This window comes from Streptomyces sp. NPDC052064, from assembly GCF_055585925.1.
Window position 1 is genome coordinate 115,343 of record NZ_JBVJJE010000010.1, and the last position, 54,805, is coordinate 170,147.

At 71.9% G+C, this 54,805-nt stretch carries 55 protein-coding genes and 1 pseudogene (2 of these 56 cut by a window edge); 31 read left to right on the plus strand and 25 right to left on the minus strand.

Annotated features, from left to right (window positions below; genetic code table 11):
• The 4 genes from ACZ6TU_RS26545 to ACZ6TU_RS26560 form a co-directional block, all read left to right on the plus strand.
• On the plus strand, window positions 1-797 hold the end of the coding sequence (locus ACZ6TU_RS26545) for an ABC transporter ATP-binding protein (protein WP_469551553.1). It extends 1,072 nt beyond the left edge of the window; only the last 797 of its 1,869 coding nucleotides appear in the window; the start codon falls outside the window, past its left edge; the stop codon is at window positions 795-797.
• Entirely contained in the window at window positions 794-2,575 is a 1,782-nt protein-coding gene (locus ACZ6TU_RS26550) for an ABC transporter ATP-binding protein (protein ID WP_467676080.1), read from the plus strand. The genes ACZ6TU_RS26545 and ACZ6TU_RS26550 overlap by 4 nt, the downstream gene beginning before the upstream one ends.
• 210 nt (window positions 2,576-2,785) lie before the next feature.
• Window positions 2,786-3,256: a DUF5709 domain-containing protein gene (locus tag ACZ6TU_RS26555; protein WP_467676082.1), complete on the plus strand. Its 471-nt coding sequence runs from the start codon at window positions 2,786-2,788 to the stop codon at window positions 3,254-3,256.
• A 35-nt stretch (window positions 3,257-3,291) separates the two neighbouring features.
• Window positions 3,292-3,537, plus strand: a complete 246-nt coding sequence (locus ACZ6TU_RS26560) for a type B 50S ribosomal protein L31 (protein ID WP_059418946.1) — start codon at window positions 3,292-3,294, stop codon at window positions 3,535-3,537.
• 26 nt (window positions 3,538-3,563) lie between these two features.
• On the opposite strand, the gene ACZ6TU_RS26565 is transcribed toward ACZ6TU_RS26560, so the two are convergent.
• Window positions 3,564-4,358 (minus strand): metal-dependent hydrolase, encoded by a 795-nt coding sequence (locus tag ACZ6TU_RS26565; protein ID WP_467676084.1) that lies wholly within the window; start codon window positions 4,356-4,358, stop codon window positions 3,564-3,566.
• A 145-nt stretch (window positions 4,359-4,503) separates the two neighbouring features.
• Here ACZ6TU_RS26565 and ACZ6TU_RS26570 point away from each other — a divergent pair, with 145 nt between their 5' ends.
• From ACZ6TU_RS26570 to ACZ6TU_RS26580, 3 genes are all read left to right on the plus strand, one after another.
• Window positions 4,504-7,017, plus strand: a complete 2,514-nt coding sequence (locus tag ACZ6TU_RS26570; RefSeq protein WP_467676086.1) for a DEAD/DEAH box helicase — start codon at window positions 4,504-4,506, stop codon at window positions 7,015-7,017.
• Window positions 7,018-7,054: 37 nt separating this feature from the next.
• Window positions 7,055-7,927 (plus strand): acyl-CoA thioesterase, encoded by an 873-nt coding sequence (locus ACZ6TU_RS26575; protein ID WP_467676088.1) that lies wholly within the window; start codon window positions 7,055-7,057, stop codon window positions 7,925-7,927.
• A 128-nt stretch (window positions 7,928-8,055) separates the two neighbouring features.
• Window positions 8,056-8,952: a DMT family transporter gene (locus ACZ6TU_RS26580; RefSeq protein ID WP_467676676.1), complete on the plus strand. Its 897-nt coding sequence runs from the start codon at window positions 8,056-8,058 to the stop codon at window positions 8,950-8,952.
• Window positions 8,953-9,101: 149 nt separating this feature from the next.
• On the opposite strand, the gene ACZ6TU_RS26585 is transcribed toward ACZ6TU_RS26580, so the two are convergent.
• From ACZ6TU_RS26585 to ACZ6TU_RS26600, 4 genes are all read right to left on the minus strand, one after another.
• A complete protein-coding gene (locus tag ACZ6TU_RS26585; protein WP_467676090.1) occupies window positions 9,102-9,887 on the minus strand; it encodes an Fpg/Nei family DNA glycosylase in 786 nt (261 codons plus the stop codon).
• Between the two features lie 10 nt (window positions 9,888-9,897).
• Complete coding sequence (locus ACZ6TU_RS26590; protein WP_059418957.1) at window positions 9,898-10,269, minus strand: VOC family protein; 372 nt, start codon at window positions 10,267-10,269, stop codon at window positions 9,898-9,900.
• A gap of 109 nt (window positions 10,270-10,378) precedes the next feature.
• A complete protein-coding gene (locus ACZ6TU_RS26595) occupies window positions 10,379-11,314 on the minus strand; it encodes a DUF6397 family protein (RefSeq protein ID WP_469551561.1) in 936 nt (311 codons plus the stop codon).
• A 126-nt stretch (window positions 11,315-11,440) separates the two neighbouring features.
• Entirely contained in the window at window positions 11,441-11,854 is a 414-nt protein-coding gene (locus tag ACZ6TU_RS26600) for a roadblock/LC7 domain-containing protein (protein ID WP_467676094.1), read from the minus strand.
• A gap of 104 nt (window positions 11,855-11,958) precedes the next feature.
• Here ACZ6TU_RS26600 and ACZ6TU_RS26605 point away from each other — a divergent pair, with 104 nt between their 5' ends.
• Entirely contained in the window at window positions 11,959-12,387 is a 429-nt protein-coding gene (locus tag ACZ6TU_RS26605) for a PPOX class F420-dependent oxidoreductase (protein ID WP_467676095.1), read from the plus strand.
• 15 nt (window positions 12,388-12,402) lie between these two features.
• Here the strand turns inward: ACZ6TU_RS26605 and ACZ6TU_RS26610 are convergent, their stop codons facing one another.
• The 5 genes from ACZ6TU_RS26610 to ACZ6TU_RS26630 all read right to left on the minus strand — a co-directional run bounded on the left by ACZ6TU_RS26610 (window position 12,403) and on the right by ACZ6TU_RS26630 (window position 17,420).
• Window positions 12,403-13,008 (minus strand): GTP-binding protein, encoded by a 606-nt coding sequence (locus ACZ6TU_RS26610; RefSeq protein WP_467676097.1) that lies wholly within the window; start codon window positions 13,006-13,008, stop codon window positions 12,403-12,405.
• A gap of 63 nt (window positions 13,009-13,071) precedes the next feature.
• A complete protein-coding gene (locus ACZ6TU_RS26615; RefSeq protein ID WP_274814611.1) occupies window positions 13,072-13,482 on the minus strand; it encodes a DUF742 domain-containing protein in 411 nt (136 codons plus the stop codon).
• Between the two features lie 22 nt (window positions 13,483-13,504).
• On the minus strand, window positions 13,505-13,942 hold the full coding sequence (locus ACZ6TU_RS26620; protein ID WP_020277336.1) for a roadblock/LC7 domain-containing protein: 438 nt from the start codon (window positions 13,940-13,942) through the stop codon (window positions 13,505-13,507).
• Complete coding sequence (locus ACZ6TU_RS26625) at window positions 13,939-16,464, minus strand: sensor histidine kinase (RefSeq protein WP_469551566.1); 2,526 nt, start codon at window positions 16,462-16,464, stop codon at window positions 13,939-13,941. Before ACZ6TU_RS26625 ends, ACZ6TU_RS26620 begins: the two co-directional genes overlap by 4 nt.
• Window positions 16,465-16,646: 182 nt before the next feature.
• On the minus strand, window positions 16,647-17,420 hold the full coding sequence (locus ACZ6TU_RS26630; protein ID WP_467676101.1) for an MHYT domain-containing protein: 774 nt from the start codon (window positions 17,418-17,420) through the stop codon (window positions 16,647-16,649).
• 172 nt (window positions 17,421-17,592) lie between these two features.
• Here ACZ6TU_RS26630 and ACZ6TU_RS26635 point away from each other — a divergent pair, with 172 nt between their 5' ends.
• A complete protein-coding gene (locus ACZ6TU_RS26635; protein ID WP_469551570.1) occupies window positions 17,593-18,192 on the plus strand; it encodes a class I SAM-dependent methyltransferase in 600 nt (199 codons plus the stop codon).
• A gap of 35 nt (window positions 18,193-18,227) precedes the next feature.
• On the opposite strand, the gene ACZ6TU_RS26640 is transcribed toward ACZ6TU_RS26635, so the two are convergent.
• Window positions 18,228-19,130, minus strand: a complete 903-nt coding sequence (locus ACZ6TU_RS26640) for an oxygenase MpaB family protein (RefSeq protein ID WP_467676105.1) — start codon at window positions 19,128-19,130, stop codon at window positions 18,228-18,230.
• Between the two features lie 97 nt (window positions 19,131-19,227).
• Here ACZ6TU_RS26640 and ACZ6TU_RS26645 point away from each other — a divergent pair, with 97 nt between their 5' ends.
• Both ACZ6TU_RS26645 and ACZ6TU_RS26650 read left to right on the plus strand, forming a co-directional pair.
• Complete coding sequence (locus ACZ6TU_RS26645; RefSeq protein ID WP_467676107.1) at window positions 19,228-19,524, plus strand: hypothetical protein; 297 nt, start codon at window positions 19,228-19,230, stop codon at window positions 19,522-19,524.
• A gap of 135 nt (window positions 19,525-19,659) precedes the next feature.
• A complete protein-coding gene (locus tag ACZ6TU_RS26650; protein WP_467676109.1) occupies window positions 19,660-20,517 on the plus strand; it encodes a hypothetical protein in 858 nt (285 codons plus the stop codon).
• 68 nt (window positions 20,518-20,585) lie between these two features.
• Here the strand turns inward: ACZ6TU_RS26650 and ACZ6TU_RS26655 are convergent, their stop codons facing one another.
• The gene (locus tag ACZ6TU_RS26655) at window positions 20,586-20,768 is read right to left on the minus strand and encodes a hypothetical protein (protein ID WP_010040978.1); all 183 of its coding nucleotides are present in this window, start codon (window positions 20,766-20,768) and stop codon (window positions 20,586-20,588) included.
• A gap of 296 nt (window positions 20,769-21,064) precedes the next feature.
• On the opposite strand from ACZ6TU_RS26655, the gene ACZ6TU_RS26660 reads away from it, so the two are divergent.
• Together ACZ6TU_RS26660 and ACZ6TU_RS26665 are read left to right on the plus strand one after the other, a co-directional pair.
• Window positions 21,065-23,857, plus strand: coding sequence for a DEAD/DEAH box helicase (locus tag ACZ6TU_RS26660; RefSeq protein ID WP_469551822.1), 2,793 nt, complete (start codon window positions 21,065-21,067; stop codon window positions 23,855-23,857).
• Complete coding sequence (locus tag ACZ6TU_RS26665) at window positions 23,854-25,137, plus strand: SWIM zinc finger family protein (RefSeq protein ID WP_469551575.1); 1,284 nt, start codon at window positions 23,854-23,856, stop codon at window positions 25,135-25,137. Before ACZ6TU_RS26660 ends, ACZ6TU_RS26665 begins: the two co-directional genes overlap by 4 nt.
• Here ACZ6TU_RS26665 and ACZ6TU_RS26670 read toward each other — a convergent pair.
• Together ACZ6TU_RS26670 and xylA are read right to left on the minus strand one after the other, a co-directional pair.
• Entirely contained in the window at window positions 25,126-25,464 is a 339-nt protein-coding gene (locus tag ACZ6TU_RS26670) for a hypothetical protein (protein ID WP_469551578.1), read from the minus strand. The genes ACZ6TU_RS26665 and ACZ6TU_RS26670 overlap by 12 nt on opposite strands.
• A 156-nt stretch (window positions 25,465-25,620) precedes the next feature.
• Entirely contained in the window at window positions 25,621-26,787 is a 1,167-nt protein-coding gene (gene xylA, locus ACZ6TU_RS26675; RefSeq protein WP_467676115.1) for a xylose isomerase, read from the minus strand.
• A 116-nt stretch (window positions 26,788-26,903) separates the two neighbouring features.
• On the opposite strand from xylA, the gene xylB reads away from it, so the two are divergent.
• The 6 genes from xylB (at window position 26,904) to ACZ6TU_RS26705 (ending at window position 33,443) form a co-directional block, all read left to right on the plus strand.
• Window positions 26,904-28,349, plus strand: coding sequence for a xylulokinase (gene xylB, locus ACZ6TU_RS26680; protein WP_469551583.1), 1,446 nt, complete (start codon window positions 26,904-26,906; stop codon window positions 28,347-28,349).
• 15 nt (window positions 28,350-28,364) lie between these two features.
• Window positions 28,365-29,573 (plus strand): ROK family protein, encoded by a 1,209-nt coding sequence (locus tag ACZ6TU_RS26685; protein ID WP_467676119.1) that lies wholly within the window; start codon window positions 28,365-28,367, stop codon window positions 29,571-29,573.
• Window positions 29,574-29,798: 225 nt separating this feature from the next.
• Complete coding sequence (locus tag ACZ6TU_RS26690; RefSeq protein ID WP_469551585.1) at window positions 29,799-30,401, plus strand: N-acetylmuramoyl-L-alanine amidase; 603 nt, start codon at window positions 29,799-29,801, stop codon at window positions 30,399-30,401.
• A 104-nt stretch (window positions 30,402-30,505) separates the two neighbouring features.
• Window positions 30,506-30,901 carry a luciferase domain-containing protein gene (locus tag ACZ6TU_RS26695; protein WP_467676123.1) on the plus strand — a complete coding sequence of 132 codons (396 nt, stop codon included), beginning with the start codon at window positions 30,506-30,508 and terminating at the stop codon, window positions 30,899-30,901.
• 3 nt (window positions 30,902-30,904) lie between these two features.
• Window positions 30,905-32,077 carry a bifunctional class I SAM-dependent methyltransferase/NUDIX hydrolase gene (locus ACZ6TU_RS26700; RefSeq protein WP_469551589.1) on the plus strand — a complete coding sequence of 391 codons (1,173 nt, stop codon included), beginning with the start codon at window positions 30,905-30,907 and terminating at the stop codon, window positions 32,075-32,077.
• Window positions 32,078-32,204: 127 nt separating this feature from the next.
• Window positions 32,205-33,443, plus strand: coding sequence for a phosphodiester glycosidase family protein (locus tag ACZ6TU_RS26705; RefSeq protein WP_469551593.1), 1,239 nt, complete (start codon window positions 32,205-32,207; stop codon window positions 33,441-33,443).
• Window positions 33,444-33,445: 2 nt separating this feature from the next.
• Here the strand turns inward: ACZ6TU_RS26705 and ACZ6TU_RS26710 are convergent, their stop codons facing one another.
• From ACZ6TU_RS26710 to ACZ6TU_RS26735, 6 genes are all read right to left on the minus strand, one after another.
• Window positions 33,446-33,640, minus strand: coding sequence for a hypothetical protein (locus ACZ6TU_RS26710; RefSeq protein ID WP_467676128.1), 195 nt, complete (start codon window positions 33,638-33,640; stop codon window positions 33,446-33,448).
• 155 nt (window positions 33,641-33,795) lie between these two features.
• The gene (locus ACZ6TU_RS26715; RefSeq protein WP_469551596.1) at window positions 33,796-34,659 is read right to left on the minus strand and encodes a phosphatidylinositol-specific phospholipase C/glycerophosphodiester phosphodiesterase family protein; all 864 of its coding nucleotides are present in this window, start codon (window positions 34,657-34,659) and stop codon (window positions 33,796-33,798) included.
• 195 nt (window positions 34,660-34,854) lie between these two features.
• Window positions 34,855-35,937 (minus strand): acyl-CoA dehydrogenase family protein, encoded by a 1,083-nt coding sequence (locus ACZ6TU_RS26720; RefSeq protein ID WP_467676132.1) that lies wholly within the window; start codon window positions 35,935-35,937, stop codon window positions 34,855-34,857.
• The gene (locus ACZ6TU_RS26725) at window positions 35,934-37,115 is read right to left on the minus strand and encodes an acyl-CoA dehydrogenase family protein (protein WP_467676680.1); all 1,182 of its coding nucleotides are present in this window, start codon (window positions 37,113-37,115) and stop codon (window positions 35,934-35,936) included. Before ACZ6TU_RS26725 ends, ACZ6TU_RS26720 begins: the two co-directional genes overlap by 4 nt.
• A gap of 20 nt (window positions 37,116-37,135) precedes the next feature.
• On the minus strand, window positions 37,136-38,101 hold the full coding sequence (locus tag ACZ6TU_RS26730; RefSeq protein WP_467676134.1) for an NADPH:quinone oxidoreductase family protein: 966 nt from the start codon (window positions 38,099-38,101) through the stop codon (window positions 37,136-37,138).
• A gap of 130 nt (window positions 38,102-38,231) precedes the next feature.
• Window positions 38,232-38,804, minus strand: a complete 573-nt coding sequence (locus ACZ6TU_RS26735; protein WP_467676136.1) for a helix-turn-helix domain-containing protein — start codon at window positions 38,802-38,804, stop codon at window positions 38,232-38,234.
• Between the two features lie 77 nt (window positions 38,805-38,881).
• On the opposite strand from ACZ6TU_RS26735, the gene ACZ6TU_RS26740 reads away from it, so the two are divergent.
• From ACZ6TU_RS26740 to ACZ6TU_RS26760, 5 genes are all read left to right on the plus strand, one after another.
• Window positions 38,882-39,817, plus strand: coding sequence for an NAD(P)/FAD-dependent oxidoreductase (locus ACZ6TU_RS26740; protein WP_469551602.1), 936 nt, complete (start codon window positions 38,882-38,884; stop codon window positions 39,815-39,817).
• 29 nt (window positions 39,818-39,846) lie between these two features.
• Window positions 39,847-41,385, plus strand: coding sequence for an ATP-dependent DNA ligase (locus tag ACZ6TU_RS26745; protein WP_467676140.1), 1,539 nt, complete (start codon window positions 39,847-39,849; stop codon window positions 41,383-41,385).
• Window positions 41,382-41,840, plus strand: coding sequence for an NUDIX hydrolase (locus tag ACZ6TU_RS26750; protein WP_469551605.1), 459 nt, complete (start codon window positions 41,382-41,384; stop codon window positions 41,838-41,840). Before ACZ6TU_RS26745 ends, ACZ6TU_RS26750 begins: the two co-directional genes overlap by 4 nt.
• A 67-nt stretch (window positions 41,841-41,907) precedes the next feature.
• Window positions 41,908-43,293 carry an NADP-dependent succinic semialdehyde dehydrogenase gene (locus ACZ6TU_RS26755; RefSeq protein WP_469551610.1) on the plus strand — a complete coding sequence of 462 codons (1,386 nt, stop codon included), beginning with the start codon at window positions 41,908-41,910 and terminating at the stop codon, window positions 43,291-43,293.
• Window positions 43,294-43,318: 25 nt separating this feature from the next.
• Window positions 43,319-43,555: a DUF6213 family protein gene (locus tag ACZ6TU_RS26760; RefSeq protein ID WP_467676146.1), complete on the plus strand. Its 237-nt coding sequence runs from the start codon at window positions 43,319-43,321 to the stop codon at window positions 43,553-43,555.
• A gap of 148 nt (window positions 43,556-43,703) precedes the next feature.
• On the opposite strand, the gene ACZ6TU_RS26765 is transcribed toward ACZ6TU_RS26760, so the two are convergent.
• Both ACZ6TU_RS26765 and ACZ6TU_RS26770 read right to left on the minus strand, forming a co-directional pair.
• Complete coding sequence (locus tag ACZ6TU_RS26765; protein WP_467676148.1) at window positions 43,704-44,687, minus strand: hypothetical protein; 984 nt, start codon at window positions 44,685-44,687, stop codon at window positions 43,704-43,706.
• Between the two features lie 104 nt (window positions 44,688-44,791).
• Entirely contained in the window at window positions 44,792-45,490 is a 699-nt protein-coding gene (locus tag ACZ6TU_RS26770) for a thiaminase II/PqqC family protein (RefSeq protein ID WP_467676150.1), read from the minus strand.
• A 99-nt stretch (window positions 45,491-45,589) separates the two neighbouring features.
• Here ACZ6TU_RS26770 and ACZ6TU_RS26775 point away from each other — a divergent pair.
• A pseudogene (locus ACZ6TU_RS26775) lies at window positions 45,590-45,691 on the plus strand (type III polyketide synthase); the annotation flags it as partial.
• A gap of 145 nt (window positions 45,692-45,836) precedes the next feature.
• Here the strand turns inward: ACZ6TU_RS26775 and ACZ6TU_RS26780 are convergent.
• Window positions 45,837-46,439: a DUF4352 domain-containing protein gene (locus tag ACZ6TU_RS26780; protein ID WP_469551614.1), complete on the minus strand. Its 603-nt coding sequence runs from the start codon at window positions 46,437-46,439 to the stop codon at window positions 45,837-45,839.
• A 186-nt stretch (window positions 46,440-46,625) separates the two neighbouring features.
• Window positions 46,626-47,852: an acyl-CoA dehydrogenase family protein gene (locus ACZ6TU_RS26785; protein ID WP_467676153.1), complete on the minus strand. Its 1,227-nt coding sequence runs from the start codon at window positions 47,850-47,852 to the stop codon at window positions 46,626-46,628.
• Between the two features lie 172 nt (window positions 47,853-48,024).
• Here ACZ6TU_RS26785 and ACZ6TU_RS26790 point away from each other — a divergent pair, with 172 nt between their 5' ends.
• Window positions 48,025-48,669, plus strand: a complete 645-nt coding sequence (locus ACZ6TU_RS26790; protein WP_467676155.1) for a TetR/AcrR family transcriptional regulator — start codon at window positions 48,025-48,027, stop codon at window positions 48,667-48,669.
• A gap of 29 nt (window positions 48,670-48,698) precedes the next feature.
• Here ACZ6TU_RS26790 and def read toward each other — a convergent pair whose 3' ends face one another.
• The gene (gene def, locus ACZ6TU_RS26795) at window positions 48,699-49,238 is read right to left on the minus strand and encodes a peptide deformylase (RefSeq protein WP_467676157.1); all 540 of its coding nucleotides are present in this window, start codon (window positions 49,236-49,238) and stop codon (window positions 48,699-48,701) included.
• A 159-nt stretch (window positions 49,239-49,397) separates the two neighbouring features.
• On the opposite strand from def, the gene ACZ6TU_RS26800 reads away from it, so the two are divergent.
• The 5 genes from ACZ6TU_RS26800 to ACZ6TU_RS26820 all read left to right on the plus strand — a co-directional run.
• Entirely contained in the window at window positions 49,398-50,636 is a 1,239-nt protein-coding gene (locus ACZ6TU_RS26800) for a MurT ligase domain-containing protein (RefSeq protein WP_467676159.1), read from the plus strand.
• Window positions 50,637-50,659: 23 nt separating this feature from the next.
• Window positions 50,660-51,388, plus strand: coding sequence for a type 1 glutamine amidotransferase (locus ACZ6TU_RS26805; RefSeq protein ID WP_467676161.1), 729 nt, complete (start codon window positions 50,660-50,662; stop codon window positions 51,386-51,388).
• Between the two features lie 279 nt (window positions 51,389-51,667).
• Complete coding sequence (locus ACZ6TU_RS26810) at window positions 51,668-52,693, plus strand: 6-phosphofructokinase (RefSeq protein WP_467676163.1); 1,026 nt, start codon at window positions 51,668-51,670, stop codon at window positions 52,691-52,693.
• A gap of 154 nt (window positions 52,694-52,847) precedes the next feature.
• A complete protein-coding gene (locus ACZ6TU_RS26815) occupies window positions 52,848-53,798 on the plus strand; it encodes a cytochrome c oxidase assembly protein (RefSeq protein WP_467676165.1) in 951 nt (316 codons plus the stop codon).
• 120 nt (window positions 53,799-53,918) lie between these two features.
• Window positions 53,919-54,805, plus strand: the 5' portion of a protein-coding gene (locus ACZ6TU_RS26820) for a DUF6777 domain-containing protein (RefSeq protein ID WP_469551621.1). 439 nt of this gene lie beyond the right edge of the window; 887 of the gene's 1,326 nt are visible here — the first part of the coding sequence; it begins with the start codon at window positions 53,919-53,921; its stop codon lies beyond the right edge, outside the window.

Sequence of the window (54,805 nt, forward strand, 5' to 3'; positions counted from 1 at the left end):
AGGCCGGCCGGCTCACCGCCGTGGTGTGCGGCGACCCGGACGCGGCGGGCCGGCTGGCGGAACGGCTGGGCGGGCACCCGCCGCAGGAGGGCACCTCGGTGCTGCTGGGCGGCGTGCCGCTCGACGAACTCCCGCTGGACTGTGCCCGTACGGCCGTCCTCGTCCAGGACAAGGACCCGGTGCTGCTGTCCGGCTCGCTGCGCGAACTGCTCGACGTACCCGCGTCGGGCGCTGTCGAACCGCGGGGGGCCCTGGCCGCCGCGCAGTGCGACGACGTGCTGGCGGCACTGGTGCAGGGCTCGGTGGACGCCGCCGACCCCATGGACGCCCGGATCACCGAACGCGGCCGGTCCCTGTCCGGCGGGCAGCGCCAGCGGCTCGCGCTCGCCCGGTCGCTGATCACCGACCCGGAGGTGCTCGTCCTGGACGAGCCGACCTCGGCCGTCGACTCGCACACCGAGGCACGGATCGCGCAGGGTGTGCGGGAGTTGCGCGCGGGGCGCACGACCGTGGTGTTCACCTCCTCGCCGCTGCTGCTGGACCGCGCCGACCGGGTCGTGTTCCTGCACGACGGCGAGGTCGCGGCGACCGGCACCCACCGCGACCTGGTCCACACCGAGTCCCGCTACCGGGCGGTCGTCACCCGCGAGACCGACGAGGAGACCGCCCTGCCCGAGCAGTCCGGCGGGGTAGTGCTCGACGACGTACTACAAGAACGCGACGTACCGCAAGAACGCGACGTACCGCAAGAACGCGACGTACTGCAAGAACTGGAAGAGATCGAGGAGAAGGCATGATCGGCGTGGCGCCACCGGCGTACGACCCGGCGGCCCCGACGACGGCGAACACCCTGCCGGTCGGTGCCCCCACGACCGTCCGCGCCTATGTGGCCGAGCTGCTGCGCCGACACCGCCGCGCGTTCCTGCTGCTCGTCGGCGTCAACACGGTCGCCGTCGTCGCCTCGATGGCCGGTCCGTGGCTGCTGGGCGGAGTCGTGGAGCGGGTGTCCGACGGGGCTCGGGACCTGCGGCTGGAACTCACCGCGGGGCTGTTCGTGGCGGCGCTGGCCGTCCAGGCCCTGTTCGTCCGCCAGGTGCGGCTGCGTGGCGCGATGCTCGGCGAGCGGATGCTGGCCGACCTGCGCGAGGACTTCCTCGTACGGTCGGTCGGGCTGCCGCCCGGCGTGCTGGAGCGGGCCGGGACCGGCGATCTGCTGTCCCGGATCACCACGGACATCGACCGGCTGGCCAACGCCATGCGCGAGGCCGTACCTCAGCTGTCGATCGGCGTGGTGTGGGTGGTGCTGCTGATGGGCGGGCTGATCGTCACGGCGCCGCCACTGGCGCTCGCCGTGCTGCTCGCCCTGCCGCTGCTGATCGTCGGCTGCCGCTGGTACTTCCGGCGGGCGCCGGCCGCCTACCGCTCGGAGGCAGCCGGGTACGCCGCCGTGGCCGCCGCGCTCGCCGAGACCGTGGACGCCGGGCGCACCGTCGAGGCGCACCGCCTAGGCGACCGGCGCGTCGCGCTGTCGGAGCGCCGGATCCGGGAGTGGACGGCCTGGGAGCGCTACACGTTGTGGCTCCGGTCGGTGCTCTTCCCGGTCGTCAACGTCACCCACGTCACCGTGCTCGCCTCGGTCCTCCTGGTCGGCGGCGTGTTCGCCCTGCACGGCTGGATCGACGTCGGCCAGCTCACGACGGGCGCGCTGATCGCCCAGATGCTCGTCGACCCGGTGGGCATGATCCTGCGCTGGTACGACGAGCTCCAGGTCGCCCAGGTGTCGTTGGCCCGGCTCGTCGGGGTCCGGGACATCGAGCCGGACGCCGGCGACCCTTCCGTGGCCCCCGACGGACGCCATGTGCACGCAGACCGGGTGCACTTCGGCTATCTGGAGGGCGTGGACGTCCTGCGCAAGGTGTCCCTGGAGGTCTCCCCCGGCACCCGGCTGGCCCTGGTCGGCCCCTCGGGAGCGGGCAAGTCGACGCTGGGCCGGTTGCTCGCCGGGATCTACGCTCCCCGGGACGGCCGGATCACCCTGGGCAGCGCCGAGCTGTCCCGGATGCCGGCCGAACGCGTCCGTGCCCACGTCGCCCTCGTCAACCAGGAGCACCACGTCTTCGTGGGCTCCCTGCGCGACAACCTCCGGCTCGCCCGGACGGGCGCCGGCGACGCCGAGCTGTGGGCCGCGCTGGGCGCGGTCGACGCGGACGGCTGGGCCCGGACGCTCGACGACGGCCTGGACACCGAGGTCGGCTCGGGCGGCCTGACACTCACCCCCGCCCAGGCCCAGCAGATCGCCCTGGCCCGCCTGGTGCTGGCGGACCCGCACACCCTGGTCCTGGACGAGGCGACGTCCCTGCTCGACCCGCGCGCCGCCCGTCACCTGGAACGATCTCTGGCCAAGGTCCTCGACGGCCGCACCGTCGTCGCCATCGCCCACCGCCTCCACACCGCCCACGACGCGGACGTCATCGCCGTCGTCGAGAACGGCCGCATCAGCGAGCTGGGCAGCCACGAGGAACTGGTGGCGGCGGACGGGGCATATGCGGCGTTGTGGCGGTCGTGGCACGGGTGAGGGGGCGTGGGCTCGGGGCGGTGGAGTCGTCGGGTCCGTGGCGTTGCGCGGTCCCGAGGCGGGGTGGAAGGCTGGAATCAGGCACCGGCTCGGGGGACCGCCCGGGAACCGCGGCAGCGGCTCGGCGGCGGGCGGCGTCAGTGCTCCGTGTGGCGGCGGCCCGGCGCGGGCCCCGTGTGAGCGGGCCCGCCCCACCCCCTGGAGGTACCCGTGAAGAGCTCCGACGGCTGGGGCGACGACGTCTACCAGCCGGAACCATCCGAGCAGAGAGAGGACACGGGGCTGCTCGACGCCGAGGACACCCTGGAGTACGACGGCGTCGACGATCCCCTCGACCGGGGCTGGTCCCCTCCCGAGCGGCCCTGGGCCGTGGAGCACAGCGGCGTCACGGCGGCGGAGCGGCGGCAGGGCGAGACGCTGGACCAGCGGCTCGCCGAGGAGCTGCCGGAGCCCGTCGCCCCGGACGGTGACGGTCTCGGGGACTGCCAGGGCACCGACGGGGAACTCCTGGACAACGAGGTCGGCGCCGCCCGCTCCGGCCGGCTCGTGGCCCCCGACGAGGGCGCGCACGAGGACGAGGAGAGCGCGCTGGTCGCGATGGACGTGGGCATCGACGGCGCGGCGGCGTCGGCCGAGGAGGCAGCCGTGCACATCGTCGACGAGGACACCCTGCCCGGCTGATCCCAGCACCGGCCAGAGCCGCACCAGGAGCATCCATGCAGCAGGACAAGCACCCCGATTACCACGCCGTCGTCTTCCGCGACCGGGCCGCCGGTTACGCGTTCCTGACCCGGTCCACCGCGACCAGCGACCAGACCATCGAGTGGGACGACGGCGAGACCTACCCGGTCGTGGACGTGGAGATCTCCTCGGAGAGCCACCCCTTCTACACGGGCAAGGCCCGCACGGTGGACTCGGAGGGCCGGGTCGCCGCGTTCGAGCGGCGGTACGGCGGCCGCTGAGCCCTGTCCTCCGGCTCGGCCGACGGTCAGATGACGTTGAGCGCCGCCGCGCAGCCCACCCCGCCGAGCAGCATGAACACCGGCATCAGCACCTTGAGCTCGACCCAGCTGCCCGCCCGGAACCGCATGAACTTCGGCGGCCCGACCGGGTACCAGCGCTTGCGCCCGACAGGGATCGGCCACAGGATCGGGCAGCCGGAGACGGTCAGCGCGTCCCCGATGTCGTGCACGATCGCGCCCAGCACGACCGGCAGCCCCAGCCACAGGTACTCCTGTCCCGGCGACGTGAACAGCCAGTCCGCGCCGTTGCCCGGCTTGTCCAGGACGCCCGCGAGGATCCACGCGGTGGCCGCGGCCAGCAGCCACACCAGGACCTCGCTGCTGGAGCCGCGCGTCGCCCGCCACAGCAGACCCTCGATGGCCAGCACCATGTGCACGAAGAGGACCGCCAGCACCCCCCAGCGGTCGCTGGTGATCGCCACGACCGAGGTGCCCGCACCGATCAGGACCGCCCACAGCCAGGTGTGCGTGAGCGTTCGGTGCCCGCCGGAGCGACGCGGGTCGCCCTGCTTCTTGGTGGCCTTGTAGACGGCGTACGACAGCTTGTCGACGACCTCGCACAGCCAGCGCGACAGCGGTCCGAAGGACCGCGAGATGGTGGCCGCCTTGTGGTCGAGGTCCGGGGCGAGCGCGGCACCGGCGCAGATCAGGGCGCCGACGAGGAGGACCGGCCAGGGCATCGGGTGCCCGGCCGCGGCGGCCGCCGCACCGACGCCGAGCCAGGCGGCGGCCCCCGACAGTGAGTGTGCTGGTCCCATCATCGGCGTTGCCCGCCCCATTCCTCGTGTACCGCTGTCCAGTTGACCGGCGCGCTGACATCCCGTCGGCGACACAGCGTAGCGTTCGCGATCTTCGTGCCCGCAGCCGATTCCCCCATCGGGCAGGAGGCCAGGCAAGATGGGGGGCGTGACCCTCATCGATCAGCTGCCGCGGACCGCCGACCCCGACGCCCTGTACGAAGCCTTCGAGTCGTGGGCCGGTGAGCGGGGTCTCACGCTCTATCCCCACCAGGAGGAGGCGCTGATCGAGGTGGTCTCCGGCGCGAACGTGATCGTGTCGACGCCCACCGGGTCCGGCAAGAGCATGATCGCGGCGGGCGCGCACTTCGCCGCGCTGGCCCGGGACGAGGTCACCTTCTACACCGCCCCGATCAAGGCACTGGTGTCGGAGAAGTTCTTCGAACTGTGCAAGATCTTCGGCACGGAGAACGTCGGCATGCTGACCGGCGACGCGTCCGTCAACGCCGACGCCCCCGTGATCTGCTGCACCGCCGAGGTGCTCGCGTCGATCGCGCTGCGCGACGGCAAGCAGGCGGACGTCGGCCAGGTCGTGATGGACGAGTTCCACTTCTACGCGGAGGGCGACCGCGGCTGGGCCTGGCAGATCCCGATCCTGGAACTGCCGCAGGCGCAGTTCGTGCTGATGTCGGCGACGCTCGGCGACGTCTCCTTCTTCGAGAAGGACCTCACCCGCCGCACGGGCCGCCCCACGGCGGTGGTCCGCTCGGCGACCCGCCCGGTGCCCCTGTCGTACGAGTACCGCTACACCCCGCTCACCGAGACGCTCACCGACCTGCTGGGGGCCCGGCAGGCGCCCGTCTACATCGTGCACTTCACGCAGGCGCAGGCCGTGGAACGGGCGCAGGCGCTGATGAGCATCAACATGTGCTCGCGCGAGGAGAAGGAGAAGATCGCCGAGCTGATCGGCAACTTCCGCTTCACCACGAAGTTCGGCCGCAACCTCTCCCGTTACGTCCGGCACGGCATCGGCGTCCATCACGCCGGCATGCTGCCCAAGTACCGCCGGCTGGTGGAGAAGCTCGCGCAGGCCGGCCTGCTGAAGGTCATCTGCGGCACGGACACGCTCGGCGTGGGCGTCAACGTCCCCATCCGCACGGTTCTGTTCACGGCCCTCACCAAGTACGACGGCACCCGCGTCCGCACCCTGCGGGCCCGGGAGTTCCACCAGATCGCGGGGCGTGCCGGTCGGGCCGGTTACGACACGGAGGGCTTCGTCGTCGCGCAGGCGCCCGAGCACGTCGTCGAGAACGAGAAGGCGCTCGCCAAGGCGGGCGACGATCCGAAGAAGCGCCGCAAGGTCGTCCGCAAGAAGGCCCCCGAGGGCTTCGTCGCGTGGTCGGAGCAGACCTTCGAGAAGCTCATCGCCTCCGAACCGGAGCCGCTGACCTCCCGGTTCCGGGTGACGCACACGATGTTGCTGTCGGTGATCGCCCGCCCCGGCAACGCCTTCGAGGCGATGCGCCACCTGCTGGAGGACAACCACGAGCCGCGCAAGCAGCAGCTGCGGCACATCCGCCGGGCCATCGCGATCTACCGCTCGCTGCTGGACGGCGGCATCGTCGAGAAGCTCGACGAGCCGGACGCGACCGGCCGCGTCGTCCGCCTCACCGTCGACCTCCAGCAGGACTTCGCGCTCAACCAGCCGCTGTCCACCTTCGCGCTCGCCGCGTTCGAGCTGCTCGACCCCGAATCGCCGTCGTACGCGCTCGACATGGTGTCCGTGGTCGAGTCCACTTTGGACGACCCGCGGCAGATCCTCGCCGCCCAGCAGAACAAGGCGCGCGGTGAGGCCGTGGCCGCGATGAAGGCGGACGGCGTCGAGTACGAGGAGCGCATGGAGCGTCTCCAGGACATCACGTACCCGAAGCCACTGGAGGAGCTGCTCTTCCACGCGTACGACACGTACCGCAAGAGCCACCCCTGGGTCGGTGACCATCCGCTGTCGCCGAAGTCGGTCATCCGGGACATGTACGAACGGGCGCTGTCCTTCACGGAGTTGGTGTCCCACTACGAGCTGGCGCGCACCGAGGGCATCGTGCTGCGCTACCTGGCCAGCGCCTACAAGGCCCTCGACCACACCGTCCCGGACGACCTCAAGTCCGAGGACCTGCAGGACCTGATCGAGTGGCTGGGCGAGATGGTGCGCCAGGTCGACTCCAGCCTGCTGGACGAGTGGGAGCAGCTCGCCAACCCGGAGGAGATGACCGCCGAGGAGGCCCAGGAGAAGGCCGACGAGGTCAAGCCGGTCACCGCCAACGCGCGTGCCTTCCGCGTCCTGGTCCGCAACGCCATGTTCCGCCGGGTCGAGCTGGCCGCCCTCGACCAGGTCGGGGAACTGGGCGAGATGGACGCGGAGTCCGGCTGGGACGCCGACGCGTGGGGCGAGGCGATGGACAAGTACTGGGACGAGTACGACGACCTCGGCACCGGCCCCGACGCGCGCGGCCCCAAGCTGCTGATCATCGAGGAGGAGCCGGAGAACGCCCTGTGGCGGGTCCGGCAGATCTTCCACGACCCGAACGGCGACCACGACTGGGGCATCAGCGCGGAGGTCGACCTGACCGCCTCCGACGCGGAGGGCCGCGCGGTCGTCCGGGTCACCGACGTCGGCCAGCTGTGAACGGCCCGGCAGCAGCGAGCACAGGAGATTCCCACCCATGACGACGAATCCGGCCGAGAGACTGGTCGACCTGCTCGATCTGGAGCAGATCGAGGTCAACATCTTCCGTGGCCGCAGCCCGCAGGAGTCCCTCCAGCGGGTCTTCGGCGGCCAGGTGGCGGGCCAGGCGATGGTCGCCGCCGGCCGCACCACGGACGGCGAACGTCCCGTGCACTCGCTGCACGCGTACTTCCTGCGCCCGGGCATCCCGGGCGTGCCGATCGTCTACCAGGTCGAGCGGGTGCGCGACGGGCGGTCGTTCACGACCCGCCGGGTCACGGCCGTGCAGCAGGGCCGCACGATCTTCAATCTCACCGCCTCCTTCCACAAGCCGGAGGAGGGCAGCTTCGAGCACCAGCTGCCACCGGCCCGCAAGGTCCCGGACCCGGAGTCGCTGCCCACGGTCACGGACGAGATCCGGGAGCATCTGGGTGCGCTGCCCGAGCAGTTGGAGCGGATGGCCCGCCGCCAGCCCTTCGACATCCGCTATGTGGACCGGCTGCGCTGGACCACCGAGGAGGTCGCGGACGCCGAGCCGCGCAGCGCCGTGTGGATGCGCGCGGTCGGGCCGCTCGGCGACGACCCGCTCGTGCACACCTGCGCCCTCACCTACGCCAGCGACATGACCCTCCTGGACGCCGTCCGCATTCCGGTCGAGCCGCTGTGGGGCCCGCGGGGCTTCGACATGGCGTCACTGGACCACGCCATGTGGTTCCACCGCCCGTTCCGGGCCGACGACTGGCTGCTGTACGACCAGGAGTCGCCCATCGCGGTCGGCGGCCGCGGTCTGGCCCGGGGCCGGATCTACGACCGTGAGGGCCGGCTGGTCGTGTCGGTCGTGCAGGAGGGGCTCTTCCGCAAGCTCGACTGACCTGGTCATGTGCCGGTCGGGGCCACCGTTCGGGGTTCCGATCGCGGCCGTGCCCGGTTCCGGCGACCATGGCAGGAGGAGGCACTTCTGCCGGCGTCACACGCCCGCCGATCCGGGAGGTGGCCACGCTGCACACCGTGCTCCCCGTCGTGTTCGCGGTCTGCGCGGCCCTCAGTAACGCCGTCGCGACGGTGTTGCAGCGCAAGGCGGCGCTCACCGTGCCACGCTCCCAGGGACTCAGAGCCGGGCTGATCGCCGACCTGCTGCGCCGGCCCGTCTGGCTGGCCGGCATCCTCGCGGTGATCGGCGCCGCCGTCTGTCAGGCGCTGGCGCTGGCGACCGGGCCGCTGACGATCGTGCAGCCGCTGTTCGTGCTGGAGCTGCCGCTGACCCTCATCGTCGCGTCGCTGCTGATGCACCGGCATCTGCCGCGCACGGGCTGGCTGGCCGTGACGGTGGTGGTGGCCGGCCTGGCGGTCGCGCTCGCCGCCGCGTCACCCACCGGCAATCGCACCCATGTGGAGCTGGACCGCTGGATCCCCGCGCTCGCCGTGTGCGCGGCGGCGGTCACCGGCCTCGCCGTCGCCGCCCTGCGGCGGCCTGAGGGGCGGGCCCGGGCCGCGTGCCTGGGTGCCGCGACGGCGATCAGCTACGCGGTGACCGCGGCGCTGATGAAGGCCGCCACCCACATCCTCGACGAGCAGGGACTCGTGGGGTTCCTCACCGCCTGGCAGACCTACGCCTTCGCCGCGACCGGCGTGTGCGCGCTGTTCCTGCTGGAGAACGCGATGCAGGCCGGCCCACTGGTCGCCTCGCAGCCCGCGCTCACTCTCGGTGACGCGACGGTGAGCCTCGCCCTCGGCATCACCCTGTACGAGGAGACGGTCCGCACCGGGTGGTGGCTGCTGCCCCAGCTGTTCGGCGTCGCCCTGATCGCCGCCGGAGTGCTCACCCTGTCGCGGATTCCGTTCACGCGGTCGCTCGTGGCACCGGACGAGGAACACCGGACGGCGGGAGTGCCATGAGGGCCAGGGCCCTGAGAATCAGGAGTGCCATGAGTGCCGGGACCGCCCTGAGGACGAAGGGAGTCGCCGACTGACCTGGCCCGGTCCGGTCCGGGCCGGCCCGGACGCTGTCCTGACGTCCGGCGACTGACCGGTCCTGGCCTGACGGATCACCCCTCCGGCTGACACCGCGGGCACCACACCGTGCCGCGGCCCGCCATGCGGGACCGGCGCAGACCGCTGCCGCAGCGCGGGCACCTGGGGTCGGGGTCGTCACGACGCCCGGTGAGCCAGGAGTCCCGCGGCGGCACGCAGCCGGCGCTGACGGCAGATCGCAGGGTTCTGCGCATCTCGCTGTACAGGCGACGACGGTCGTCCTCGGTGAGCTCACGCGTCCGGCGGTCGGGACGCAGCCGGGCGCGCCACAGGATCTCGTCGGCGAGCAGATTGCCTAGGCCGGCCAGGACGGACTGGTCGGTGAGCGCGCTCTTCAGATGACCTCGGCGCGACGAGAGCACGGCCTCGAACTCCGCACGGTCCACCGCCATCGCGTCGGGGCCCTGCCTTCCGAGCAGCCGATCGAGGGCGGAGGCGTCGTGCGCCAGCCACAGGCCCTGGAGCTTGCGCTGGTCCCGGAAGCGCAGCTGACGGTTGCCGCTCAGGGTGAACAGCACACGGTCGTGGGCCTCGACGGCGTCATCGGGACGAGAGCAGACCAGCCGGCCGGTCATGCCGAAGTGCAGCACCAGGGTGGGGCCGCCGGTGCGGGCGAGCAGCCACTTGCCGTGCCGCTCCGGTGTGCCGAACCGCCGCCCCTCCAGCGCGTCGCGCAGGCCCCGCACCCCGACCCCGCGGAGTACGCCCGCGTCCCGCACTTCGACACGCCGCACGACCCGTCCCTTCGCACAGGACTCGAGCACCTGCCGGAAGCCCTCGACGTCGGGCAGCTCGGGCATGACCGGCGGGTCAGGATTCCTGGAGGACGGACAGCACGTTCCCCGCCGGGTCGGTGAACCACGCGATCAGCGGGCCGCCACCGCGGAAAATGCCCTTGTCGTCCGCCTTGAGGTGGTCGTAGCGCTCGAAACGCACCCCCCTTCTGCTCAGCTCGTCGACCGCCGCCTCGATGTCGTCGACGGGGAAGTTGAGAATGGTGTAGGTCGCCGGGGTGTGATCCTCCTTCGGGTAGACCAGGATGTCCCGGCCGCCCGCGATGTGCAGGATCAGCATGCCGTGCTCTTCCGAGACGCGGAGCCCCAGCGTGTCGCCGTAGAACTTCCTGGCCGCCTCGATGTCGTTCACGGAGAAACCGCTGTACGCCTTCGTCGTTCCGAACATGATCGCCTCCCGGACATAGTCTCCTCACAGGTCGGACCGGGATGCATCCGGAAACTCATCGCTTATCGGGCGAACGGCAGCGGCGCGCCCTCGCCCAGGCGGGTCAGGGTCACCCCGTAGGGCGCCGGCCTCTGCGGCGCAGCCAGCCCAGGAGGCCGCGGGAAGGCGTGTGATCCGGGGGCACGGACCGGTCTTCCGCCGGAGCCGCGACCGGTTCCGGCGCCGTGGTCGGGGCCGGAACCTGCCCTGGGGCCGGATCCGGGGCCGGGCGTGGTGCCGGGTGTTGCCTTCGGGCCGATTCCATCGTGTGGGCGAGGTCCGCACGGAAGCAGGCCACTTCGTCCGGCTCGCTCGCCGTCATGAGCTCCTGGGCCCGGTCGGCGGCGGGTGAACCGGGCACGCCGTGTGCCGGGAGCCGGGGGCGGCAGCGGTTCAGGTGGGCTCGCTCGTACGGGTCCTCGACGACGTCCGCCACGTCGGCCGGATCGAGGAGGCAGGCGACGGCCGCCGCGTGCGCCCACAGGTCGTCTCCCGCCTGCCGCAGCAGGAACCCGATGTGCCGTCCCCGCCAGTTGCGGGGCCGCCGGTCCAGCCCCGCCTTCAGCCCTTCCCGCACCTCCGCGGGTGTGCGGCCGGTCAGCAGCCGGGCGTTGCTCTCCTGGGCCGCGAACTGCCGTAGCTCCTCGACCGGATAGAGCCAGACGACGGTGCGGTAGCGGTTCAGATGGAAGCGCACGGGCACGAGCAGGCCGAAGCGCGCGAGGCTCGTGAACCTGGTGGGCGTCACGCCCATGAGCTTGGCGCCCTCATGGGTGCCCGCGGTCGCGACGCGCTCGCGCAGTGCTTCCGGGAAGCCGGCCTCGGCGCGCAGCCGGTCGATCTCACCGCGGGCGACCCGTCGGCCTCCGCCTCCTGCGTCGAGAACGGTCCGGATGAGTCCGAGATTCACTGCCAGGTCGAACTCGCCCCGCCTGAGGTCGAGTTCGCGGGCGGCCCGGCTCGGGGGGCAGGTGAGGCGGTCGGGTTTCGCGATGGTGCCTGACATGGTCGGTCTCCCCCGTGGAGTCAGCGGCTCACGCCGTGTGCGGTCGCCGTGAAAAAACCGTAGCCGCTTCGGCGGATCTCGTGGCGAGCCTGTGGATAACTCCGCGGGGGATGACGAACATGCAGGTCAGATGCCTGTTTCCGATTTCCGTTCAGGCTGGCGCGCATCCACATCGAGGTGCTCGCCGACCCGGTTGACCAGAAGGGTCATCTCGTATGCGATCTGGCCGATGTCGGCCTCCGCGCCGCTGAGGACGCACAGACAACTGCCCGTGCCGGCCGCGGTGACGAAGAGCACCGCGTCGTCGAACTCGATCATCGTCTGGCGTACGCTGCCCGCGCCGAAGTGCCGTCCCGAGCCCTTGGCAAGGCTGTGCAGTCCGGACGACACGGCCGCGAGATGCTCCGCGTCCTCGCGGCGCAGTCCGGTGCTCGCCCCTGTCACCAGGCCGTCGTTGGACAGGACCAGTGCGTGCCGCACCTGGTGGACTCGCTCGGTCAGGTCGTCCAGCAGCCAGTCCAGTCCCTGGTTCTGCGCCATGTTCCGATCTCCCCGTTTTCTCCCCGTGCGATTCTCCTCCTGGCCGGAGGATCTCCACGTCAGCCTTCCCCACGACCGCTGCCGGGGCAAGGAGGATGGGAGCCATGGCAGAGAAGATGACCGACGCGCAATGGCGGGAGTTCGTTTCCTACGGCACCCGCACCGGAAAGCTCTCCACGGTACGGGCCGACGGTAGCCCGCACGTGACCCCGATCTGGTTCGTCCTGGACGGCGACGAGCTGGTGTTCAACACCGGCAAAGACAGTGTGAAGGGGCGCAATATCACCCGTGACGGCCGGGTCGCCCTGTGTGTGGACGACGACCGGCCGCCGTACTCCTTCGTGGTGGTGCGGGGCCGTGCCAGCGTCTCGGAGGACCTCGACGAGATACGGCACTGGGCCACCCGCATCGGCGCCCGGTACATGGGCGAGGAGCGCGCCGAGGAGTTCGGCGCGCGCAACGGCGTCCCGGGCGAACTCCTCGTCCGTGTCGCCATCGACAGGGTCCTGGCGGAGCGGGACGTCGCGGACTGACAGAGAGGCACCCGGTCAGCCGACCGAGTCGAGGAGCCGGGCGGTGTGCATCCGCCCGGCGTACTCGACGAGCCGGATCAGAACCTCCTTCCCCGAATCGCGGTCACGGGCGTCGCACAACACCACCGGTGTGCCCCGGTCGAGGTCGAGGGCGCGCGAGACGTCCGGGGCGCCGTGCCGCCGGGCGCCCGCGAAGCAGTTGACAGCCACCACGAACGGGATGCGCCGGTGCTCGAAGTAGTCGACCGCGGGGAAGCAGTCCTCCAGGCGACGGGTGTCCGCGAGGACCACCGCGCCGAGCGCCCCTTGCGACAACTCGTCCCAGAGGAACCAGAACCGGTCCTGGCCCGGCGTGCCGAACAGGTACAGGGAGAGGCCGGAGCGGATGGTGATGCGTCCGAAGTCCATGGCGACGGTCGTGGTGGTCTTGTGGACCACGCCGTCGGTGTCGTCCACCAACCGGCCGGCTTCGCTGAGCAGTTCCTCGGTGCGCAGCGGCCGGATCTCGCTGACGGCGCCCACCAGGGTGGTCTTGCCCACGCCGAACCCGCCGGCGACCAGTATCTTCAACGCCAGTGCGGAGCTCTCGTCGCCGGTGGCGTCGGAGTGCTCGGAGACCATTGATCACTTCTCTCGGGAGTGCCGGCAAGGGGTGAGGTGAGTACGTGGGTGGTGTGCCGGCGTCTACAGCGCCCTCAGTCCCGCGATCACCTCGCGCAGAATGCGCTCGTCGGGCAGCTGTGCCGGTGGCACGGGGCGGCTGACGGTGACGCAGCCGAGTTCCAGGAGGTCGCCGAGGAGGACCCTGACGACGCCCACGGGCAGGTCCGCGCCCGCGGCGAGTTCGGCGACCGACTGGGTCTCCGTACGGCACAGGTCGAGGAGGGTCCGGTGTTCCGGACCGAGCGGGACGTCGTCCACGCCGGGCGCGGCCGGGTCCAGCGTGACCAGGGCGATCAGGTCGAACCGCACGCCGGTGGGGCCGGGCCGGGTGCGGCCGCCCGTCATGGCGTAGGGCCGGACGAGCGGGCCGGCCTCGTGGTCGTACCACTGGCTGCCCTGCTCGGGCGGGGTGCCCGTCATGTCCTCGGTCATCTGCGCGGACCGCCCTCTCGGTTCATCCGGCGGCGGGCGGCCGGGCGCCGACACGGGGCGCGGTGCCGAGGTGCTCGCCGACGCGTTTGACCAGCCGTGCCATCTCGTACGCCACGAGGCCGATGTCGGCGGTCACGGCGGTGAGGAGGGCGAGGCACGATCCGTCGCCCGCCGCGGCCACGAACAGGAAACCCTCGTCCATCTCCACCATGGTCTGGCGGACACCGCCGGCACCGAAGTGCCGTCCGGCTCCCTTGGCGAGGCTGTGGAAGCCCGAGGCGACCGCGGCGAGGTGCTCGGCGTCCTCGCGGCGCAGGTCGGTCGAGGCGCCCACGGCCAGGCCGTCGTTGGACAGCACCACGGCGTGCCGTATCTCGCTCACGCGGAGAACCAGATCGTCCAGCAGCCAGTCGAGTTCGCCGGAGCTCCGGGCGGAATGCGTGCTCGGGTCCTGGATCATGCGGGGTCTCCTTCGAAGCTGTCGCTGCCCGTCGGGCCGGGAGTGGTTCCGCGGCCGGGTCGCCTGCCGCCGCCGCGCGTCCAGCCGTCGCGGTACGCCGCCATGCGGTCCCGGACGAGCTCGGGGGTGCGTTCGTCGTCCCGGGGTGCGGGCGAGTGCGGTGGCTCCTCGGGGCGCCCCTCGCGCAGTTGGGGTGCGAGGCTGGCCTGCCGTACGCGACGCGGGAGGTCGTCGGAGCTTTCGGGCTGCTCCTGGGGCCGGTGCAGTCGCAAGGTGGCGACTCCTGGGGGTGGGGTGTGGCTCGTGGTCTCCGCGACGGCCGGGACGGGAGCCACCAGGGCGCGCCGGTCGGCCGGTGCCGGGACGGCGTCGGGGACGGTGTCCTGATGCGGGATGCCGTCGGGCACGCGCGCGTGGGCGCGTTCCTCGGGCTGCCGCGCGTGCACCTCTTCGCCGTGGGCACGTTCCGCCGCCCCGGTGTGCAGCAGGGCGGTGGGCACCAGGACGACCGCGGTGGTGCCGCCGTACGGCGAGGTCCTCAGGTGGACCTTGATGCCGTGTCGGGCGGCGAGCCTGCTGACCACGAACAGGCCGAGCCGGTCGCTGTCGAACAGGTCGAGCGCCTCGGACTGCTCGATGCGGCGGTTGGCCTCGGCGAGGGTCTCCTTGCCCATGCCGAGGCCGCGGTCCTCGACCTCGACGGCGTAGCCGTTGCCGACGGGTTCGCCGGTGACGCGCACGCGCGTGTGGGGCGGCGAGAATTGGGCGGCGTTCTCGATGATCTCGGCGAGGAGGTGCGTGAGGTCGGCCACGGCCGCGCCGACGACGGCCGCCTCGGGGAGTTGCCGTACCTCCACGCGCGCGTAGTCCTCCACTTCGGAGACGGCCGCGCGGACCACGTTGGTCAGGGAGACGGGCCTGCGCCAGGCCCGGCCGGGGGCCGCTCCGGAGAGGATGATCAGGCTCTCCGCGTGGCGCCGCATACGGGTGGTGAGGTGGTCGAGGCGGAAGAGGTCGCTCAGTTCGTTCGGGTCGTCGGAGCGGCGTTCCATGCTGTCGAGGAGACTCAGCTGCCGGTGGACGAGGATCTGGCTGCGGCGGGCGAGGTTGACGAAGACGCCGGAGATGCCGCTGGCCAGTTCGGCGCGCTCGACGGCGGCCCGCAGCGCGGCACGGTGGACGGTGCCGAGGGCCTCGGCGACCTGCCCGGTCTCGTCCTCGGCGGCCGGTCCCGGCGGTGCCTCGGCGCGGATGTCGATCTCCTCGCCCGCGCGCAGTCTCCGCATGGCCTCCGGGAGTTTGCGCCGGGCGATCTCCAGGGCGCTGTTGCGCAGGCTCACGAGCTCCACCACGAGTCCGCGGCCGATGCGTACGGAGATGACGAGCGAGGCGGCGACGGCGGCGAGGCCGAGCAGGACGGCCGCACCGGCCGGGGTGAGCAGTCCCCGGGTGAACGGGTCGGCCCGTTCCGCGACGCCTCGTGCGGCGTCGTCCTCGATCGTGCGCATACCGTTCTGCACACGCCCGTGGGCGGTGTTCCAGGTGCTTTCGGGTGTCGCCTCGATCGCCTTCGCGCCCGGTCCGCCGGCCAGGATCCCGTCCTCGGCGTCGCCCAGCCCGGCGTAGGCGCTGCTGTCGGCTAGGGAGTTCCACGCGGAGCGTTCGGTGCCGCGCAGGTCGGCGACGGCCGACTCGGTCAGGGTACGGCGCAGGTCGACGGCGCCGGTGAAGAGCCGGAGCCGTTCCCCGGTCAGGGTGCCGGACAGGCGGGCACTCGCCAGCAGCGCGTCCTCCCGGGCCAACGCCTCGCCGGCGCGGGAGAATTCGAGCAGCACGCGCGCGTCGGAGCCGAGGTCGGCGTCCTGGATTCCGGTGAGGGCACCGCCGACGCCGAGAGCCTCCGAGACGGTCCGGGTGTAGCGGTTGTACGTCTCGGCCCAGCCCGCGCGCCGGTCCCGCACCTCGGTCCGCAGCGAACGCAGTTGCTCAGCACGGGCGACGAACGCCTCCAGCCGGCGGGCGACTCCGGCGGGCAGCTCCTCGCTGTCGGCGACGGTGCTGTTCTCGCCGAGCCGCAGTTTCGCGACGGCCCGGTCGGTGCGCCGGGCGAGTTCGTCCAGTTCGTCGGTCCCTGCGGCGGAGGGGTCGGTGGCGCGGCGTACGGCGGCAGCGCGTTCGGCCTGGAGGGCGGCGACCGCGGCGGAGACGGGGGCGCGGACCACGGCGTCCACGCGCTGGACCTGCCGGAGCCGGGAGACGTCCTGGGCGGTGGTGACGGTGGCGTGGGCCCACAGGGCCAGGAGGGAGACGACCGGCACCATCAACAGGCAGACGATCTTGGCGCGCACGGTACGGGGGCGTATGTGCCAGCCCTCCGCGTGCGTGGACGCTCCGTCCGGTGCGGCCCCCGAGGGCGCCTCGGCGCCCTCGTCGGCCGGTGGTCCGGCATGTGCGCGTCGGCCGCGCACGGGCGGGGGCGGCGCCTCGGCGCCGGCTGTGGGGGTCCTACGGGGTATACGCATGGACTCCTCGCTCGGGGGTGGTTCGGGGCGTGTCACCCCGGCTTCGGGGCGTGCCGTCCGGGCTTCGGGACCTGCCGTCCAAACCGTGGGGCGTGCCTTCAGGACCGTGGGGCGTGCCGTTCAGACCGCGGGGCGTGCCGTCCAGAGGGCCTGTCGCCCGCCCCGCCGGGCCTCGGTCGCGGCTAACGGGCGACGCTTTCGACCGGCCGCTGGGCCGACGCGGACGCCTCACGCTCCCCTGCTGTCGGCGACAGCGCGACAAAGGCGGAGGTCAGGAAGAGGTAGGACCCGAGGCCGACGGCGAGGGGGAAGATGAACTGCATCGCCGTGGCCCCGGGCAGTGCCTCCCCGGAGGGCGTCACGCGCACGCTCACCGCGAACATCCCGGTGTAGTGCATGCTGCTGACGGCCGCGCCCATGATCAGGGAGGCAAGGGTGACCGCGACGGGCGACTTGATGTTGAGCGCCGCCCACAGGGCCGCCGTCGCGGCGACGACGGCGATCAGGACGGACAGCCCGACGAGCACCGGGTCGTAGGTCACGTCGCCGTGGAGGCGGACGGCCGCCATGCCCAGGTAGTGCATGCTCGCGACGCCGAGGCCGGTGGTGAGCCCGCCGATCAGCAGGGCCCGGCCGCGGTCCCGGCCGTAGCCGACGGCGAAGACGCCGAGGCAGACGACGACCATGGCGACGAGGAGGCTCAACAGGGTGAGCGGCACGTCGTAGCGGATATCGGTGCCGGCGACGCTGAAACCGAGCATGGCCACGAAGTGCATGGTCCAGATGCCGGTGCCGATCGCCGAGGCGGCGGTGACGAGCCAGTTGCGGCGCGAGCGCCCGGTGGCGGCGAGCGCACGGACGGTGCAGCGCAGCCCGAGGGCGGCGCCTATGCAGGCCATCACGTACGACAGCGCGGGGGTCAGCCACCCCAGGGCGGCGTGGTCCAGGTGTCCCATGACCCCGGGACGCTAGACCCGGCAGGGGCGCACGAAGGGGACGCATTTCGAAAGGTGTTGGAATATGACGCAAGGATGTACCGGAACGATCGAGTCACGCTCGAACGTGTGCACTGAGGCGTCATCCGTGCCGGTGAGGAATCATTCGTGCCGGTGAGGAATCATGCCGTACATGAGCGACGACCAGACGCGTGTCCAGGAGTTCTTCACCGCCCGCGCCGCCGACTGGGACAGCCGGTTCCCCGACGACGGTCCGGCCTACGCGGCCGCGGTCGCCGAGCTCGGACTGCGCCCGGGCGACCGCGTGCTCGACGCGGGGTGCGGCACCGGACGCGCCCTGCCGCCGCTGCGTGCCGCCGTGGGGCCCTCGGGAGTGGTGCTCGGGGCCGATCTGACCCCGGCCATGCTGCGGGAGGCGGTGCGGGCCGGACGGGACCGGGACGGGACGTTGCTGCTCACGGACGTCGCCGCGCTGCCGCTGCGCTCGCACTCGCTGGACGCCGTGTTCGGGGCGGGCCTGATCTCGCATCTGCCGAGTCCGGCCGAGAACCTGCGGGAGCTGGCCCGCGTGGTGCGTCCCGGTGGTGTGCTGGCGCTGTTCCACCCGATCGGCAGGGCGGCCCTGGCCGCGCGCCACGGTCGCCCGCTCACCCCGGACGACCTGCGTGCCGAGCCCAACCTCCGGACGCTTCTGGCCGGTTCGGGATGGCGCATGACGTCGTACGTCGACGAGGACGCCCGCTTCCTGGCGCTCGCCGTCCACGAGGACTGAGCTGCCGCGTCGCCCGGCCGCGTCACCTGGCTTCGTCACCCGGCCTCGGCGTCCGACGCCGCCACGTGCCGCACGGGACAACCCCGGACGCCCGGGACCGGGTGCGTGCCCAGGTCGGCGAGCCGGTAGCCGTACGGGTAGCCCTTGATCTCCCAGTTCTGGCGGGCGAAGTGCGGGGCGCGCCGGGGCGGCAGCAGCCGGACGGCGCGCCCCCGCAGCCGTACCGCGCGACGCACCCACGCGCGCGTGGCGGGGCTCGGCGGGGTGTAGCGGAAGGAACGCAGCAGCGAGTCGTCGAGCAGCGCGAGGGTCGTGGTACGCAGCAGCGGGGCGAGCGGGCGCGGGTACCAGGAGGACATCAGGTCGAGCGTGGCGTCCGAGACCCGCCGGGCCTCCTCGTCCCAGGAGAAGTGGGCCGCCTCGTAGCCGTCGAGGCAGGTCTCGAACTCCTCATAGGTCTCGGGGATGTCCTTGATGCCCATGTGCCGGCCCAGCGTGCGGTAGTGGACGGCACTGGCGACGATCTCGTGGCGCGACATTCTGCGCCACCCGTAGGCGTCGATCCACCGTTTGGGCACCACGACGAACGTGCAGAGCACGTAGCGCATGTCGTCATTGCTGATGTCGTAGCTGCGGTGCATCTGGTTGATGCGGCGGATCGCGGTCCTGCCCTGGTCGCTGCCGAAGCCGTGCTCGACAACGGCGTCCAGGAGCAGCGACGTGTCGTCGTAACGCTTCTGCGTCCGCTCCGTGAGTTCCGCCGTCTCGGCGAGCAGCCGGCCGATGCTCGGGACGGCGTACGTGCGGTACAGGGCCAGCTCCAGGGCGCGGGTGAAGTCCCAGGGGAACTCGTAGGCCACGCTCAGCCGGTAGATCTCCGTTGCCTCGCGGTACGGGTCCATCCGCCGTATCTGTTCCAGCCGTGCGAAGCGCCTCACAGTGCCTCCCCCTTCTGCCACCGGAAATCCAACTTTACGCTGGTGTCCGGGAGATGACCGGCCGACGGGACATCCGCACAGGGGGAAGGTGGTCAGCATGTGGGGCAAGGTCCGGAAGGCCGGAGGCAGAGTCGCTCATGCCTTGCGCACGGAGACGAAGGCCGGCGAGGGCAAACGTCCACACAATCTTTTCGAGGCGGCCGCGGCCTACGTCACGGCGAGCGCGGAGGACGACCAGGAGCGGGCCGACGAGGCGGCCGGCTGGGTGTCGCCCGAGGCGCTGTCGTTCGGGGTGAACGAGCTGGCCTGCCGGGCCGTCATCGCGCTGGCGCGGGAACGCGGCCAGTCGCCCCGGACCGTGGCCCGTGAGTTGCTGGGGCTGCCGGCGGAGTGACGCGCCCGGCCGGGAGGGCCGATTCGCCCCGTCCGCCGGAAAACGGCAGCTCCAAGTGCGCTTACGAGGCCGTGACAAGCGGCTTCCGCGCACACTAGGGTGCGCGCCGGTGGACGAACCGATGGGGAGGCTGGGATGGCCGGGACGGATGAGGACACCGTCGCCGCCGCGGACGACGCGCTCTATGTGCTCACGGCGGTGCTGCTGACGCCGGCGAAGTTCCCGAGCGTGCTGGGCGACGACTATCCGGAGGCGTGCGCGGCGCTCGGCCTCGCGCCGCTCGCCGACGGGTACGGGCTGGTGCTCGGCCAGGACGGCGACGGTGCCCGGTGGACCGTGGTCATCGACGACGTCTCCCTGGTGGCCGTCGCGATCGCGTCCTGGGACTGCGGGATGGAGTACGAGCTGTCGCCCGACGAGCGCACGGTCGTCGCGGCCCTGCCCGGCTGGCCTCTCGCGGTCGCCGTCGCGGCGCCCGGAGTGCCCGCGCCGCACGATCCCGGCCCGGAGGCCGACGACCGGCCCCCGCTGGCTCCGCCGGACACCACGGCCTGGGGCCCTGCCCAGCGGCGTCTGGGCGCGGACGAGATCGCGCTTCAGTGGGCGATGTGGCGGGAACAGGTCGACGACTCGGCCTTCCCGGCGCCGGGGTCCTCGGCGACCCCGGGCGACGGGGGCGCTGCGGCCGACGGTCCGGGCGGAGGCGGGGAGAAGAGGCAGCAGGGCCACAGCGGCATCCGGCGCGTCCTCGCGGAGGCCCGCACGTACATCGACTCCCCGCCGCCGCTGGGCCGGGTCCGGTCGTCGTTCGCGCCGGGTGACGCGCGGATCCTGCGGGCCGACGGTCCCGGCTGGTCGCTCGTGGCCAGGACCGACGACATCGCCTTCGTGCTGCTGGACGAGGAACCCGGCGAGGTCCTGCCGGTGGGCCGGGGGCCGGAGCTGCCGGGTCTCCTAGAGGCCCTCGACAAGATGGCCATACGGCCGAACTGAGCCGGTGCAAGATGGCCATACGGCCGAACTGAGCCGGTGCGGTCTCGGCCGGGCCGGTCATCAGCGCGTCAACGGCCCAGCTCCTTGCGGGTGGCGCGGCGCAGCCTTCGCCGCTGCGAGGGGTCCAGCGTGAGATACGCGGCGGCCGGGACTCCCAGGATGATCAGGAGCGATGCCCACCAGGGCAGCCAGATCAACAGGATGAGCCCGACCGCCACACCGCCTGCGGCGATCTTGGCGTTCTTGGACATGATGTCGCCTCCTTCGCGGCCACTGCCGCTCTCTGTCTCGAAAACGGACCCGCGCTTGCGGCAGTTCCGGACCGCGTCCCTGAGACATCCCTGAGACGCGACCCCTACGCACTCCTGAGACCTCTATGGTGACCCAGCTCACAGTCAAGTCATACCAAGAGGTTGCGGGAAGTGCTGTATCCTCGGCGGCTCCGACTCCGCTAGTCAAATTTGAGGAATAAGCCATAGCCGAGCATCCGACTCCCCCGGCACCCTCCTCCGACTTCTCCGAACTGGCCCACTGCCGCGCCGTGTTCCTGCCCGGCGACCCGGCCCGCACGGGCAGCGTCGCCTTCTGGCGGCCGGACGGCGAGACCCCTCCGGCCACGGCGTCGGCGTCCGTGACAGACCTGACCGTTGTCGTGCCCGGCGCCGACGGGGTCGAGCCGCAGAGCGTGCCCGCCGTCCTGGTGCCGGTGGGCACCGCCCTGCCGGTCCTCATGCGGGCGCGTACCGGCGTGCAGGGGCACCGGGCCACCGTGTTCTGGGGCGCGGCGGCCGCGCACGCCCTGCACCTCGTGGCGCGCGGACTGGTGCTGCCGGGGTTGTCCCCGGGCGACCACGACGCCTGGCGCACGGGCCCGCTGCGCGCCCAGGAGGTCGAAGCCATACGCCGCCTCGCCGCCGCCATGCCGCCCGAGGCGCACGCCGTGCCGCTGGCGGGCGCCGGGCCGCTGCGACTGCCCGACCCTGAGCAGCTCCTGCGCGACTTCCTCGACGCGGTCGCCGACACCCTGCCCCGCTCCCCCGCCGCGCCGCTGGTCACCGGCGGACCCGCCTACGCCTCGCCCGAGCCGGTGCGTCTGCCCGAGCAGCGCGCGTGGGCCGCCGACGTCGCCGCGGGCCACGACGCGGGCGTGCGGCTGTCGCTGCGGATCGAGGCGGACGGCCTGACGGACGCGGCGGCCGACGACGCGGACGTGACGTTCCGGGCCGTGCTCCAGGTGCACAGCGTGAGCGATCCCGCGCTCGTGGCGGACGCCGCGGACGTCTGGGCCGGCGCCGGGGGCGGGTCCTTCGGCCCGCGCGCGCGGATGGATGCCCTGCTCGCTCTGCGCCGCGCGGCCCGGGCCTGGGCCCCGCTCATGCCCCTGCTGTCGGCGACCGTGCCGGACGCGGTCGAGCTCGCCGACGAGGAGGTCACCGAGCTGCTCGGCCCGGGCGCCCGGGCGCTGGCGGCGGCCGGAGTCGACGTGCACTGGCCGAAGGGTCTGACCCCCGAGCTCACCACGCGCGCGGAGGTGGGACCTTCCGACGACGAACCGGAGTCCGGCAAGGCCTTCGCCGCCATGCCGTCGTTCCTGTCCGCCGACGCGCTGCTCGCCTTCGACTGGTCGTTCGCGCTGGGCGACCGGAGGCTGAGCCGCGAAGAGCTGGACCGGCTCGCCGAGGCCAAGCGCCCTGTGGTGCGGCTGCGCGACCAGTGGGTCCTGATCGACCCTCAGGAGGTACGCCTGGCCCGCTCCCGGCAGGACCACAAGGTCACGCCGGTGGACGCGCTGGGCGCGGCCCTGACGGGCTGGGCGGAGGTGGACGGCCGCCGGGTCGAGGTGCGGCCCACCGGGTGGCTGGCGGCTCTGCGGGAGCGGCTCGCGGACCCCGAGGCGCAGCAGCCCGTGGAGCAGCCGGCCGCCCTCGCGGCCACCCTGCGGGACTACCAGCGGCGGGGCCTGACCTGGCTCGCCGGTATGACCTCGCTGGGCCTCGGCTGCTGCCTCGCCGACGACATGGGGCTCGGCAAGACGATCACGCTGATCGCCCTGCACCTGCACCGGCAGACCGACACCCGGTCCGCCGGGCCCACCCTGGTGGTCTGCCCGACGTCCCTGATGGGCAACTGGCAGCGGGAGATCGAGCGGTTCGCGCCCGGCACACCCGTGCGGCGCTTCCACGGCGCGCGGCGCGGCCTCGACGGCCTGGCCGACGGGGAGTTCGTGCTCACCACGTACGGCACGATGCGCCTGGACGCGCCCCGGCTCGCCGAGGTGCCGTGGGGCATGCTCGTGGCGGACGAGGCCCAGCACGTGAAGAACCCGCACTCCTCGACCGCGCGGGCACTGCGTTCCATCGGCGCACGCGCGCGCGTGGCGCTCACCGGCACCCCGGTGGAGAACAATCTGTCGGAGCTGTGGGCGATCCTCGACTGGACCACTCCCGGGCTGCTGGGCCGGCTCGGCACCTTCCGCAGGCGATACGCGGAGGCCGTCGAGGGCGGTCAGGACCCGGCCGCCGCGGACCGGCTGGCCCGCCTCGTACGGCCGTTCCTGCTCCGCCGCCGCAAGTCGGATCCGGGGATCGCGCCCGAGCTGCCGCCGAAGACGGAGACCGATCACGCGGTGTCGCTCACCCAGGAGCAGGCAGGCCTGTACGCGGCCGTGGTGCGCGAGGCGCTCGCGGAGATCTCCGGCGCCGACAGCATGGCGCGGCGCGGACTGATCGTGAAGCTGCTGACCGGCCTCAAGCAGGTCTGCAACCACCCGGCGCAGTACCTCAAGGAGGAGCGGCCGGTGATCGCCGGACGCTCGGGGAAGCTGGAGCTGCTGGAGGAACTGCTCGACACGATTCTCGCCGAGGAGGCGGGCGTGCTGATCTTCACGCAGTACGTGCAGACGGCCCGCCTCCTCGAACGGCACCTGGCCGCCCGCGGCACACCCTCGCAGTTCCTGCACGGCGGGACGCCCGTCGCCGAGCGCGAGGCCATGGTGCGGCGCTTCCAGGACGGCCACGTGCCTGTGTTCCTGCTGTCGTTGAAGGCGGCGGGCACCGGTCTGAACCTCACCCGGGCCGAGCACGTCGTGCACTACGACCGCTGGTGGAACCCGGCCGTCGAGGCCCAGGCGACCGACCGCGCGCACCGCATCGGCCAGACCCGGCCCGTGCAGGTGCACCGGCTCGTCGCCGAGGGAACCATCGAGGACCGCATCGCCGAGCTGCTGGCCCGCAAGCGGGAGCTGGCGGACGCGGTCCTGGGCTCCGGCGAGGCCGCCCTCACGGAGCTGACGGACGCGGAGCTGGCGGATCTGGTCGAACTGCGAGGGGGCCTGCGATGACTCGGTACGACACTGACATGGAGCGCACGTTCGCCGCGCTGCCGCCCGCGCGCGGACGGGGCTTCGCACAGACCTGGTGGGGCCAGGCCTGGCTGAAGGCGCTGGAGGACACGGCACTGGACTCGGCGCAGCTCAAGACGGGCCGCCGGCTCGCGCGCGCCGGAGCGGTCGGAGCGGTGTCGGTGCGCCCGGGGCGGCTCACGGCCGTCGTCCAGGACCGCGACCGCACAGCCCACCGGGCCGACGTCCTGCTGGACGGGCTCTCGCCCGAGCAGTGGGACCGCTTCCTGGACATGACCGTGGAGCGGGCCGGTCACGTGGCGGCGCTGCTGGACCGGGAGATGCCGCCTCACCTGGTCGAGGACGCGGCGGCCGCGGGCGTCGAACTGCTGCCGGGCCTGGGCGATCTGGAGCCGGAGTGCGGCTGCGGAGCCTGGGACCACTGCGGGCACACGGCAGCGCTCTGCTACCAGGTGGCGCGGTTGCTGGACCAGGACCCGTTCGTCCTGTTCCTGATGCGGGGACGCGACGAAGCCACCCTGCTGAACGATCTCCAGTCGCGCAGCGGCGCCTCCGCCGCGGAGCGTTCCGGTCACGAGGGTGTGGACGCGGCCGAGGCGTACGCGGCCGGCGACATCCTGCCTCCGCTGCCGCCCCTGCCCGGACTCCCCGATGAGCCGGGGGTGCCGCCGTCCCTGGACACCGAGACGCCGCCCGCTCCGGGTATCGACCCGGCCGCGCTGGAGTTCCTGGCCGCGCGGACCGCCGTACAGGCCCACCGGCTGCTCGCGGAGTCACTCCGGGACACGGACGGACAGCGCCCTCCCGGCGCGAACTCGACCGTCGCGGAAGACGCCGTACGGCTGGCCGCGGGCGCCCCGTGGCAAGAGGTGGCGGACCGTCTCGCCGACGGGTCGGGACGCGGCCGGGAGGGCCTGGCAGCGGCGGTCCGTGCCTGGCGCCACGGCGGTACGGCCGCGTTGTCCGTGCTCGACGAGGAGTGGAAGGTGGAGGGCGAGACGCTCGCACGCGCGCGTGCCGCCCTGGGGTCGGCCTGGGACGCTGACGAGCGGCCGGAACTGCGGGCGCGGGGCAACCGCTGGACGGTCGTCGGCGCACCGGTCCAGCTGCGCCTCGGCCGGGACGGCCGGTGGTGGCCGTACCACAAGGAACGCGGCCGCTGGCTGCCCTCGGGAGGCGCCGCGCAGGATCCGGCGACGGCACTGACATCGGCGGAGCTCGCCGCCGGTGACGAAGCCGCTCTGAGCTCAGGGCAGTAGCTCGCCGGTGTCCAGGGACGGCAGGAGCGATTCGAGGCCGCTCGGCAGATCGCTCGGCAACCGGCTGGGAAAACCCGACGGCAGCCGGGTCGGCAGCTTGCTGGGCACCTCGGTGGGCAGCTGGGTGGGGATGCCGAAGGACGGGGCGGGGGTGCGGCTCGTGCTCTCGGCGGGCGGCTCCCGGTCCGGCGAGTCGTCGCTTCCCCTGGCCATCAGCACCACCAAGGACACGGCTGCGACGGCCACGAGCAGGGCGAGCAGGATGAGCAGCGGATTCCGGCGCCGGGGAGGCCCCGGCGGATGAGGCGGTACGGGCGGCATGGCCATACCGACCAGAGTCGCCGCGCACGGCCTCAACGCGGCAGGGGCGCACTCGAGTTGATACCGGCTCATGGCGTGGATCGCATGATTCCGGAGCATTACGGAACCGCCGGCCGGTCACACACCCCGTGACCGGCCGACGTCCGGCACGCGCGCGTGCGCTCAGCCGCGGGCCCCCAGCAGGTGGTCCATCGCCAGCTGGTCCAAGTGCTCGAAGGCCATGCCGCGGGCGGCGGCCGCGTCGACGTCGAAGGCCTCGAAGGCCGACCGGTCGGCGAGCAGGGCCTGGAGGCCGTCCGCGGCGGTGGGCTGGGCCAGCTCGTCCAGGCGGGCCGCACTCAGGGCCTCCTGGACCTCCGGGTCGGCACGGAAGGCGGCGGCGCGCTCCTTGAGGATGAGGTAGTTGCGCATGCAGCCGGCCGCCGAGGCCCACACCCCGTCGAGGTCCTCGGTCCGCGGCGGCTTGAAGTCGAAGTGCCGCGGGCCGGTGTAGCCGGCCGACTCCAGCAGGTCGACCAGCCAGAACGCGGCACGCAGGTCGCCGGCGCCGAAGCGCAGGTCCTGGTCGTACTTGATGCCGGACTGGCCGTTGAGGTCGATGTGGAACAGCTTGCCCGCCCACAGCGCCTGCGCGATGCCGTGCGGGAAGTTCAGCCCGGCCATCTGCTCGTGCCCGACCTCGGGGTTCACGCCGTACAGCTCCGGACGCTCCAGGCGCTCGATGAAGGCCAGGGCGTGGCCGACGGTGGGCAGCAGGATGTCGCCGCGCGGCTCGTTCGGCTTGGGCTCGATCGCGAAGCGCAGGTCGTAGCCCTGGGAGGTGACGTACTCGCCGAGCAGGTCGAAGGCCTCCTTCATCCGGTCCAGGGCCGCGCGGACGTCCTTGGCGGCGCCCGACTCGGCGCCCTCCCGGCCGCCCCAGGCCACGTACACCTGGGCGCCGAGCTCGACGGCGAGGTCGATGTTGCGGATGGTCTTGCGCAGCGCGTAGCGGCGCACGTCGCGGTCGTTGGCGGTGAACGCGCCGTCCTTGAAGACCGGGTGCGTGAAGAGGTTGGTGGTGGCCATCGGGACCTTCATGCCCGTGGCGTCCAGTGCCTGCCGGAAGCGCTTGATGTGGGCTTCGCGCTCGGTGTCGCTCGAGCCGAACGGGATCAGGTCGTCGTCGTGGAAGGTGACGCCGTGGGCGCCGAGCTCGGCCAGTCGCTGCACCGTCTCGACCGGGTCGAGGGCACGCCGCGTGGCGTCGCCGAAGGGATCCCGTCCCTGCCAGCCGACGGTCCACAGTCCGAAGGTGAACCTGTCCTCGGGGGTGGGCTGGTAGCTCATGCCGCGGCTCCTTGCTCGCTGAGGCTATTTCGTCATGCCGATTTACAAATTAGTATGCGAGCACCTTCCTGGGAAGAGACAAGGTGTCTCGGGACGAGAGCAGAGGGAGAAACCCGATGTCAGAAGCCGAGGGTCCGCTCGTCGTCGGCGTGGACTCGTCCACCCAGTCCACCAAGGCGCTGGTCGTCGACGCGGCCACCGGCCGGGTCGTCGCGAGCGGCCAGGCGCCGCACACGGTCTCCTCGGGGGCCGGGCGCGAGAGCGATCCGCGGCAGTGGTGGGACGCGCTGTGCGAGGCCCTGCGCCAGTGCGGCGAGGCGGCGCACGAGGCCGCCGCGGTGTCGGTCGGCGGGCAGCAGCACGGCCTGGTCACCCTGGACGACCGGGGCGAGCCGGTGCGGCCCGCCCTGCTGTGGAACGACGTGCGTTCGGCGCCGCAGGCTCGCCGGCTGACCGAGGAACTGGGTGGCTCGAAGTTCTGGGCCGAACGCACCGGCAGCGTCCCCGCCGCCTCCTTCACGGTCACCAAGTGGGCCTGGCTGGCCGAGCACGAGCCCGAGGCGGCGCGCGCCACGAAGGCCGTGCGCCTGCCCCACGACTACCTCACCGAGCGGCTCACCGGGCAGGGCACGACCGACCGCGGCGACGTCTCCGGGACGGGCTGGTGGGCGTCCGGGACGGAGTCGTACGACGAGGAGATCCTGGCGCACGTGGGGCTCGACCCGGCCCTCCTGCCCCGTGTGATCCGGCCCGGCGAGGTGGCGGGCACGGTGCGCGACAGCCATGATCTGCCGTTCTCCAAGGGCACCCTGGTCGCACCCGGCACCGGCGACAACGCCGCCGCGGCGCTGGGCCTGGGGCTGCGTCCGGGCATGCCGGTGATGAGCCTCGGTACTTCCGGCACGGTGTACGCGGTGTCGCAGCGGCGGCCCGCCGACCCGAGCGGCACGGTGGCCGGTTTCGCCGACGCCCGCGGTGACTGGCTGCCGCTGGCCTGCACCCTGAACTGCACGCTCGCCGTGGACCGCGTCGCGACGCTGCTGGGCTTGGACCGCGAGGCCGTCGAACCCGGCACGGCCGTGACGCTGCTGCCCTTCCTGGACGGCGAACGCACCCCGAACCTGCCGAACGCCTCCGGTCTGCTGCACGGCCTGCGCCACGACACGACCGCCGGCCAGCTGCTCCAGGCCGCCTACGACGGTGCCGTCCACTCCCTGCTCGGCGCACTCGACCTGGTCCTGGACCAGGACGCGGACCCCTCGGCGCCCCTGTTGCTGATCGGCGGCGGTGCCCGGGGCGCGGCGTGGCAGCAGACCGTCCTGCGGCTGTCGGGGCGTCCCGTGCAGGTGCCCGAGGCCAAGGAGCTGGTGGCGCTCGGTGCCGCCGCCCAGGCGGCCGGAGTGCTGACGGGGGAGGACCCGGCGGCGGTCGCCCGGCGCTGGAACACGGCGGCCGGGCCGGTGCTCGACGCCGTCGAGAGGGACGAGGAGACGATGGCCAGGATCGCCGGGGTACTCTCCGACGCGGCTCCGCTGCTGGAGCAACCCACGGACACCCACTGAGGACTGGCGTCAGGCATGACCGCACCGCTGCACGAGGCCCGTCCGGCCGGCCCGGGACGCGCCCTGCCGGACACCCAGCAGGGCATGCGCCGCCGCAACCTCGCCCGTGTCCTGCACGCCGTCCGCGCCGAGGGGCCGCTGTCCCGGGCCGCCGTCGCCTCACGGATCGGCCTGACCCGGGCGGCGGTGTCGACGCTCGTCGACGAACTCATCCGCTCCGGCCTGCTGGAGGAACTGGGGCCCGAACGGCCCGGCCGGGTGGGCCGCCCCGGTTCCGCGCTCGCGCTGAGCGGACGCGGCCCGGCGGGGATCGGCGCGGAGGTCGGCGTCGACCATCTCGCGGTCTGTGCCGTGGACCTGCGCGGCGCGACCCGGTCGCGGGCGATACGCCAGGGCGCGAACCGCGGCCGCTCCCCCGGGCCCGTGCTCGCCGAGCTGACCGAACTCGTCCGCCGGGTCGTCGCCGAGGCGGAGGGCGAGGGCCTGTGGCCGGCCGGTCTCGCCGTGGCCGTGCCGGGTCTGGTGGCGCGCGACGCCCGGACCGTCGTACGCGCCCCGAACCTCGGCTGGCACGACACGGACCTCGGCGACCTGCTGCCGGCGGACCTCCCGCTGACCGTGGACAACGAGGCCAATTTCGGCGCGCTCGCCGAACTCTGGCTCGGCGACGGCACGCCGCGCGACTTCCTGCACGTGTCGGCGGAGATCGGCATCGGTGCGGCGGTCGTCGTGGACGGCGGACTGCTGCGCGGAACCCGCGGTTTCGCGGGCGAGTTGGGGCATGTGCCGGTCCAGCCGGACGGGCCGGAGTGCGCGTGCGGCGGGCACGGGTGCCTGGAGCAGTACGCCGGCGAGGAGGCGGTGCTGCGCGCGGCCGGTCTGGAGCCGGACGAGGACCGGGTCGGGCTGCTGGCGGGACTCGCGGCCGAGGGCGACGAGGACGTACGCCGTGCCCTGCGCGACGCGGGCACCGCGCTCGGAGTCGCCCTGACCGGGGCGGTCAATCTGCTCGACCCGGAGAGCGTGGTGCTGGGCGGGGAACTGTCCGGGCTGGCGCCGTGGCTGCTGCCGTCGCTGCGGGACGAGTTGGCGCGCCGTACGGCGGGCCCGGCCTGTCCCGTGTCCGTGTCCCGGCTGGGTCCTCAGGGGCCACTGCTGGGGGCCGCGCACTCGGTCGTGCGGGCGGTGCTGGACGATCCGGCCACCGTTGCCGAGCGGGCCTGACGACGGGCCCTGACCCAGGCGGGACCAGCTCACCACGCCCGTCAATCACCCAACCGGGTGAGCGAGTTGTCCACATCTCCGCACCCCTCCACCGAAATGCATCGCTTCCTTCGGGCCGACCGGCTGGCGACGTAACTTGATCCACGCGGGCCGCGACCACAACGGCCGCCGCTCCCAGCAGCTGAGCAAGAGACACCCGCCGTCGAGCCCGGAAGGCACACACTCATGGAACGGACCACCCCCTTCCCCAGCAGGCGAGGCCTCCTCATGGGCGCCGCCCTCACCGCCGTCCCGTACGCCCTGTTCCCCGACGCACGGGCCGCCGCCCGGCCCCAGGCAGTCGACCACCCCGGAGCCGCATGGCACCCGGCGAGCCGCAGCAACTACACGCCGTCGGACCGCCCCCGCGCCCATCCGCTGCGCTACGTGATCATCCACGTCGCGCAGACGACCTACTCCGGCACCCTGTCCGTCTTCCGGAATCCCAGGAAGAAGGTGTCCGCGCACTACGTGGTGCGCTCGTCCGACGGGCACGTGGCACAGTGCGTGCGCGAGACCGACATCGCGTGGCACGCGGGGAACTGGGACTACAACACCCGCAGCATCGGCATCGAGCACGAGGGCTGGGTGGACCAGCCGTCGTACTTCACCGACGCGATGTACGAGCGGTCGGCCCGGCTCACCGCGGCGATCTGCGCGAGGTACGACATCCCCAGGAACCGGGCGCACATCATCGGCCACCACGAGGTACCGGGCAGCGACCACACCGATCCCGGCCGGCACTGGGACTGGAAGCGCTATATGAGACTGGTCGACAACTCCGCCTGAGAACAGCGCATTTCCCTACCTCTGCCCCGGCCCTCCACCTCACGTCCCGGTTACAAAACGCTCAACCTCTGGTTGCGGCACGGTAAGCGCGCAACGATGGGAGCATGACTCTGGCCCAGCGCGCCCTGGAGCGTTTGCAGGCCTGGCCCGACCTGATGGCGGGCCCGGCGAGTTGCGGCACCGGACGGGCACTCCGTTCCGTCCGTGACGAAATCGTCCACTTCCACTCGAGACGGGACGTCGACCTCCACCTCACCCGCCGGGCCATCCAGCGCTTCCATTACGACCTCGCCGGTTCGAGCGCGATCCACCTGGTGCCCGGATCGTGCTGGGTGACGGTCCACCTCGACTGCGAGGCGGACATCGACCTGCTGCTGAGCCTGGTGAGCATCGCCCTCAAGGCCCACCAGACCCCGCCCGCCGGCCAGGAACCGCAGCCGGCCGGGTGCAACTTCCACCGTGTCACGGTCCTGCCGCGCGACGCCGTGGCGGGCGGCTGAGCCTTGGCGACCCGACCGGAGGCCGTCAACGCGGAGGCGTGGCGCACGTACGGAGCACACCACCTGCGGCGTGGCACGGTGCTGCCCGAGGTGGCGGGGATCGACTGGGGGTTCGAGGGCGCCGGGCCGGGGATCGAGGTGCTCGGGGAACTGACCGGCCGGCGTGTGCTGGACCTCGGGTGCGGTCCGGCCCGGCACGCCGCCCATCTGGTCCGTGCTCACGGCGCGCTGGTGGACGCCGTCGACTCCTCGAGCGGGCAGTACGAACGGGCGCGCGCCCGCTACGGATCCCTGCCCGGGCTGCGCCTGGTCCTGGCCGACGCGGTGGAGCATCTGCGCTCGGCGGAGGCGTACGACGTCATCTACTCGGTCAACGCCGTGCCCTACATCGACCCGCACCGGCTGCTGCCCGCCCTGGCCGCGGCGCTCAGGCCGGGCGGCAGGCTCTGCTTCACCGTGCTGCACACCAACTCGCACGGTGACGGCCCGTCGGACGAGGTCGTCGCCCGGCCGGAGATCCTGCGGCTGGCCGGCGGCGGGGACGTCACCGTCCAGATGTGGGTCCTCGACCCGGAACTCTGGACGGCCCTGCTCGCCGAGCACGGGCTGCGCGTGGAGCAGGTCGACGTCCTCGACACGCCGCAGGCCGACAACCACGCGTCGTACCGGCTCTTCCGGGTGACACGGCCCGTCCGCGTCTCCTCCCGGCCGCGCACCGCCAAGCCGCCGGTGGCCCATGCCGCGCTCGGGGTCGGTGCCGTCCTGCACGGGCCACGCGGACTGCTCCTGGGCCGGCACCGGCACGGAACCTGGGAGCTGCCCGGCGGGACGGTGGAGCCCGGGGAGTCGTTGCGGGAGGCGGTCGTGCGCGAACTCGGCGAGGAGACGGGGCTCGACGCCCGGCCGGAGGACGTCCGGCTGCTGGGGACACTCCTCGACGACGCCGGCGGTGTCGTACGGGTGACGGTGGCCGCCTGGGTCACCGCCTGGCGTGGAGAGCCGTCGGACCAGCCCGGGGAGAGCGTGGGCCGCTGGCGCTGGTTCGCCCTGGACCGGCTGCCGGAGGAGCTGTTCGTGTGCAGCGCGCAGTCCCTCACCGCCTGGCGGCCGGGTCTGCCGATCGACCACACGCCCGCTCACTTCACGCCGTACGACACCGGAACGGGCGACAGCTGAAGCACCCGGAAGGGTGCGCTTTTTCAGCCGTTCCCGCGTAGTCGGCGCACAGCCACACTGCCGGTCCTCGTGATCTGCTGCACTGCCCTTGAGAGTCCGGACAGTTGACGAGGCATCAGGGGGCACGGTGACAGGTCGTCGCAGGCGACGGGGAGCAGGCAGAGCGGTATTGGCGTTTCTCACGGCGTTCGGCGCGCTGGCCGGTGCGGCCCTGGCGGGGGCGGCTCCGGCCGGCGCCGTCCAGAAGGGTGTACGGATCGCGCCGGGTGTCATGTACGAGGAGTTCGACATCAAGGCGGCCGAGGGGGTGACCCATGCGCACGTACTGAGGGTCGACCTGGGCCATCCTCGGGTACGGGTCGATCTGCTGTATCCCGGGGCCGTGGCCTCGCGCGCACAGGTCTCGCGGATGGCCGACTCCCAGGGGGCCGTCGCCGGTGTCAACGGCGACTTCTTCAACATCACCGAGACGCAGCACCCGGGCGTCGAGGCGACCGGCGCGAGCGTCGGTCCGGCGATCGCGGCCGGGCGGACGCTCAAGGCGGCCGTGCCGAACGGACAGCGTTTCGGCCCCGCGCTGCCGCCCGGCACGACCACCGAGGACGTGTTCGGCGTCGGCACCGACGGGGTGGCGCGGCTGGACAGGCTGGCCCTGGACGGCTCGGTCCGTACGGCCGAGGCGCAGGTGCCGCTGGGCGGGCTCAACCAGTACGCGCTGCCGGTGGGTTCGGTCGGTGCGTTCACCTCCGACTGGGGCAGCGTCTCCCGCGTGCGCGCCACGTGCGGCACGGACATGGACCGGGCCGCCCCCTGCAGTACGGACACCTACGAGGTGACGGTCCGCGACGGCAAGGTGGTGTCAGCCGCCGACACGCCCGGCAGCGGTCCCATCGCCGCGGGGACGACGGTGCTGGTCGGCCGGGAGGCCGGGGCCCAGCGGTTGCGGAAGTTGTCCACCGGCGAAGCGGTCGACGTCGAGCACCGTCTCGTGGCGGCCACGGACGGCACCGCGTACCGCCTCGCCCTCGGCGGCTACCCGGTCCTCACGGACGGGCGGCCGCTGCCGGGTCTGGACGACACGACGTCGGCCGTCCGTACGGCCGTGGGGATCGCCGACGGCGGGCGGCGGATGCTGCTGCTCGCGCTGGACGGCGCCGCCGCCTACCGCAGCGGCCTGACGATCGCCGAAGTGGCCGGCATCATGCGGAAGCTGGGCTCGGACGACGCCTTCAGCCTGGACGGCGGCGGCTCGTCGACGCTGGTCGCCCGGAAGGCGGGCGCGGGCAGCGTCTCGGTGCGCAACCACCCCAGCGGCGGCGCCGAACGCGCCGTTCCGAACGGCATCGGCGTGTTCTCGGGGCCGTGACGTCAGGGCCGCAGACCGCTGACGATGTCCGCCGTCGCCGTGAGGCCGCTGTGGATGGTGGGGGCGATGCTGGTGCTGGCCAGGTAGAAGCCGAGCAGCAGGCAGACCAGCGCATGGGAGACCTTCAGGCCGCCGTTGCGCAGGAAGATCACCGCCAGGATCCCGAGCAGCAGCACCACAGAGATGGAAATGGCCATCGTCGACTCCTCCGCCACGCCGCCATGTCCGTTTCACAGCGTTCGGCCGTAAGTGTGGCGTAGCGGAGGGTTCGTCCGGGCAGCTGACCTGTCCGCCGAACGTGTGATGTCCGTGTCCTACGTGTCCAAGGAGTCCAAGGTGTCGCGTACGCGTCCTACGCCGGCCGCCGGGCGTCCAGGAACGCCTCCAGTCCGGCGAGGTCGTCCGTGTTGAGGTAGTCGACGTCCGCGGCGAGCAGTTCGGCCCACAGCGCCTCACGGGCGGGCCCGGCGAGATCCGGGGTCGCCCAGAACCGCACCTTCTGCCCCCGCCTGTGCGCGGCCCGGACGATACCCCGCAGCTTCTCGCGCTCGGCGTCCGGGAACGCGCCCACGCCCTGCCAGGTGAAGTTGAGCGTCCAGTTGTCGCTGATCAGCGGGATGAAGGAGGCCGGCGCCTGGCTGCCGAGGTCGGCGAGCCGGCCGTCGTAGAAGGCGCGTCGGACGGTCTGGGCCTCCATGGGGGCACGGGCAGCACGGTCGCCGGAGATGACGGCGGTGACCGGGCCGGGGTGGACGCGGCCGTGGGCGTACGTCGTGAACAGGTGCCGGTAACGCCTGAGGTGGCGGTCGAGTTCGAGGTACGTCGACGAGCCCTCGGTCTTGATGTCGACGAGCAGTTGCAGCGATCCGCGGTACCCCCGGTACACGCGACCGCGGTTGGCCCGCACGCGCGCGGCGAGCGGGTCGAGGTAGAGGGACTCCAGCGTGCGGGCCGGGTCGAGGTCCTCCGGGTCGTGGGCGACGAGGAGCTGGTCGCCGACGAGGTGGATGTCGGCCTCGACGCTGCCGAAGCGGTGGCCGAGGGCGTCGAGCAGGGGGCGCGGGTGCTCGTAGTCGTTGTGGGCGTGGGCGTGCCACAACGGGCGGGGCCCGTGCCGCCGTTCGCCGGCGCGGGCGTGGGCGGCGGGGAGGGCGACCGAACCCGCGAGGGCGGCGCCGAGGGTGGTGAGGGCTCTGCGACGGGTGGTGAGGTCCATGCTCTGCCTCCCTGGAAGTGCCGTACGGGATCCCTGCGAGTATGGGGTGCCGACAGGGCCAAGGCGCAGGGTCTTGCGGGTAGTTGGCCGGAGTGCCGTCGTGCGTTCACTTCACCGGGACAGGGCACACGAAAAAGCCCGCCCCTGGCGGGACGGGCTTTTCTCCGGCGTCGACGAGGCGTCAGCGGATGTCTGTCAGGGGGCCTGGAGGTCGACCAGTCCGGCCAGTGCCTCACGGTGGGCGCCGGCCGTGCCGTAGGCGATCGAGTCGGCCTTCGCGCGCTTCAGGTACAGATGCACCGGGTGCTCCCACGTCATGCCGATGCCGCCGTGCAGTTGCAGTGCCTCCTCGGCGGCGTGGACGGCCACGGGCGCCGCGTAGGCCTGGGCCACAGTGACCGCCACGTCGGCGTCCTGGCCGGCCGACAGGGCGCCGGCGGCGTTGCGGGCGGACGCGCGGAGGCCCGCGACCTCCAGCCACAGCTGGGCCAGCCGGTGCTTGAGCGCCTGGAAGCCGCCGACGGGCCGGTTGAACTGTTTGCGGTCCTTGAGGTAGCGGACGGTCTCCGTCAGCGTCCAGTCGGCCAGGCCGAGCTGTTCGGAGGCGAGCAGCCCGGCTCCGGCACGCAGGGCGCGGCGTACGGCGGGTTCGGCGTCGCCCAGCAGACGGCCCGGCACCCCGTCGAGGATGACGGTCGCCAGCGGCCGGGTCAGGTCCAGGGAGACCTGGGGTGTGACGGTCGCGGCGGTGGCGTCGACCGCGTACAGGCCGCCGTCGTCGGCGGGCACGAGCAGCACGTCGGCGACGGCCGCGTCCGCGATGCCGGTCAGTTCGCCGTGCAGCAGGCCGTTCTCGTGCTGGACGACCTTGTAGGCGGCGCCCGGTGCGACGTGGAGGGCGACCGCGAGGGCTCCGATCGACGTCCCGGAGGCGAGCTCGGTGAGCAGATCGTCGGTCCCGCAGGCGAGCAGCGCCTCGGTGGCGACGACCGCGCTCGTGAGATACGGGACGGGCGCGACCGCACGTCCCAGTTCCTCCAGCACCACGGCGGCTTCCCGGTGCGTGGCTCCCTGGCCGTCCAGCTCCTCCGGCACCAGCAGGCCCGCGAGGCCCATGCCGTCGGTGAGTGCCTTCCACAGCGCCAGGTTGTGCGGGGCGTCCGACTCGACGCGGGCGATGACGCCGGTGGCGTCGCAGTGGTCGGCGAGCAGGTCGCGGACGGCGGCGCGCAGCGCCTCTTCCTCCTCCGAGTACAACAGGTCGGGCTGTGTGCTCATCGGGCCAGGTCCTTCCAGGCGACGTCCTTGTCGGTGCGCGGTTCGGCGGGCAGGCCGAGGACGCGCTCGGCGACGATGTTCAGCAGGACCTCGCTGGTCCCGCCCTCGATGCTGTTGCCCTTGGAGCGCAGGTAGCGGTAGCCGGCCTCGCGGCCGGTGAAGTCGACCAGCTCCGGGCGGCGCATGGTCCAGTCGTCGTACAACAGGCCCTCCTCACCGAGGAGTTCCACCTCCAGGCCGCTGATCTCCTGGTTGAGACGGGCGAAGGCGAGCTTCATGCCGGCGCCCTCGGGGCCGGGCTGGCCGGCCACGAGCTGCTGGCGCAGCCGCTCACCGGTGAGCCGGGCGACCTCGGCCTCGACCCAGAGCTTCAGCAGGCGCTGATGCAGGTCGTGGGTGCGCAACTCCGGGCGCTCGCGCCAGGTCTTGGAGACCGGGCCGATCATGCCGCCTTCGCGCGGCAGCCGCATGCCGCCGATGGCGACGCGCTCGTTGTTCAGGGTGGTCTGCGCGACCCGCCAGCCGTCTCCGGCCTCGCCGAGGCGGCGCGAGTCCGGGATGCGGACGTCGGTGAGGAACACCTCGTTGAACTCGGCCTCGCCGGTGATCTGCCGCAGCGGGCGCACCTCGACACCAGGGTCGGTCATGTCGCAGACGAAGTACGTGATGCCCCGGTGCTTGGGCACGTCCGGGTCGGTGCGGGCGATGAGGATCGCCCAGCGGGCCACATGGGCGCTGGACGTCCAGACCTTCTGCCCGTTGACCACCCAGCCGTCGCCCTCCCGCACCGCCCGTGTGCGCAGCGCGGCCAGGTCGGACCCGGCACCCGGCTCGCTGAACAGCTGGCACCAGACCTCCTCGCCCACCCAAAGAGGCCTGAGGAACCGCTGCTTCTGCTCCTCGGTGCCGTACTTGAGGATCGTCGGCGCGGCCATCCCGAGACCGATGCCGATGCGTCGCGGGTCGTTGTCGGGCGCCCCGGCCGCCTCCAACTCGGCGTCCACCACGGCCTGGAGGGAACGGGGAGCGCCGAGGCCGCCGAGGCCCTCCGGGTAGTGCACCCAGGCCAGTCCGGCGTCGAAGCGGGCCCGGAGGAAGTCCAGGCGGTCGGTCGAGGCCGGCGGATGCGCGGCCAGCAATTCCCGTGTACGGGTGCGCAGTTCCTCGGCGCTGGTCACACCGCGCTGCTCTCCGCTGGTCATGCTGCCTCCTCCACGACGACGGCGATCCGGCCGGTGGTCAGGCCGTCCGCGACCTTCTGCACGGCGGCGGCCGCCCCGCCGAGCGGCACGCGTTCGCTCACCAGCGGCTTGATCGCGCCACGGGCGGCCAGCTCGGTGAGCTGCTCGTGGCAGTGCTGGACCAGCTTCGGGTTCTTGGTGTTGTACAGGCCCCAGTGCAGGCCGAGGATCGAGTAGTTCTTCACCAGGGCGTGGTTCAGCCCCGGGCTGGGGATCGTGCCGCTGGCGAAGCCGACGACCACGATGCGCCCCTCGAAGGCGACGACCTTGGCGGACTGGGCGTAGGCCTCGCCGCCGACCGGGTCGTAGATCACGTCGGCGCCCCGGCCGCCGGTGGCCTCCTTGACGGCGGCGACGACATCCTCGGAGCGCCGGTCGATCACGACGTCGCAGCCCAGCTCGCGGGCGACGGCCGCCTTCCCGGAGCCGCCGACGACACCGATGACGGTGGCGCCGGCGGCCTTCCCGAGCTGCACGGCCGCGCTGCCGACCCCTCCTGCGGCAGCGTGGACGAGCAGGGTCTCGCCGGCCTCCAGACCGGCCCGGCGGTGCAGACCGAACCAGCCCGTCTGGTAGCCGATGTGCAGGGCCGCGGCCTCCGCGTCGTCCAGGGCGTCCGGCGCGGGCAGGATGGCGGCGGAGTCCGCGACGGCGTACTCGGCGAAGCCGCCGTACGGCAAGGCCGGGTTGGCGATCACCCGGCGGCCGTCCTCGGTCTCGCCGCAGATCTCCACGCCCGGGGTGAACGGCAGCGGCGGCCTGACCTGGTACTGGCCCCGGCACAGCAGGGCGTCCGGGAAGTTGATGTTGGCTGCCCGCACCTTCAGCAGGACCTGGCCGTCACCGGGCACCGGCGGCGCCACGTCCGCCAGGCGCATCACCTCGCTCGGCTCGCCGTTCTCGTGCACGTGCCATGCCTGCATGCGGGTCCTCCACGGGCTGCGTCGACTGCGTCGTCCGACCGGGGTCGATTCGCATACTAAGCGGTCGCTTGACGATCTGGGAACCGTCGGATGCGTCACGGCCGTCCGAGATTCGGGACAGTCGGACGCGTCACGGCCGCCTCGGCCGCGCCCGCACGTGCATCCGCTCCCCCTGCGGCCCGAACAGGCTGAGGAACTCCACGGGCCCCTCCCCCGTAGACCCGAACCAGTGCGGCACGCGGGTGTCGAACTCCGCGGCCTCCCCCGCCGTGAGCACCACGTCGTGCTCGCCCAGCACCAGGCGCAGCTTGCCGGACAGCACGTACAGCCACTCGTATCCCTCGTGCGTGCGCGGGTCCGGCTCCTGCCTGCGCTGGGGCTCCAGCACCTTGTAGGCCTGGAGGCCGCCGGGCTGACGGGTGAGCGGCCAGTGGGTGCGGCCGAACATCTCGATCGGCTTCGACCGTACCCGCGGGTCACCGGCCGGAGGGGCCCCGACCAGCTCGTCCAGGGCCACCTGGTGCGCCCGGGCGATCGGCAGCAGCAGCTCCAGGCTGGGTTTGCGCAGGCCGGACTCCAGCCGCGACAGGGTGCTGACGGAGATGCCGGTGGTCTCGGAGAGCGCAGCCAGGGTCACCTCCCGCTCCTTCCGCATCTGCCGCAGCCGGGGGCCGACGCCCGCGAGTACCTCGTCCGTGGTCATGGTCGTATTGCAGATTCGGCAAACATGTTTGTCAATCCCGTGGCACCGGGCGACTCTCGGCGGTGGAGGTGGTCACCATGACCGAGAAGTACGCAGTCGTAGTCGTCGGCGGTGGTCCCGCGGGCCTGTCCGCGGCGCTGGTGCTGGGCCGGGCCCGGCACCACACGCTGGTCGTCGACGCGGGCGAGCCGCGCAACGCGCCCGCCGCGCACATGCAGGGCTATCTGTCGCGGGACGGGATACCGCCCGCCGAGTTCCTCGCCGTCGGCCGGGAGGAGATCGCGCGCTACGGCGTGGAGCTCGTACGGGACCGGGTGGTGGAGGTAGAGGTGGAGAAGGGCGAGGACTTCGCCGTGGTGCTGGCCGGCGGGCGGACCCTGCGGGCCCGGCGGCTGGTGATCGCGACCGGGCTGAAGGACGAGTTGCCGACGGTCCCCGGGGTCGCCGAGCGGTTCGGCCGGGACGTGCTGCACTGCCCGTTCTGCCACGGCTGGGAGGTGCGCGACCAGCCGTTCGGGGTGCTGGCGTCGAGCCCGGCGAGCGTGCACCAGGCGCTGATCGTGTCCCAGTGGTCGAAGGACGTGCGGTTCTTCCTGCACACGGTCGCCGAGGAGGAGCTGTCCGACCAGGACCTGCGCCGGCTCGCCGCGGCGAGGGTGGACGTGGTGCCCGGCGAGGTCGCGGGCCTGGTGGTCGAGGACGACCGGCTCACCGGAGTCCGGCTCGCCGACGGTGCGACGCACGCCCGCTCCGTACTGTTCGTCGGACCGCGCCCGGTCCCGCAGACCGGCCTGCTGGAGCGGCTCGGCGCCGAGCTGCACGAGACGCCCTTCGGCGCGTACCCGGTGGTCGACCCGACCGGGCTGACGACCGTCCCCGGCGTGTGGGCCGCGGGCAACGCGATCGGCTTCGCCGAGCAGGTCGTGCACGCGGCGAGCGGCGGATACCGGGCGGCGTCCGCGATCGTCGGGGATCTGCTGATGACCGACCTCGACGTGGCCGCCCAGGTGTAGAGGCATCGCCTCCGGTGCACCATGGCTGCATGCTGTTGCACCGGCTGGCCCGAGTGTCCCAGGAGGTCGCCGCCACCTCGGCGCGGTCCCGGAAGACGGCCCTGCTCTCGGAGCTCTTCCGGGACGCGGAGGCGGAGGACGTGCCGATCGTCATCCCGTACCTGGCGGGCCGCCTGCCGCAGGGCCGGATCGGCGTCGGCTGGAAGGTGCTGAGCCGCCCGGTCGCCCCCGCCGCCGACCCGGGCCTGACCGTGCGGGACGTGGACGCCCGCCTGTCGGAGCTGGCCAAGGTGTCCGGCCCCGGCTCCCAGACGGAACGGGCCCGGCTGGTCGGGGAGTTGATGGGCGCGGCCACGGAGGACGAGCAGCGGTTCCTGATCGGGCTGCTCACCGGCGAGGTGCGGCAGGGCGCGCTGGACGCCGTCGCGGTCGAGGGACTGGCCCAGGCGACCGGGGCGGCCCCGGCGGACGTACGGCGGGCCGTGATGCTCGCCGGCTCCCTCCAGACGGTCGCCGAGGCGCTGCTCGCGGACGGCCCCGCCGCCCTGGACCGCTTCCGCCTCACCGTCGGCCGCCCGGTCTGGCCGATGCTGGCGCACAGTGCCTCCTCGGTCGCCGAGGCGGTGGACAAGCTCGGCGCCTGCGCGGTGGAGGAAAAGCTGGACGGCATCCGCGTCCAGGTGCACCGGGACGGCGACACGGTACGGCTCTACACCCGCACCCTCGACGACATCACCGACCGCCTGCCCGAAGTGACGGCCGCCGCGCTGGAGTTGCGAGGTGAGCGGTTCATCCTCGACGGCGAGGTGATCTCCTTCGACGAGGGCGGCCGCCCCCGCTCGTTCCAGGAGACCGCCGGTCGCGTCGGTTCGCGCACGGACGTGGCGACGGCGGCACGCGCGGTCCCGGTCTCCCCCGTCTTCTTCGACGCGCTGTCCGTCGACGGCCACGACCTGCTCGACCTGCCGTTCGCCGAGCGGCACGCCGAGCTGGCCCGTCTGGTCCCCGAGCCGATGCGGGTGCGCCGCACGAGCGTGTCCGGCCCGGACGACCTGCGCACGGCGGAGGACTTTCTCGCCGAGACCCTGAAGCGCGGCCACGAGGGCGTCGTCGCCAAGGCGCTGGACGCCCCCTACAGCGCTGGCCGGCGCGGCGCGTCCTGGTTGAAGGTCAAGCCGGTCCACACCCTCGACCTGGTCGTCCTGGCCGCCGAGTGGGGCCACGGCCGCCGCACCGGAAAGCTCTCCAACCTCCACCTGGGCGCCCGCACCGCCGACGGCGGCCTCGCCATGCTCGGCAAGACCTTCAAGGGCATGACCGACGCGATGCTGACCTGGCAGACCGAACGGCTCCAGCGGCTCGCCGTCGACGACAACGGCTACGTCGTGACCGTACGCCCGGAACTCGTCGTCGAGATCGCCTACGACGGCCTCCAGCGCTCCACCCGCTACCCGGCCGGCGTCACCCTGCGCTTCGCCCGCGTGGTCCGCTACCGGGAGGACAAGCGCCCCGAGGACGCCGACACGGTGGAGACGCTGCTGGCCGCGCATCCGGAGGTGAGCCCGTGAAGCGCAGTGCCGGCCTGCTGCTCTTCCACACCACCGACGACGGCCTCGAAGTGCTGCTCGGCCACATGGGCGGCCCGTTCTTCGCCCGGCGCCACGCCGGGGCGTGGACCGTGATCAAGGGCGAGTACGAGCCGGAGGAGCCCGCCTGGGAGGCGGCACGCCGCGAGTTCGAGGAGGAGCTGGGGCTGCCCCCGCCCGACGGTGAGGCCCTCGACCTCGGCGAGGTCCGGCAGACCAACGGCAAGATCGTCACAGCCTGGGCGATCGAGGCGGACCTCGACCCGGCGACGATCGCGCCCGGCACGTTCCAAATGGAGTGGCCGCCGAGGTCGGGGCAGCTCCAGGAGTTCCCCGAGCTGGACCGGGTGGCGTGGTTCGGCATCGACCGGGCCCGTGCGGTGATCGTCAAAGCGCAGGCGGCGTTTCTCGACCGCCTGGTGGAGCACTCGCCCTGAGGAGACGCTCCCGCGTTGCGGACCCCTCCGCCACGCGGGAAGGTCGAACTACCGAGGGAGGTCAGCCATGCCCATCGCAACGGTGAACCCGGCGAACGGCGAGACGCTCAAGACGTACGAGGCCATGGGCGAGGAGGAGATCGAGCGCCGGCTCCAGCTCGCGGAGGCCACGTTCCGCACGTACCGGACGACGACGTTCGACGAGCGCGCCCGCCTGTTGCACAAGGCCGCCGACCTCCTCGACGAGGACCAGCAGGACATCGCCCGCGTGATGACCACCGAGATGGGCAAGCCGATCCAGCAGGCCCGGGCCGAGGCTGCGAAGTGTGCCAAGGCGATGCGCTGGTACGCCGACCATGCCGAGGAACTGCTCGCCGACGAGGAGCCCGCCGACGCCGACGTCAAGGACTCCGGCGCCGCGCGCGTGCGGGTGCGCTACCGGCCGCTGGGCCCGGTGCTGGCGGTGATGCCGTGGAACTTCCCGCTGTGGCAGGTGATCCGCTTCGCCGCGCCCGCGCTGATGGCCGGGAACGTGGGCCTGCTCAAGCACGCCTCGAACGTCCCGCAGACCGCCCTCTACCTGGAGGACCTCTTCCACCGGGCAGGCTTCACCGAAGGCTGCTTCCAGACCCTGCTGATCGGCTCCGCCGCGGTCGACGAGATCCTTCGCGACGAGCGCGTCAAGGCGGCCACGCTCACCGGCAGCGAGCCCGCGGGCCGCGCGGTCGCATCCACCTCCGGGGAGATGGTCAAGAAGACGGTGCTGGAGCTGGGCGGCAGCGACCCCTTCGTCGTCATGCCCTCCGCCGACATCGACCGGGCCGCGCAGGTCGCGGTGACCGCGCGCGTGCAGAACACGGGGCAGTCCTGCATCGCCGCGAAGCGGTTCATCGTGCACACGGACGTCTACGACGCCTTCGCCGAGCGCTTCGCCGAGGGCATGAGGGCGCTGAAGGTAGGCGACCCCATGTCCGACGAGACCGAGGTCGGGCCGCTCTCCAGCGAGCAGGGACTGCGCGACCTGGAGGAACTGGTCGACGACGCGGTGCGCGGCGGTGCCGAGGTGCTGTGCGGTGGCGAACGCCCGGACGGGTCCGGCTGGTACTACGCGCCGACCATCCTCGCCGGCATCACACGTGAGATGCGGATCCACCGGGAGGAGGCGTTCGGACCGGTCGCCACGCTGTACCGGGCGGCCGACGTCGACGAGGCCGTACTGATCGCGAACGACTCGCCGTTCGGGCTGAGTTCGAACGTGTGGACGCGGGACGAGGACGAGGTGGACCGGTTCGTCCGGGACCTGGAGGCGGGCGGTGTGTACGTCAACGGCATGACGGCCTCCCATCCGGCGTTCCCGTTCGGCGGAGTGAAGCGGTCCGGGTACGGGCGTGAGCTGTCCGGGCACGGAATCCGGGAGTTCTGCAACATCACGACCGTTTGGCACGGTGCGTGAGTGTTGCGGGGCTACGATCCCGTCTGTGAACCGCGAAGTGACTCTGCCTCTGATCGTCGACGACCGCGGGACCTTGCAGGTGGCTGCGGCCGATGTCAGCAAGCTGTTGCGGACGGTGGGGGGGCGGTGGGTGCGGCTTGTCGAGGCCGGGGAGTCGGGGCTCGATGAGGACACGGTCGCCGCGTTGACGATCGAGCTGGCGAAGTTGGCCGACCGTATTGATGTGGCCTGTATCGCGCACAGCAGCGGGGGTGAGCCGTAGCGGTGCGCCCCTGGGTGGATGATTCCGAGTGGCACGAGTTGCTGATGAGCCGTACAGACCAGCGATCAGGGACCGACGGATCGGGCTTCGGACTCCCCGGGCATTGCCTGCATCATCGCGAGTGACGGCGCCAGGTCCGGACGCTGTTTCAGGAGATCGTCGGCCGCCGCATACCGTGCTGTCGCGAGGTGTACGAGTTCGATGACACCAGCCGCGTACGAACAAGCGCTCGCAGCATCGCGGCGCCTGCCCCCACCGCCGCAAGGTGCAGGACTGCCGCGAGCACGAGGTTTTCCGGCAGGGCCGCATCGGCCGGTTGCGCGACTGCCAGGTACAGGGTGAACGGAAGCTTCCAGCCGCTCCAGGCGAACAATGAGCCCGAGCCGAGCCAGCCGAGCACCATCGGGCCCCACCGAGGGGCTCGTGCGGGCCGGCCTCGGACGGCAGCCCAGGTGGCGGCGGAAGCCGCGAGGGCCCAGAATCCGAAGACGCCGGACAGCAGATGCCAAGCAAGGTCCCGCTCGCCGCGGTGGGCGACACCTGCGGTGCCGCCGACCGCCCAGTACAGCCAGACGAGACCGACCGCGGCGCCGACCACGGCCATCCATGGCAAGGCCCTTGGCGAGCCCTCCCCACGGTCCCCGAGCCGGCCCGCGAACGCGTCCGGCCAGCGCCGCCGCAAGTACGTGGGCAGTGCGATGGCCAGACCCAGCCCCATGCCTGCAAAGCCGATCTGAACCAGCGCGGCCTCCCAGACCGGCATCGACGGGCCGGCGTCACTCCCGCTCTTCGGGGTGCCCTCCTCCGAGCCCAGCAGCGAACTGAGAACGGCGTACGGCAACACCGGGACGAGAAATCCCGTCCCAACCCAAGCGCAGAAAGCCAACGGCGCTCCCGGTATACGCATCCCCCACGGCCGCACCAGCGCGAGGGCCACCGCGATCCCGATCCCCGCCATACCGATCGTCGCACTGTTCAGCACCACCCACTCCGCCTTGCCGAACCCGGCCCCTACGGGCAGCAGCCCCAAGAGCGAACCGACCACCCACGACACCTTGATCAGCAAGTAGGGCGTCAGCGCCAGCGCTGCGCCATACGCCGCGACCCGCCCGACCCGATCCCATCGATCCACCCGAACTCCCGATCCAGACAACGGAGTTCAAGTCTCATTCGCCACTGCCCCCACGGGCGTCAACCGCCGGGCGCATCCATGTCATCACTCAGAGGGAGGGAGAATCAGCCGACGGGAGCACGACGGGAGCACATAATCCAGGGCGTCGCAGACAACGCGCTCCAGAACATGGCCTCGTACGTCTGCAGCAGACGCCCGTAGCGATGCGCGCTCGTCTCGTCGAGTCGCCCCGCGTCCAGGCCGGCCTGCACTGCCGCCGTCGCCTGGCTCTCCAGCTCCGGGGACGGCTGGGCGAAGAAGTCGAAGAACGCGCACGCCTCGTCCGCGAAGCCGTAATGGGTGCGCAGCGCCTCGGCGATCGTCGCGCAATAGCCGCCCCAGGCCGAGAAGTTGGCCGTCACGGCGAGGACGACGTCTGCCGGTGAGGCGTTGAGTGCCAGCCAGGCCACGTACGCGGGGTACGCCTGGCATCCCGGGAGCGGCTCGTACGCTGCCGTCCGTGCCTCGTTCACGCCGCACGCCCGTGCGAACGACGGCAACCGCTCCTCCGCCAGCGCCTCGCCCTCCCCGAGTGTCCTGAAGAAGGCAGCGGCCTCCGGGTCCGCCATGAGGGAGCGCTCCGCCAGATACTCGAAGGCTCGGCGGTCCGCGGGAATCACCCAGGTCTGTTCCAGGGCCAGCGCGGCGAGGGTGGAGCGGGGTGCCGTGCCGTCTGCGATCCGGGGGACCAAGAGGTTGGACCGTGGGTCCGGAGCGAGGTTCGCGGTGGTCGTCCTCAGCAGGTCCCGGGCCGGGTGCGTCATCGCGTCCTCCGTCGTGGGGGTGTCGGGACGAGCCTGGCACGGCGTCCCCCGATACGGAGTAGTCCCGCGCGAGATCGGCACCCCACCGGGTGACCGTGGGACGGTGGCACCCGGCACCGGGCACGCGGGCTGCTCGCCGGGTTCGGTCCCGGCATCACCGCCGAGATGGCCGTGGGCCGCCGGCACCGCGGGGACGAGACGACGCGAGACGAGCGAAGAGACGATCACCGAAACGCTGACCCGTGCCGGGACCGGCCGGCGCTCGACCTGCATCGAACAGCTGCCCCCTCTGCGACACCGGTGAGCCCGGCCCCGCCATCACGGCCGGGCCGGGCTCCGCCGCGGGTCAGGTCAGCTTCCACTCCCCCGTCTCTTCGGCGAAGCCGGAGTCCATCGCGAACTGGACCGTTGCCATCTTCGACGCCTTCGGCACCTCGAAGACGACCCAGCCGAGCGCCTTCGCGCCGGGCTTCAGGCTGACGTCGGAGGACATGGACGGTCCGGCGGTGACGTCGGCGAAGGTGGACTGGAACTGCTGACCCTGGTCGTCGGCGACCTGGGCGCCGTTCTGCGGACTGTCCGAGTAGGGCTTGGTCCCGGTGTTGACGAGCCGGAACTGCACGGCGATCCACCGGTTGCCCGACTCGGGAGCGGTGAAGTCGTCGCTGGACTTGGCGTGGTCGACGACCTTGACGACGGTGACGTCCAGCTTGCTGCCGGCCTCCATGCCCTTCAGGGCGAGAGTGTCGCCGGCCTTGGCGGCCTCCGGCGCGGCGCTCGCCTTCGCGGCGTGCTTCTTCGCGGCCTTCTGCCCGCTGTCGGCCTTGGCGGAGGCCTTGGTCTTGGGCTTGTCCACGACCGTCTCGCCGGAGCTGCACGCGGTGATGGTGAGCGCACCGATGACGGCCGCCGCTGCGGCGGTGAGTCTGATGCGGCTGTGGTTGCTCATGATCCCCCCAGGGTTCTGTGACACGTAAGTGAAGGACTCGCGAAGAAACCGCATGGTTGCACGGTTAACCAAAAATTTTTCGGGGTCGCAGGCAACCTCGGAGGGCATTCCCGCGTCCGCCCGGAAGCGCGAAGGGCCCCCTCCAATGACCAGGAGGGGGCCCTGTGCGCGAGAGAAGAACGCCAATTACCGGATCGGCATGCCCGACAGCGTCCGCGCGATCACCAGGCGCTGGATCTCGCTGGTGCCTTCGAAGATCGTGTAGATCGCCGCGTCCCGGTGCATCCGCTCCACCGGGTACTCCCGCGTATAGCCGTTGCCGCCCAGGATCTGGACCGCCTGGGCCGTGACCTTCTTGGCCGTCTCGCTCGCGAACAGCTTGGACATCGAGCCCTCGGCCGCCGTGAACTGCTTGCCGTTGACCGCCATCCAGGAGGCGCGCCAGACCAGGAGCCGGGCCGCGTCGATGGACGTGCGCATGTCCGCGAGCTGGAACGCCACGCCCTGGTTGTCGATGATCGGCCGCCCGAACTGCTCCCGGGTCTTGGCGTAGTCGAGGGCGACCTCGTACGCGGCCCGGGCCGTACCGACCGCCATGGCGCCGACCGCCGGGCGCGACGCCTCGAACGTGGCCATCGCCGCGTTCTTCACGCGCTCCCCGCCCTGCTTGGCCTTCTCCCGCGCCCGGGCGAGCCGCTCGTCCAGCTTCTCCTTGCCGCCGAGCAGGCAGGAGCCGGGAACGCGCACGTTGTCGAGGATGACCTCGGCGGTGTGCGAGGCGCGGATGCCGTGCTTCTTGAACTTCTGGCCCTGGGACAGACCCTCGGTGCCCGGCGGGATGATGAAGGAGGCGTGACCCTTGGAGCCGAGCTCCGCGTCGACCACCGCGACCACGACATGGACGTTGGCGATGCCGCCATTGGTCGCCCAGGTCTTGGTGCCGTTGATCACCCACTCGTCCTTGGCCTCGTCGTACACGGCCCGGGTGCGCATGGAGGCCACGTCGGAGCCGGCGTCGGGCTCGGAGGAGCAGAAGGCGGCGACCTTGACATCGCCCGCGTCGCCGTACATCTGGGGGATCCAGGTGCCGACCTGCTCCTCGGTGCCGTTGGCGAGGACGCCGACAGCGGCGAGACCGGTGCCGACGATGGACAGGGCGATGCCCGCGTCGCCCCAGAACAGCTCCTCCATCGCCATGGGGATGCCGAGGCCGGTGGGGTCGAAGTACTGCTGGGCGTAGAAGTCCAGGGAGTAGATGCCGACCTTGGCGGCCTCCTGGATGACCGGCCAGGGAGTCTCCTCACGCTCGTCCCATTCGGCGGCCGCGGGGCGGATCACATCGGCCGCGAAGCCGTGCAACCAGTCCCGGACCTCCTTCTGTTCGTCGTTGAGCTCCATGGTGAACTCGGCCATGTCGTCCCCTCCAGCGGCACACGTGCATGTTACTTGCGGTAACACCAGTCTGTTACCGGCGGGTAGTCGAAGTCAACTCCTACCGACCGGTCGGCACCCGTTCGATGTCCGGGGCATGTTTGAGTGTTAGTTTGCGCAGGCGTCATCGAATCAGCACGGGTGGGGAGAGCACATGGACACCACGCAGCGGACCGACCAGCAACGGTCCGCCGACCGCCGACGGCGTGAGCTGCTGGAAGCCGCCGACCGAGTGGTGCTGCGCGACGGTCCGCAGGCCTCGATGAACGCGATCGCCGCGGAAGCGGGCATCACCAAGCCGATTCTGTACCGGCACTTCGGTGACAAGGGCGGACTTTACGCGGCCCTTGCCAAGCGGCACACGGACGCTCTGCTGGACTCGCTGCGGGCGGCGCTGGACGCGCCGGCGGAGAGGCGGGAGCGGGTCGAGGCGACGCTGGACACGTACCTGGCGGCGATCGAGGCGCGGCCTCAGGTCTACCGGTTCCTGATGCATCCGGCGGAGGGGAGCCAGCCGGGTGACCAGGGGTTCGATGTCGGCAAGCACAGTGCGCCGTTGCTGCGGCGGATGGGGGAGGAACTCGCGCAGGTCATCGAGGAGCGGCTGGACCTCGGGCCGGGAGGGCAGCAGCTGGCGCGGGTGTGGGGGCATGGGATCGTCGGCATGATGCATGCCGCCGGGGACTGGTGGCTGGGCGAGCGGCCCTGTTCTCGCAGTGAGTTGGTGCGGAGTCTGGCTGATCTGCTGTGGGGTCGTCTCGCGGCTGCCGGGGATCGGATGGGTGGGCCGGGGTTCTGACGTCCGGGTCGCCCCTGCCGTAGGAACAGTCACGTACCCCAAGAGGCCCGCGCCACTTGCCGCATCAGCCTGCGGTGGCGCCAGCCCTTGAGTTGGTCCGCGTAGATGCGGCCCTCCACATGGTCGTACTCGTGCTGGAGGCAGCGGGCGAAGAAGCCCGAGCCGTGCACCGTGATCGGGTCGCCGGTCATCGTGAAGCCCTCGACGACCGCGTGGTCGTAGCGTTCCGTGGCCGCTTCCAGGCCCGGCAGGGACAGGCAGCCCTCCGGGCCCCGGATCACCACTCCGTCCGCTTCGACCAGGCGCGGGTTGACCACGTGGCCGAGGTGCCGGACGTCCTCGTCGTCGGGGCAGTCGTAGACGAAGACCCGCAGCGGCTCGCCGATCTGGTTGGCGGCGAGGCCGACGCCCTGGGCGGCGTACATGGTTGCGAACAAGTCCTCGACGAGGCGGGACAGTTCGGGGCCGAAGTCGGTGACCTCCGCGCAGGGTGTGTGCAGGAGCGGGTCGCCGTGCAGGGTGAGGGGTCTCACGTGGCCGTGGGCACCGGGGATGGGGCTGTTTCGCATGGCGGCAAGAGTAAGGTCCCTGTCATTCCGCGCCTCCCGCACGAGTTCACCACAGTGCCGCGGTTCGGGAGTGCTAATGGATCTCGATAGGCTGAGGTCCACACCACGTGGCCGTCAGGCTTCAAGGCGCGGCGCGTACGCAAGGAGGATCGAGAACTGATGGCAGGCAACTCGGACCCGCTCTCGCCGCGGGCCAAGCTGGCCGTGACCGCGGGCAAGGCGGTCGCGGCGGCATCCCGCGCCGCGGGGCGCGGCAGCGGTTCGGTGATCGGCGGCCGGGTGGCACTCAAGCTCGACCCCGACCTCCTGGCCCGGCTCGCGCAGAACCTGGACGTGATCCTGGTCTCGGCGACGAACGGCAAGACCACGACCACCCGGCTCATCGCCGAGGCCCTGCGCGCGGCGGGACCGGTCGTGTCCAACGCACTCGGCGCCAACATGCCGGCCGGCATCACCTCGGCCCTCGCCGGCAGCTCGGACGCCCGCTACGGCGTCATCGAGGTCGACGAGAAGTACCTCGCCGGCGTCGCCCGGGACACCGCCCCGAAGTGCATCGCCCTGCTCAACCTCTCGCGCGACCAGCTCGACCGCGCCGCCGAGACCCGCATGCTCGCCGAGAACTGGCGGGAGGGACTCGCCGGTTCCAAGGCCGTGGTCGTGGCCAACTGCGACGACCCGCTGGTGGTGTGGGCGGCGTCCTCCTCCCCCAATGTGATCTGGGTCGCCGCCGGGCAGATGTGGAAGGACGACGCCTGGTCCTGCCCGTCGTGCGGTGGCGTGATGCAGCGCCCGGGCGACGACTGGTACTGCGGTGAGTGCGGCTTCCGCCGTCCGACGCCGAGCTGGGCACTCTCCGGCGACCACGTGCTGGACCCGCACGGCTCCGCCTGGCCCATCCACCTCCAGCTGCCCGGTCGCGCCAACAAGGCCAACGCCGCCTCCTCGGCCGCCGTCGCCGCCGTGTTCGGCGTGCCGCCGCAGGTCGCGCTGGAGCGCATGTACCAGGTACAGGCGGTCGCCGGGCGCTACGACATCGTCCAGTTCCAGGGCCGGGACCTCAGACTCCTCCTCGCGAAGAACCCGGCCGGCTGGTTGGAGACGTTCTCCCTGATCGACCCGCCGCCCACGCCGGTCATCCTCTCCGTGAACGCGCGCGGCGCCGACGGCACCGACACCTCCTGGCTGTGGGACGTCGACTACACGCGTCTGACCGGCCACCCGATCTGCGTCATCGGCGACCGGCGACTGGACCTGGCGGTGCGCCTGGAGGTCGCCGACCAGCACTTCCAGGTCTACGAGAACCTCGACCAGGCCGTGCAGGCGTGCCCGCCCGGCCGGATCGAGGTCATCGCCAACTACACGGCGTTCCAGGACCTGCGCCGCCGCGTCGGCAACTGAGCACGAGACGTCAGGGGACTTTTGTGAGCGACAACCAACTGCGGGTCGTCTGGATCTATCCCGACCTGCTCAGCACCTACGGCGACCAGGGCAACGTCCTCGTCGTGCAGCGCCGGGCCCAGCAGCGCGGCCTGGACGTGGCCCGGCTCGACGTGCGCAGTGACCAGCCGATCCCGACCTCGGGCGACATCTACCTGATCGGCGGCGGCGAGGACCGACCGCAGCGGCTCGCCGCCGAGCGGCTGCGCCGGGACGGCGGACTGACCCGTGCCGTGGAGAACGGCGCGATCGTGTTCTCCGTGTGCGCCGGCTACCAGATCCTCGGCCACGAGTTCATCAACGACCTCGGCCAGCGCGAGCCCGGCCTCGGACTGCTGGACGTGGTGTCGGTGCGCGGCGAGGGCGCGCGGTGCGTCGGTGACGTGCTGGGCGACGTCGACCAGCGCCTCGGCCTGCCCCCGCTGACCGGCTTCGAGAACCATCAGGGCGTCACCCACCTCGGCCCCACCGCCCGCCCGCTCGCCCAGGTGCGCTTCGGCAACGGCAACGGCACGGGCGACGGCACGGAGGGCGCGTACAACGACACCGTCTTCGGCACGTACATGCACGGCCCGGTGCTCGCGCGCAACCCGCTGATCGCGGACCTGCTGCTGAAGCTGGCCCTCGACGTCAACGCGCTGCCGCCGACCGACGACCGCTGGTACGAGGCACTTCGCAACGAGCGCATCGCGGCTGCGCAGCAGCCTGCGTAGACACAGTTGCGCAGCAGCCTGCGTAGACACAGTTGCGCAGCAGCCTGCGTAGACACAGCTGCGCAGCAGCCTGCGTGAGTGCTGCGCGGCAGCATGCGTTCAGGATGCGTCAACCTGCTGGTCAACAGCCCGTCTGACGGCACATCCGCACAGGTGAGCGGGGTCGTCCAGCAGGCGGACGCGTGCTTCGGTCCGGCCCCTCGATGCCGCTAGGGTGGCGGGGATTCGAGCCGGACAACGTGGTCCGGTCCCGGCCCACGTCGAGAAGGTTTTCGGGCTATGCGCATTGGTGTCCTCACGTCCGGCGGCGACTGCCCCGGCCTGAACGCCGTCATCCGGTCCGTCGTGCACCGCGCCGTCGTCGACCACGGCGACGAGGTCATCGGCTTCCGGGACGGCTGGAAGGGCCTTCTGGAGTGCGACTACCTCAAGCTCGACCTCGACGCGGTGGGTGGCATCCTCGCCCGCGGCGGCACGATTCTGGGGTCCTCCCGGGTCCAGCCCTCCCATCTGCGGGACGGTGTGGAGCGGGCCAAGGGCCATGTCCAGGAGCTCGGCCTCGACGCGATCATCCCCATCGGCGGCGAGGGCACGCTCAAGGCCGCGCGGCTGATGTCGGACAGCGGTCTGCCCGTCGTGGGTGTGCCGAAGACCATCGACAACGACATCGCCGTCACGGACGTCACGTTCGGCTTCGACACGGCCGTTGGGGTGGCGACCGAGGCCCTGGACCGGCTGAAGACCACGGCCGAGTCCCACCAGCGGGTGCTGGTGGTCGAGGTCATGGGCCGGCACACCGGCTGGATCGCGCTGCACTCCGGCATGGCGGCCGGCGCGCACGCCATCGTCGTGCCCGAGCGCCCCTTCGACATAGAGGAGCTGACCAAGCGGGTCGGCGAGCGGTTCGAGGCAGGCAAGCGCTTCGCGATCGTGGTCGCGGCGGAGGGGGCCAAGCCCCGGGCCGGGACCATGGAGTTCGACGAGGGCGGCAAGGACATCTACGGGCACGAGCGGTTCGCCGGGATCGCCCGTCAGCTGTCGGTGGAGCTCGAGGGACGGCTGGGGAAGGAAGCCCGGCCGGTGATTCTCGGGCATGTGCAGCGGGGTGGGACTCCCACTGCCTACGACCGGGTGCTCGCGACGCGGTTCGGGTGGCATGCGGTGGAGGCGGTGCACCGCGGGGAGTTCGGGCAGATGACCGCGCTGCGCGGGACCGACATCGTGATGGTGTCGCTGGCCGAGGCCGTGGAGACTCTGAAGACCGTGCCGGAGGACCGGTACGACGAGGCGGAGTGTGTGCTCTGAGGCTGTGCTGATCCGCCGGGCGCGGGTCGTGTGTGGCCTGTCGCGCAGTTCCCCGCGCCCTTGAGTCCGCCCCCGGTCACTTGTGTGGCCGGGGGCGGTTCTAGTCTTGGGGCGGACAGACAGCGCACACCCCCACGAAACAGGAGCCGGCGGTATGGATCACAGCGGGCACGGCATGACCATGGATCTGCCGCCGTTCACGCTGGGACGAGGGCTGGAGTGGTCGGCCGACCCGTTCTTCCTCATCGCCTGCCTGGCCGGTCTGGCGCTGTACGGGTGGGGTGTCGTGCGGCTGGTGCGGCGCGGGGACAAGTGGCCGGTGGGTCGGACGGTCGCCTTCGTCATCGGCGTGCTGAGCATCGTGCTCATGATGTGCACCCAGCTGAACGACTACGGCATGGTCATGTTCAGCGTGCACATGGTGCAGCACATGGTGATCAGCATGGTGTCGCCGATCCTGATCCTGCTCGGGGCGCCGATCACGCTGGCGCTGCGCGCGCTGCCGACAGCGGGGCGGGGCCGCAAGGGGCTCCGCGAGCTGCTGCTGATGTTCCTGCACAGCCACTACATGCGGATCATCACCCACCCGGCGTTCACGATCCCGCTGTTCATCGCGAGCCTGTACGGGCTGTACTTCACCCCGCTGTTCGACTTCCTGATGGGCTCCAAGCCAGGGCACATCGCGATGATGGTGCACTTCCTCGCCGTAGGCCTGGTGTTCTTCTGGCCGATCATGGGCGTGGACCCGGGTCCGCACCGGCCGGGCTATCTGATGCGGATGCTGGAGCTGTTCGCGGGCATGCCGTTCCACGCGTTCTTCGGGATCGCCCTGATGATGGCGTCCGAGCCGATGGTCGAGACGTTCAAGAACCCGCCTGCCTCGCTCGGCATCGAGGCGCTCTCCGACCAGAATGCGGCGGGCGGCATCGCCTGGGCATTCAGTGAGATCCCGTCCGTGCTGGTGCTGGTCGCGCTGCTGTTCCAGTGGTACGCCTCGGACCAGCGGCAGGCCAGGCGCACGGACCGGGCCGCCGACCGCGACGGTGACAAGGAACTCGAGGCGTACAACGCCTATTTGAGCTCGCTGCACGCACGAGGGAACTGACTTTTCCCACGCCTCAAGGCGCCCGTTCGTCCTCGCTCTGCTCTTTCTCCACAACGCGGCTGAATAGCTTTTTCCTTCAGTAGCATGAAACGCGTCGGGGAACCGCAGGGGGGAGCGGTGATGCGGAGGATCGCTGTCCTGGTCGCTTTTCTGATGGCTCTCGGGGGGTGCGATTCGGGCGCGTCCGTGTTCGAGGTGAAGGCGGTCGCCGCGGGAGTTCCGTCGTCGGCGCCTTTCTTCGCCGAGGACAGCGGGCTCGGCCGGGACGCCCAGGTCCGGTCGCGGGCCGTTCCGGGCGGCCTCCAGCAGGGGGACACGCCAGGGCTGTACGGAGGGACGAAGCAGCCGGGGATCTGTGATGTCGAGCGGCTGAAGCGGTTCCTCACCGCGCCGCGGAACGCGGGCAAGGCACGGGCGTGGGCGGCCGCCCTCGGTCTGCGTACGGACGGGATTCCGGGATATCTCGACCGGCTCACACCGGTTCTCCTGCGTCACGACACCCTCGCACTGAACCACGACTACAAAAAGGGAAAGGCCGTTCCCTTCCGTGCCCTGCTCCAGGCGGGAATCGCGATTCTCGTCGATGAGCGGGGACTTCCGTCGGTCAAATGTTCGTGCGGAAATCCGCTGCGGCCCTTCGAGGGCGACACGAGCCGGATATCCGTCACGTTCGGCGGCGGCAACGAGAAGTGGCGGGGATACGACCGTGCCGAGGTGGTGGTCGTACGGCCCGCTCCCCGGAAACTGGAGCGCATCACCCTCGTCGACGTCCAGGACTCCGGACGCGGCATCGAGCGGCCCGTCGGCACGACGGGGGAGGCCGACGCCGACTTCGACGCGACGGAGCGGCGGACCGTGCCGCGTCTCGCCGGGGCGACGTTCGGGGAGGCGAGCCGGCGGCTGGCCGATGCGGGGCTGGCGGTCGCGTTCAGGGGTGAGGAGGCGCCTCCGGACCGTGCGCGGGTCATCGCGTCCGACCCGGGCGCGGGGGCCGAGCTGCGCTTCGG

What these genes read in the sequence shown, in the direction of transcription:
- ACZ6TU_RS26550 (WP_467676080.1), top strand. Translation starts at nt 794, where the DNA reads ATGATCGGCGTGGCGCCACCGGCGTACGACCCGGCGGCCCCGACGACG.
- ACZ6TU_RS26560 (WP_059418946.1), top strand. Translation starts at nt 3,292, where the DNA reads ATGCAGCAGGACAAGCACCCCGATTACCACGCCGTCGTCTTCCGCGAC.
- ACZ6TU_RS26565 (WP_467676084.1), bottom strand. Translation starts at nt 4,358, where the DNA reads ATGATGGGACCAGCACACTCACTGTCGGGGGCCGCCGCCTGGCTCGGC.
- ACZ6TU_RS26575 (WP_467676088.1), top strand. Translation starts at nt 7,055, where the DNA reads ATGACGACGAATCCGGCCGAGAGACTGGTCGACCTGCTCGATCTGGAG.
- ACZ6TU_RS26585 (WP_467676090.1), bottom strand. Translation starts at nt 9,887, where the DNA reads ATGCCCGAGCTGCCCGACGTCGAGGGCTTCCGGCAGGTGCTCGAGTCC.
- ACZ6TU_RS26590 (WP_059418957.1), bottom strand. Translation starts at nt 10,269, where the DNA reads ATGTTCGGAACGACGAAGGCGTACAGCGGTTTCTCCGTGAACGACATC.
- ACZ6TU_RS26595 (WP_469551561.1), bottom strand. Translation starts at nt 11,314, where the DNA reads ATGTCAGGCACCATCGCGAAACCCGACCGCCTCACCTGCCCCCCGAGC.
- ACZ6TU_RS26600 (WP_467676094.1), bottom strand. Translation starts at nt 11,854, where the DNA reads ATGGCGCAGAACCAGGGACTGGACTGGCTGCTGGACGACCTGACCGAG.
- ACZ6TU_RS26605 (WP_467676095.1), top strand. Translation starts at nt 11,959, where the DNA reads ATGGCAGAGAAGATGACCGACGCGCAATGGCGGGAGTTCGTTTCCTAC.
- ACZ6TU_RS26610 (WP_467676097.1), bottom strand. Translation starts at nt 13,008, where the DNA reads ATGGTCTCCGAGCACTCCGACGCCACCGGCGACGAGAGCTCCGCACTG.
- ACZ6TU_RS26615 (WP_274814611.1), bottom strand. Translation starts at nt 13,482, where the DNA reads ATGACCGAGGACATGACGGGCACCCCGCCCGAGCAGGGCAGCCAGTGG.
- ACZ6TU_RS26620 (WP_020277336.1), bottom strand. Translation starts at nt 13,942, where the DNA reads ATGATCCAGGACCCGAGCACGCATTCCGCCCGGAGCTCCGGCGAACTC.
- ACZ6TU_RS26625 (WP_469551566.1), bottom strand. Translation starts at nt 16,464, where the DNA reads ATGCGTATACCCCGTAGGACCCCCACAGCCGGCGCCGAGGCGCCGCCC.
- ACZ6TU_RS26630 (WP_467676101.1), bottom strand. Translation starts at nt 17,420, where the DNA reads ATGGGACACCTGGACCACGCCGCCCTGGGGTGGCTGACCCCCGCGCTG.
- ACZ6TU_RS26635 (WP_469551570.1), top strand. Translation starts at nt 17,593, where the DNA reads ATGAGCGACGACCAGACGCGTGTCCAGGAGTTCTTCACCGCCCGCGCC.
- ACZ6TU_RS26645 (WP_467676107.1), top strand. Translation starts at nt 19,228, where the DNA reads ATGTGGGGCAAGGTCCGGAAGGCCGGAGGCAGAGTCGCTCATGCCTTG.
- ACZ6TU_RS26650 (WP_467676109.1), top strand. Translation starts at nt 19,660, where the DNA reads ATGGCCGGGACGGATGAGGACACCGTCGCCGCCGCGGACGACGCGCTC.
- ACZ6TU_RS26655 (WP_010040978.1), bottom strand. Translation starts at nt 20,768, where the DNA reads ATGTCCAAGAACGCCAAGATCGCCGCAGGCGGTGTGGCGGTCGGGCTC.
- ACZ6TU_RS26665 (WP_469551575.1), top strand. Translation starts at nt 23,854, where the DNA reads ATGACTCGGTACGACACTGACATGGAGCGCACGTTCGCCGCGCTGCCG.
- ACZ6TU_RS26670 (WP_469551578.1), bottom strand. Translation starts at nt 25,464, where the DNA reads ATGGCCATGCCGCCCGTACCGCCTCATCCGCCGGGGCCTCCCCGGCGC.
- xylA (WP_467676115.1), bottom strand. Translation starts at nt 26,787, where the DNA reads ATGAGCTACCAGCCCACCCCCGAGGACAGGTTCACCTTCGGACTGTGG.
- xylB (WP_469551583.1), top strand. Translation starts at nt 26,904, where the DNA reads ATGTCAGAAGCCGAGGGTCCGCTCGTCGTCGGCGTGGACTCGTCCACC.
- ACZ6TU_RS26685 (WP_467676119.1), top strand. Translation starts at nt 28,365, where the DNA reads ATGACCGCACCGCTGCACGAGGCCCGTCCGGCCGGCCCGGGACGCGCC.
- ACZ6TU_RS26690 (WP_469551585.1), top strand. Translation starts at nt 29,799, where the DNA reads ATGGAACGGACCACCCCCTTCCCCAGCAGGCGAGGCCTCCTCATGGGC.
- ACZ6TU_RS26695 (WP_467676123.1), top strand. Translation starts at nt 30,506, where the DNA reads ATGACTCTGGCCCAGCGCGCCCTGGAGCGTTTGCAGGCCTGGCCCGAC.
- ACZ6TU_RS26710 (WP_467676128.1), bottom strand. Translation starts at nt 33,640, where the DNA reads ATGGCCATTTCCATCTCTGTGGTGCTGCTGCTCGGGATCCTGGCGGTG.
- ACZ6TU_RS26715 (WP_469551596.1), bottom strand. Translation starts at nt 34,659, where the DNA reads ATGGACCTCACCACCCGTCGCAGAGCCCTCACCACCCTCGGCGCCGCC.
- ACZ6TU_RS26720 (WP_467676132.1), bottom strand. Translation starts at nt 35,937, where the DNA reads ATGAGCACACAGCCCGACCTGTTGTACTCGGAGGAGGAAGAGGCGCTG.
- ACZ6TU_RS26730 (WP_467676134.1), bottom strand. Translation starts at nt 38,101, where the DNA reads ATGCAGGCATGGCACGTGCACGAGAACGGCGAGCCGAGCGAGGTGATG.
- ACZ6TU_RS26735 (WP_467676136.1), bottom strand. Translation starts at nt 38,804, where the DNA reads ATGACCACGGACGAGGTACTCGCGGGCGTCGGCCCCCGGCTGCGGCAG.
- ACZ6TU_RS26740 (WP_469551602.1), top strand. Translation starts at nt 38,882, where the DNA reads ATGACCGAGAAGTACGCAGTCGTAGTCGTCGGCGGTGGTCCCGCGGGC.
- ACZ6TU_RS26745 (WP_467676140.1), top strand. Translation starts at nt 39,847, where the DNA reads ATGCTGTTGCACCGGCTGGCCCGAGTGTCCCAGGAGGTCGCCGCCACC.
- ACZ6TU_RS26755 (WP_469551610.1), top strand. Translation starts at nt 41,908, where the DNA reads ATGCCCATCGCAACGGTGAACCCGGCGAACGGCGAGACGCTCAAGACG.
- ACZ6TU_RS26770 (WP_467676150.1), bottom strand. Translation starts at nt 45,490, where the DNA reads ATGACGCACCCGGCCCGGGACCTGCTGAGGACGACCACCGCGAACCTC.
- ACZ6TU_RS26780 (WP_469551614.1), bottom strand. Translation starts at nt 46,439, where the DNA reads ATGAGCAACCACAGCCGCATCAGACTCACCGCCGCAGCGGCGGCCGTC.
- ACZ6TU_RS26785 (WP_467676153.1), bottom strand. Translation starts at nt 47,852, where the DNA reads ATGGCCGAGTTCACCATGGAGCTCAACGACGAACAGAAGGAGGTCCGG.
- ACZ6TU_RS26790 (WP_467676155.1), top strand. Translation starts at nt 48,025, where the DNA reads ATGGACACCACGCAGCGGACCGACCAGCAACGGTCCGCCGACCGCCGA.
- def (WP_467676157.1), bottom strand. Translation starts at nt 49,238, where the DNA reads ATGCGAAACAGCCCCATCCCCGGTGCCCACGGCCACGTGAGACCCCTC.
- ACZ6TU_RS26800 (WP_467676159.1), top strand. Translation starts at nt 49,398, where the DNA reads ATGGCAGGCAACTCGGACCCGCTCTCGCCGCGGGCCAAGCTGGCCGTG.
- ACZ6TU_RS26810 (WP_467676163.1), top strand. Translation starts at nt 51,668, where the DNA reads ATGCGCATTGGTGTCCTCACGTCCGGCGGCGACTGCCCCGGCCTGAAC.
- ACZ6TU_RS26815 (WP_467676165.1), top strand. Translation starts at nt 52,848, where the DNA reads ATGGATCACAGCGGGCACGGCATGACCATGGATCTGCCGCCGTTCACG.